The 57671-nt window shown below is 61.9% G+C and carries 49 protein-coding genes (1 of these 49 running past the window's edge); 27 read left to right on the top strand and 22 right to left on the bottom strand.

Going from position 1 to position 57671, the window contains the following annotated elements:
- The first annotated feature begins 409 nt into the window (after positions 1-409).
- On the top strand, positions 410-1810 hold the full coding sequence (locus tag ABIB44_RS05735) for an RtcB family protein (protein ID WP_354583657.1): 1401 nt from the start codon (positions 410-412) through the stop codon (positions 1808-1810).
- A gap of 230 nt (positions 1811-2040) precedes the next feature.
- On the opposite strand, the gene ABIB44_RS05730 is transcribed toward ABIB44_RS05735, so the two are convergent.
- The 3 genes from ABIB44_RS05730 to ABIB44_RS05720 all read right to left on the bottom strand — a co-directional run bounded on the left by ABIB44_RS05730 (position 2041) and on the right by ABIB44_RS05720 (position 8278).
- Positions 2041-6864: a choice-of-anchor D domain-containing protein gene (locus ABIB44_RS05730; RefSeq protein ID WP_354583656.1), complete on the bottom strand. Its 4824-nt coding sequence runs from the start codon at positions 6862-6864 to the stop codon at positions 2041-2043.
- Positions 6865-7071: 207 nt separating this feature from the next.
- A complete protein-coding gene (locus ABIB44_RS05725; RefSeq protein WP_354583655.1) occupies positions 7072-7587 on the bottom strand; it encodes an MOSC domain-containing protein in 516 nt (171 codons plus the stop codon).
- Between the two features lie 142 nt (positions 7588-7729).
- Positions 7730-8278 (bottom strand): hypothetical protein, encoded by a 549-nt coding sequence (locus ABIB44_RS05720; protein WP_354583654.1) that lies wholly within the window; start codon positions 8276-8278, stop codon positions 7730-7732.
- 257 nt (positions 8279-8535) lie between these two features.
- Between ABIB44_RS05720 and ABIB44_RS05715 the strand changes: the two genes are divergently transcribed.
- The 3 genes from ABIB44_RS05715 to mutM all read left to right on the top strand — a co-directional run bounded on the left by ABIB44_RS05715 (position 8536) and on the right by mutM (position 11659).
- Complete coding sequence (locus ABIB44_RS05715) at positions 8536-9489, top strand: M48 family metalloprotease (RefSeq protein ID WP_354583653.1); 954 nt, start codon at positions 8536-8538, stop codon at positions 9487-9489.
- Between the two features lie 101 nt (positions 9490-9590).
- Positions 9591-10505: a PhzF family phenazine biosynthesis protein gene (locus ABIB44_RS05710; RefSeq protein WP_354583652.1), complete on the top strand. Its 915-nt coding sequence runs from the start codon at positions 9591-9593 to the stop codon at positions 10503-10505.
- 320 nt (positions 10506-10825) lie between these two features.
- Positions 10826-11659: a DNA-formamidopyrimidine glycosylase gene (gene mutM / locus ABIB44_RS05705; RefSeq protein ID WP_354583651.1), complete on the top strand. Its 834-nt coding sequence runs from the start codon at positions 10826-10828 to the stop codon at positions 11657-11659.
- On the opposite strand, the gene ABIB44_RS05700 is transcribed toward mutM, so the two are convergent.
- From ABIB44_RS05700 to ABIB44_RS05680, 5 genes are all read right to left on the bottom strand, one after another.
- Positions 11646-11936: a hypothetical protein gene (locus ABIB44_RS05700; RefSeq protein ID WP_354583650.1), complete on the bottom strand. Its 291-nt coding sequence runs from the start codon at positions 11934-11936 to the stop codon at positions 11646-11648. The genes mutM and ABIB44_RS05700 overlap by 14 nt on opposite strands.
- 29 nt (positions 11937-11965) lie before the next feature.
- Complete coding sequence (locus ABIB44_RS05695; RefSeq protein ID WP_354583649.1) at positions 11966-12259, bottom strand: hypothetical protein; 294 nt, start codon at positions 12257-12259, stop codon at positions 11966-11968.
- Positions 12259-13665, bottom strand: coding sequence for a radical SAM protein (locus tag ABIB44_RS05690; RefSeq protein WP_354583648.1), 1407 nt, complete (start codon positions 13663-13665; stop codon positions 12259-12261). Before ABIB44_RS05690 ends, ABIB44_RS05695 begins: the two co-directional genes overlap by 1 nt.
- Before the next feature lie 187 nt (positions 13666-13852).
- Entirely contained in the window at positions 13853-14713 is an 861-nt protein-coding gene (locus ABIB44_RS05685) for a tetratricopeptide repeat protein (protein ID WP_354583647.1), read from the bottom strand.
- Positions 14685-15944, bottom strand: a complete 1260-nt coding sequence (locus tag ABIB44_RS05680; RefSeq protein ID WP_354583646.1) for a prolipoprotein diacylglyceryl transferase — start codon at positions 15942-15944, stop codon at positions 14685-14687. Before ABIB44_RS05680 ends, ABIB44_RS05685 begins: the two co-directional genes overlap by 29 nt.
- A 285-nt stretch (positions 15945-16229) precedes the next feature.
- Here ABIB44_RS05680 and ABIB44_RS05675 point away from each other — a divergent pair, with 285 nt between their 5' ends.
- Positions 16230-17915 (top strand): hypothetical protein, encoded by a 1686-nt coding sequence (locus ABIB44_RS05675; RefSeq protein ID WP_354583645.1) that lies wholly within the window; start codon positions 16230-16232, stop codon positions 17913-17915.
- Between the two features lie 5 nt (positions 17916-17920).
- Positions 17921-19147, top strand: coding sequence for a radical SAM protein (locus tag ABIB44_RS05670; protein ID WP_354583644.1), 1227 nt, complete (start codon positions 17921-17923; stop codon positions 19145-19147).
- 173 nt (positions 19148-19320) lie between these two features.
- Here ABIB44_RS05670 and ABIB44_RS05665 read toward each other — a convergent pair whose 3' ends face one another.
- The gene (locus tag ABIB44_RS05665) at positions 19321-20364 is read right to left on the bottom strand and encodes an SDR family NAD(P)-dependent oxidoreductase (RefSeq protein ID WP_354583643.1); all 1044 of its coding nucleotides are present in this window, start codon (positions 20362-20364) and stop codon (positions 19321-19323) included.
- Between the two features lie 191 nt (positions 20365-20555).
- On the opposite strand from ABIB44_RS05665, the gene ABIB44_RS05660 reads away from it, so the two are divergent.
- A complete protein-coding gene (locus ABIB44_RS05660) occupies positions 20556-21077 on the top strand; it encodes a DUF4890 domain-containing protein (RefSeq protein ID WP_354583642.1) in 522 nt (173 codons plus the stop codon).
- 240 nt (positions 21078-21317) lie between these two features.
- Positions 21318-22358 carry a bile acid:sodium symporter family protein gene (locus ABIB44_RS05655; protein WP_354583641.1) on the top strand — a complete coding sequence of 347 codons (1041 nt, stop codon included), beginning with the start codon at positions 21318-21320 and terminating at the stop codon, positions 22356-22358.
- A gap of 186 nt (positions 22359-22544) precedes the next feature.
- Here ABIB44_RS05655 and ABIB44_RS05650 read toward each other — a convergent pair whose 3' ends face one another.
- Positions 22545-23255, bottom strand: coding sequence for a dienelactone hydrolase family protein (locus ABIB44_RS05650; protein ID WP_354583640.1), 711 nt, complete (start codon positions 23253-23255; stop codon positions 22545-22547).
- Between the two features lie 207 nt (positions 23256-23462).
- Here ABIB44_RS05650 and ABIB44_RS05645 point away from each other — a divergent pair, with 207 nt between their 5' ends.
- A complete protein-coding gene (locus ABIB44_RS05645) occupies positions 23463-24515 on the top strand; it encodes an LLM class flavin-dependent oxidoreductase (RefSeq protein ID WP_354583639.1) in 1053 nt (350 codons plus the stop codon).
- Between the two features lie 121 nt (positions 24516-24636).
- On the opposite strand, the gene ABIB44_RS05640 is transcribed toward ABIB44_RS05645, so the two are convergent.
- The 3 genes from ABIB44_RS05640 to ABIB44_RS05630 form a co-directional block, all read right to left on the bottom strand.
- The gene (locus tag ABIB44_RS05640; protein ID WP_354583638.1) at positions 24637-25401 is read right to left on the bottom strand and encodes an EcsC family protein; all 765 of its coding nucleotides are present in this window, start codon (positions 25399-25401) and stop codon (positions 24637-24639) included.
- A 141-nt stretch (positions 25402-25542) separates the two neighbouring features.
- Entirely contained in the window at positions 25543-26301 is a 759-nt protein-coding gene (locus tag ABIB44_RS05635) for a glycosyltransferase (RefSeq protein WP_354583637.1), read from the bottom strand.
- Between the two features lie 72 nt (positions 26302-26373).
- Positions 26374-26790: a hypothetical protein gene (locus ABIB44_RS05630; protein ID WP_354583636.1), complete on the bottom strand. Its 417-nt coding sequence runs from the start codon at positions 26788-26790 to the stop codon at positions 26374-26376.
- A gap of 93 nt (positions 26791-26883) precedes the next feature.
- Here ABIB44_RS05630 and ABIB44_RS05625 point away from each other — a divergent pair, with 93 nt between their 5' ends.
- Entirely contained in the window at positions 26884-27630 is a 747-nt protein-coding gene (locus ABIB44_RS05625) for a Dph6-related ATP pyrophosphatase (RefSeq protein ID WP_354583635.1), read from the top strand.
- 9 nt (positions 27631-27639) lie between these two features.
- Here ABIB44_RS05625 and ABIB44_RS05620 read toward each other — a convergent pair whose 3' ends face one another.
- Positions 27640-29265, bottom strand: a complete 1626-nt coding sequence (locus tag ABIB44_RS05620; RefSeq protein WP_354583634.1) for a MutS-related protein — start codon at positions 29263-29265, stop codon at positions 27640-27642.
- Between the two features lie 186 nt (positions 29266-29451).
- Here ABIB44_RS05620 and ABIB44_RS05615 point away from each other — a divergent pair, with 186 nt between their 5' ends.
- The 5 genes from ABIB44_RS05615 to ABIB44_RS05595 all read left to right on the top strand — a co-directional run bounded on the left by ABIB44_RS05615 (position 29452) and on the right by ABIB44_RS05595 (position 36919).
- Positions 29452-30084, top strand: coding sequence for a TIGR02117 family protein (locus ABIB44_RS05615; RefSeq protein ID WP_354583633.1), 633 nt, complete (start codon positions 29452-29454; stop codon positions 30082-30084).
- Positions 30085-30492: 408 nt separating this feature from the next.
- Positions 30493-31650, top strand: coding sequence for a DUF4856 domain-containing protein (locus ABIB44_RS05610; protein ID WP_354583632.1), 1158 nt, complete (start codon positions 30493-30495; stop codon positions 31648-31650).
- 184 nt (positions 31651-31834) lie between these two features.
- Positions 31835-32956 carry an imelysin family protein gene (locus tag ABIB44_RS05605; protein WP_354583631.1) on the top strand — a complete coding sequence of 374 codons (1122 nt, stop codon included), beginning with the start codon at positions 31835-31837 and terminating at the stop codon, positions 32954-32956.
- 146 nt (positions 32957-33102) lie between these two features.
- Complete coding sequence (locus tag ABIB44_RS05600; protein ID WP_354583630.1) at positions 33103-34470, top strand: HTTM domain-containing protein; 1368 nt, start codon at positions 33103-33105, stop codon at positions 34468-34470.
- Between the two features lie 4 nt (positions 34471-34474).
- Complete coding sequence (locus ABIB44_RS05595) at positions 34475-36919, top strand: TonB-dependent receptor domain-containing protein (RefSeq protein ID WP_354583629.1); 2445 nt, start codon at positions 34475-34477, stop codon at positions 36917-36919.
- A 235-nt stretch (positions 36920-37154) separates the two neighbouring features.
- On the opposite strand, the gene ABIB44_RS05590 is transcribed toward ABIB44_RS05595, so the two are convergent.
- Positions 37155-37922, bottom strand: a complete 768-nt coding sequence (locus ABIB44_RS05590; RefSeq protein ID WP_354583628.1) for a sulfite exporter TauE/SafE family protein — start codon at positions 37920-37922, stop codon at positions 37155-37157.
- Between the two features lie 94 nt (positions 37923-38016).
- On the bottom strand, positions 38017-40572 hold the full coding sequence (gene dnaB, locus ABIB44_RS05585) for a replicative DNA helicase (protein WP_354583695.1): 2556 nt from the start codon (positions 40570-40572) through the stop codon (positions 38017-38019).
- A 390-nt stretch (positions 40573-40962) separates the two neighbouring features.
- Here dnaB and ABIB44_RS05580 point away from each other — a divergent pair, with 390 nt between their 5' ends.
- The gene (locus ABIB44_RS05580; RefSeq protein WP_354583627.1) at positions 40963-42375 is read left to right on the top strand and encodes a UDP-N-acetylmuramate--L-alanine ligase; all 1413 of its coding nucleotides are present in this window, start codon (positions 40963-40965) and stop codon (positions 42373-42375) included.
- A gap of 148 nt (positions 42376-42523) precedes the next feature.
- Here ABIB44_RS05580 and ABIB44_RS05575 read toward each other — a convergent pair whose 3' ends face one another.
- Both ABIB44_RS05575 and ABIB44_RS05570 read right to left on the bottom strand, forming a co-directional pair.
- Positions 42524-43084, bottom strand: coding sequence for a hypothetical protein (locus tag ABIB44_RS05575; protein ID WP_354583626.1), 561 nt, complete (start codon positions 43082-43084; stop codon positions 42524-42526).
- Positions 43085-43202: 118 nt separating this feature from the next.
- Entirely contained in the window at positions 43203-44000 is a 798-nt protein-coding gene (locus ABIB44_RS05570) for a M48 family metallopeptidase (protein WP_354583625.1), read from the bottom strand.
- Between the two features lie 223 nt (positions 44001-44223).
- Here ABIB44_RS05570 and ABIB44_RS05565 point away from each other — a divergent pair, with 223 nt between their 5' ends.
- The 7 genes from ABIB44_RS05565 (at position 44224) to ABIB44_RS05535 (ending at position 51721) form a co-directional block, all read left to right on the top strand.
- Positions 44224-44838 (top strand): fumarylacetoacetate hydrolase family protein, encoded by a 615-nt coding sequence (locus ABIB44_RS05565; RefSeq protein WP_354583624.1) that lies wholly within the window; start codon positions 44224-44226, stop codon positions 44836-44838.
- A gap of 158 nt (positions 44839-44996) precedes the next feature.
- Complete coding sequence (locus ABIB44_RS05560; protein WP_354583623.1) at positions 44997-46997, top strand: M23 family metallopeptidase; 2001 nt, start codon at positions 44997-44999, stop codon at positions 46995-46997.
- A gap of 148 nt (positions 46998-47145) precedes the next feature.
- The gene (gene bcp, locus ABIB44_RS05555; protein WP_354583622.1) at positions 47146-47595 is read left to right on the top strand and encodes a thioredoxin-dependent thiol peroxidase; all 450 of its coding nucleotides are present in this window, start codon (positions 47146-47148) and stop codon (positions 47593-47595) included.
- Between the two features lie 79 nt (positions 47596-47674).
- Positions 47675-48562 (top strand): transketolase, encoded by an 888-nt coding sequence (locus ABIB44_RS05550; protein ID WP_354583621.1) that lies wholly within the window; start codon positions 47675-47677, stop codon positions 48560-48562.
- Positions 48563-48691: 129 nt separating this feature from the next.
- Positions 48692-50074: a vWA domain-containing protein gene (locus tag ABIB44_RS05545; RefSeq protein WP_354583620.1), complete on the top strand. Its 1383-nt coding sequence runs from the start codon at positions 48692-48694 to the stop codon at positions 50072-50074.
- Between the two features lie 2 nt (positions 50075-50076).
- Positions 50077-50718 carry a hypothetical protein gene (locus tag ABIB44_RS05540; RefSeq protein WP_354583619.1) on the top strand — a complete coding sequence of 214 codons (642 nt, stop codon included), beginning with the start codon at positions 50077-50079 and terminating at the stop codon, positions 50716-50718.
- Positions 50719-50764: 46 nt separating this feature from the next.
- Positions 50765-51721, top strand: coding sequence for a transketolase family protein (locus ABIB44_RS05535; protein WP_354583618.1), 957 nt, complete (start codon positions 50765-50767; stop codon positions 51719-51721).
- 93 nt (positions 51722-51814) lie between these two features.
- On the opposite strand, the gene ABIB44_RS05530 is transcribed toward ABIB44_RS05535, so the two are convergent.
- From ABIB44_RS05530 to ABIB44_RS05515, 4 genes are all read right to left on the bottom strand, one after another.
- A complete protein-coding gene (locus tag ABIB44_RS05530) occupies positions 51815-52726 on the bottom strand; it encodes an ABC transporter substrate-binding protein (protein WP_354583617.1) in 912 nt (303 codons plus the stop codon).
- A 204-nt stretch (positions 52727-52930) separates the two neighbouring features.
- Positions 52931-53743 (bottom strand): class I SAM-dependent methyltransferase, encoded by an 813-nt coding sequence (locus ABIB44_RS05525; RefSeq protein WP_354583616.1) that lies wholly within the window; start codon positions 53741-53743, stop codon positions 52931-52933.
- Between the two features lie 93 nt (positions 53744-53836).
- Positions 53837-54757 (bottom strand): pyridoxal phosphate-dependent decarboxylase family protein, encoded by a 921-nt coding sequence (locus tag ABIB44_RS05520; protein ID WP_354583615.1) that lies wholly within the window; start codon positions 54755-54757, stop codon positions 53837-53839.
- A 41-nt stretch (positions 54758-54798) separates the two neighbouring features.
- On the bottom strand, positions 54799-55353 hold the full coding sequence (locus tag ABIB44_RS05515; protein ID WP_354583614.1) for a pyridoxal-dependent decarboxylase: 555 nt from the start codon (positions 55351-55353) through the stop codon (positions 54799-54801).
- A 246-nt stretch (positions 55354-55599) separates the two neighbouring features.
- Between ABIB44_RS05515 and ABIB44_RS05510 the strand changes: the two genes are divergently transcribed.
- The 4 genes from ABIB44_RS05510 to ABIB44_RS05495 form a co-directional block, all read left to right on the top strand.
- Positions 55600-56148 (top strand): RNA polymerase sigma factor, encoded by a 549-nt coding sequence (locus ABIB44_RS05510; protein WP_354583613.1) that lies wholly within the window; start codon positions 55600-55602, stop codon positions 56146-56148.
- A 65-nt stretch (positions 56149-56213) separates the two neighbouring features.
- Positions 56214-56675, top strand: coding sequence for a hypothetical protein (locus ABIB44_RS05505; protein WP_354583612.1), 462 nt, complete (start codon positions 56214-56216; stop codon positions 56673-56675).
- A 25-nt stretch (positions 56676-56700) separates the two neighbouring features.
- On the top strand, positions 56701-57177 hold the full coding sequence (locus tag ABIB44_RS05500) for a hypothetical protein (protein ID WP_354583611.1): 477 nt from the start codon (positions 56701-56703) through the stop codon (positions 57175-57177).
- A gap of 171 nt (positions 57178-57348) precedes the next feature.
- Positions 57349-57671 carry the 5' portion of an aspartate aminotransferase family protein gene (locus ABIB44_RS05495; protein ID WP_354583610.1) on the top strand. Its footprint extends 892 nt past the window's final position, so only the first 323 of its 1215 coding nucleotides appear in the window; its start codon is at positions 57349-57351; its stop codon lies beyond the right edge, outside the window.

Here is a 57671-nt window from a genome sequence, read left to right as displayed (position 1 = left end):
GGCTTCGCTTAGGGTTCGACTCCCCTTCCGCAGCCCCGGCTGCGGTTGATACGCCCGCCGCCTGTTGCCCCGAATTTTCGGAGAAAGCCGAATTTGAACAAAATGCCGGATGCCGTAGGTGCGCGCTACTCCGACCCTATCACGTCGGGCCTTCGGGCTCGTTGCGCGGGCCGCTTGTTGCTCCGGTTTTTTGCTAATAAAACGGGCTGGTGCCGTAGCACCGTCCTACTTCGTTCGGGACGATGGGATGCCGGTTCGAATCCGGCCCGCTGGCTCCGGCCGGCAGTGGCGTAAACTGGTAACGCACATTTGTGGGCGATGCGCTTGTTGCCCGGCCCGTTTTATTTTTTTCATTCACCAACGATGGCGGGCCAATCAAGCGCCTCCACTTCGTGCAACGACCATCATCATGGCCAATCTATTACGCGGCAACGACCTTCGGGCCCTCGGGTTTCCGGAAGGCCGCGCCATCGGACTCGCGCTGGCCCAATTGCAGCGCAAGCACCTCAAAAAAATCTCCCAGACCGACCAGCTGGCTTTGCTGGGTCAACTTATTGCCAACCCCCACGACTACCTCACCCACCTCGACTGGAGCCATACGGCCGCCGCGCTGCTGCCTCCGCCCAACCGCCACATTGCCCTGGTCGAGCGCAAGGAGTACGCCGTGTTCGGGGCCGAGCACATCGAGCAAGGGGCCATTCATCAAATGGAAATTGCGATGAAGCTGCCCGTGACCGTGGCCGGCGCGCTCATGCCCGACGCCCACCACGGCTACGGCCTGCCCATCGGCGGCGTGCTGGCGACGGACAACGCGGTGATTCCCTACGCCGTGGGCGTGGACATTGGCTGCCGGATGGCCTTGTCGGTGTTCGATTTGCCACCCAAATACCTCACGCAGCGCACCCAGGAGCTGCGCAGCCTGCTGCTCGAAAACACCCGTTTCGGCAGCGGCCGGGGCTTCGAACGGGGCCAGCGCCTGGACCATGCCGTGCTTGACCGGGCTGAATTTCGGGAAATTCCCTTTTTGAAAAACAAGCTCGATAAGGCGGCCGAGCAGGTGGGTACTTCCGGCTCCGGCAACCACTTTGTGGAGTTCGGAATTGTCGAAATCACCGACGTGGAAAATGAGCTGGGCGTGCCCGTGGGCCAGTATGTGGGCGTGCTGTCGCACTCCGGCTCGCGGGGCCTGGGCGCGGGCATTGCCGAGCGCTACACCAAGCTGGCCAAGGACGTGTGCCAGCTGCCCGGCGAAGCCCAGCACCTGGCCTGGCTCGGCCTCGACACCGAAGCAGGCCAGGAATACTGGGCCGCCATGACCCTGGCCGGCGACTACGCCTCGGCCTGCCACGAGCAGATTCACCGCCGCCTGGCCAAAGCCCTCGGCGAAAAGCCCCTGGCAAAAGTGGAAAACCACCACAACTTCGCCTGGAAAGAGCGGCTGGCCGACGGTCGGGAGGTCATCACCCACCGCAAGGGGGCCACGCCGGCCGGGGCAGGCGTGCTCGGCATCATCCCCGGCTCGATGACGGCCCCCGGCTTTATCGTGCGCGGGCGGAACGGGGCCGGGTCGCTGGCCTCGGCCTCGCACGGGGCGGGCCGGTTGATGTCGCGCACCCGCGCCAAGGCCGAGCTGGGCGAAGCGCAGGTGCGCAAGTACCTCGCCGACCACGGCATCGAGCTCATCGGCGGCGGACTCGACGAAGCCCCGATGGCCTACAAGGACATCCGCGCCGTAATGGCCAGCCAGCGTGAGCTGGTGGACGTGCTGGGCTCGTTCACGCCCAAAATTGTGCGCATGGACGGGGCGTAAAAAGTGCCTTCCATCCTAAATCCAACCACGCCGCGCGTGTCGTACATGCGAGCGTGTCTCCACAGGGGACAGTTGTTTTCATAGCTCGGAAAGCCCCCCGCCTTTGGCGAGGGGTTTTTTTATGGCTGCGTGGCAGCCATATACATATACATAAAAAAAGCCCCCACTTACTCAGTGAGGGCTTTTTAGCGTCGGACCAAAGCACCTAGCTTCGACTCGAATGATGGGCGTTATTCCACTACAAGGCGCTTGGCCACCAGGCCCACGGCCGTGCGGGCCTGCACCGAGTACACGCCGGCGGCCAGCCCGCCCAGGGGCAGTTCCAGCGTTTCGGCGGTGCCAGCGGCTAGGGTGCGAGTGAGCACCGTGCGGCCCAGGTTATCGATTACCGAAACGGCCGTGGCTGCCGTGCCGCGCAGGGCCATTGGCAACAGCAGCGTGGCGGTGCCGTGGGCCGGGTTGGGGTACACGCTGGCCAGCTGGGCCAGGGCTGCCGGGGCCGTGGCCAGCACCCGGGGCTGGGTGCTGAAGAGCACGGCGTAGCGGCCGCCGGCCGGAGCGTTGGCCGTCAGACTCAGGCTGAGGGTGGCGGTGGTGGCCAGGTCGGTGTAGGTGCCGGTGAGAGCATCGCGCAGGTAGGCGTGGTAGCCGGTGGGCAGGTTAGCCAGGTTATCCACGGCCAGGGTGTAGGTGCCGGTTGTGGTAGCGGCCAGCCGCAGGGGCAGCAGCACATCAGCCCCGGTTAGCAGGGGTTGGCCGTTGATGGACAGCGGCTCGGCAGGTGCGTTTTCGGTGGCGAGTACCAAACCACTGGGCGAAGCCAGGCTGCGGGCATCGAAAGCCCGGTCGAAGCTGGAAGTAGCACCGGTTTCGAAGTACATCACGGTCTGGGTGCGGCTCGTGCCATTGCCCAGCGCCAGCGCGAGCTGGGTGCGCGAGTCGGTGGTGCCGCGCTGGAAGGGCGTGTTGTCGGGCGTGGTCAGGCGGTCGGCGTTGGCGAAGGCAATGCTGCCGGTGGTCTGGCCGGCCTGCACCCGCACAAAGAAGCCTTGGCCCAGCGGCAGCACGTTGGTACCGGAGTTAGTGCTTTGGCCGTTCACGTAGCTGGTGTAGTTGCCCGCATACTGGCCGGTGCTCTTAAACACGTACAGCGCATTTTCGATGTTCACGGCCCGGCCGGCCCCAATCACCTTGGCCCAGTCGAGGGGCGAAGGGTAGGGGTTGCCGCGCAGCTGCCAGCCACTCTGCGTCTGGCTGCCGCGGGTGAGCGTGGGCGTAGCCAGGGAGCCGTTGTTGAGGTTGCCCACGAAGTCCACGGTCTCCGTACCCGGGATGTTCACGGTGTAGCCCCGGGTCACCTCGAGGGCGTCGCCCAGCGTATTGGGCGAGAAGTAGCCTTTGTCGAAATCAATCGGGCTGGCGTTTCCGCTGGTGTTCACCCGGGTTTCGTCGTAGCCAAACACGGTGGGGAAAGGGGTAACCGAGCTGCCCAGCGTGTTATAGGCCGGGTTCACCACGGGCGTGTAAGTAGCGGTGCTCAGGTCGCCCACCGTCGAGTTGGCCACCGGCGACGAGTAGTGGCGGTAGCCGCGCCCGCCGTTGATGCTGGGGTCGATGTAGCGCTGCACGGTGGCCGTGCCCACTACCGCACCGCCGCCCGAGTTATCAACCAGGGCCGTGCCGGCCGCCGATGAGAGTAGCGTCAGCGTCCGGCCGCCGGTGTTCAGGCTGCCGCTTTGCAGGCGCACCACGCCGGCCACGGCTACTGCCTGGCTCAGCGTCACGTTGGCCGGATTCAGTACGCCCAGGTTCAGCACCTGTGCGGGCAGGCCAGGGCCGGTTATCTGGGCCACGGTGCCGTTGTAGAGGTAGCTGGCCTGCGGGCTGAAGTTACGGGTGCCCGTTACCTGCACGGCTCCCGTTGCGCCGGTGGTGGCGATGCCCGCCGGGTCGCAGATAGCAATGGCTCCGCCGGCCTGCAAGTCGAAATTACCGCCGCCGTTTATCGTCTGGCAGTTCTGAATGAGCGAGCCACCTGTTTGCACGGCTAGGGTGCCGCTCACCGTCAGGGTGCCGCTCAGGGTGGCGACGCCGTTGGGGCCTACGATGGTCACATTCCGGTAGCTGCCCTGCACGGCCTGCGCGTTGCTCACCACCAAATCCTGCGAAGTGCCCTGGCCACTGAAATTGATGACGTAGGGGCTGTTGGTCTGGCTGTTGTTGGCAATGCTCACCGAGCCGGTATTGGCTCCTGTGGCGGTCGGCGAGAACGTAACGTTGAACGTGGCCGTGCCGCCCGGGGCCACGCTGGTGGGTACCGCGCCGCTCAGGGTATAGGGTCCGCTGAAGGTAAATGCCCCCAACGTTAGCGCATCGGTCGAGCTGCCGTTGCTGATGGTGAACGTAACCGGGGCCGAGGTGCTGCCCTGCTGCGTGCTGGCAAACCCGCTGAACGTGCCGCCATTGGCGATGCCGGTGCCGCCCTGGCTCACCGCAATTTGCGGATTTAGGATGGCGGCCTGGCCGTTGCCGGTCAGGTTAACGGTGTAGGTTGCGCCGTTGCTGGCGTTAGAGTTAATCACCAACGTGCCAGCACGGGTGCCGGTGGCAGTAGGCGTAAAGGTCACATTCACCGTGGCCGTGCCGCCAGCGGGCACCGTGGTGGGAGGCGTGCCATTCACGGCGAAGTCCGCGGTAGCCGTGATGCTGCTAATAGCAAGCGCACTGTTACCACTGTTGGTCAGCGTGAAGGCGACGGCCGGGCTGGTGGTGTTCACCGTTTGATTGCCGAAGCTGTAGGCTGTACCACCACTGGGGTAGCTCGTGCCAGCCTGCGTTACAGCCAGCGTAGGAGCGGGTGCAGCCGAACCATTGCCGGTCAGGTTCACGGTATAAGTCGCACCGTTGCTGGCGTTGGAATTAATCACCAACGTGCCGGGGCGCGTGCCGGTGGCGGTGGGCGTGAAGGTCACATTCACCGTGGCCGTGCCGCCGGCGGGCACCGTGGTAGGGGACGTGCCGCTTACGGCATAATCCCCGGTAGTCGTGATGCTGCTAATAGCAAGCGCACTATTGCCGCTGTTGGTGAGCGTAAAGGCGACGGCTGGGCTAGTGGTGTTCACCGTCTGGTTGCCGAAGCTGTAGGCCGCGCCCCCGCTGGGGTAGCTCGTACCGCCCTGGCTCACGGCCAGCGTGGCGGCGGCGGCGGCCTGGCCGTTGCCGGTTAGGTTCACGGTGTAGGTTGCGCCGTTGCTAGCGTTAGAGTTAACCACCAACGTGCCAGCACGGGTGCCGGTGGCAGTGGGGGTGAAGGTCACATTCACCGTGGCCGTGCCACCGGCGGGCACCGTGGTGGGGGGCGTGCCATTCACGGCGAAGTCGCCAGTGGTCGTGATAGTGCTGATGATAAGCGGGTCAGTTCCGCTGTTGGTCAGCGTGAAGGCGACGGCTGGGCTGGTGGTGTTCACCGTTTGGTTGCCAAAGTTGTAAGCCGTGCCGCCGCTGGGATAGCTCGTGCCGCCCTGGCTCACGGCCAGTGTGGCGGCAGCGGCGCTCGTGGTAAACATCACGGAAGCCGGGCCGGTGGTACCGCTTGGGCAGGTGGTTGTGATGTTTACCGTGTAAGTGGTATTGGGCGTAAGGCCGGAAAAACTAACCGAAGTAGCCGAGCCTGACAGCGTTTGTGGGGGCGTCGTTGGCGAAGTCGTCACCGTGTAGCTCGTGGCCGAGCCGTTACCCGTGAACGAAACCGTGGCCGAATTGCTGGTTACGTTGCTCGCCGCCAAGTTGGTGGGGGCTGCGCAGGTTGGGGTTACCGTGAACGTGGCTGGGGCCGTTGGTACGCCCGGGAAAGGCGGGTTAGTTACCGTCACATTGTAAGTGCCCACGGTGGCTAAATCGGCGGTAGTCAGCGTGGCCCTCAGTTGCGTAGCCGACACGTAAGTCGTCGCTCGGTCCGAGCCGTTGAACTGAACAGTAGTCCCGTTCACGAATCCAGTGCCAATAACGGTCAGCGTCAGGCCCGGGGTACCCACCTCGGCCGAGGGGGGCGACAGGCTGGTGATAGCAGGCGTGGGGGCCACTGCAATGGAAAGCAGGTTGAACGGCGTGGCCGAGTTAGCCGGTACCATATTCCGCTTGTTGCTGCCATAGCCCACCGGGGTGGTGTTGCCGGGGTCGGATGGGCTTAATGTATTGACCGGTAGCGATAAGTCGTACAGATTGCTGTTGGAAAGTCCATTAACATCAGGAGCAGTAAGCTCCAGCAGATAGCCTTTATTGTAAGTTCCTGCCCAAAAAATATCAACGTTAATCCGAGCGGTCGCATCAATGCCGAAAAAAGGACCAGTCGGCCCTGACCCCAGACGAATACTGCCCTGGGTGTTGAGCGTGCCGTCATTAGGCGGCGACTGCGATGACAAGACGCCGGAAGGAGCACTGGCATCATCCAGGTTTTCAACGTCGTAAAGAATAGTACTGGTGGTACCCGCGTAGGGGTTGGTATACGCTGCCCCACTGATGCGAGGATTGCGGGGCGCGTTGGGGTCGCCAGCGGCATAGGCCAGCGTCCCATCGGTGGCAACCGGTAAGGCCGTAATGGGGCTCACGCGGTAGTTGGCATCGTTCGAGCTAACTACTCGCACAAGGTCGGCCACCGGATTAAAGTTGAAGCCAATGCGTTCCGTGGCATCGCCAAGCGCGAGGGTAATCGGAGCTACGCTAACGGCAATCACGACGCCGCTTTTGGGGTCGAGCGTGTAGAGCTGGGCGTTATTGGTTGTCAGCGCCGGGTCGTAGCCCAGCGCGTAGAGCTGGCCGGTAAGCGGCCGGAAGTCGATACCCACCAGCTTTTGATTTCCCACGAGCCCGCTAATCAGGGACAGCGTGGAATTGGGGCTACCCGTTGCGGGATTGAACGAGGCAATACCCTGCGAGCCGGCCGGCGCTCCCGCCGGATAAATCGGGGAGGTGAAGGGTAAAATGGTGCGCGTGAGCGTTCCAATCCCGTAGATAGAGGTTTGGGCCTGGGCGCTGAGGCTGGTTAAGAATAGCATCAGCAAAGCCACAAAGCCACTCATCAGCCGGAATGGAGACAAGCTCGCCCGAGGGCGGAAATGTAGGGTTGATAACATAGGAGCGAAGGGTTTTTAAGTGGAACAAGGGCATCAATAGCGTGGAGGGCAATGGCAGCATCAGCCGCCGTCGGCGGCTAGTACGTGAAATACTGCTTTTGAGGGTGGCGCTACTTCATAAAAAATGATTCAGCTCAGCACCCGAACCACGTCACCAACCCGTATAATTCCCCCCTGCGCAATGTGCGCCGTGAGGCCGCCGTGCCCGCGCATGGCGTTGTAGCCGCCCGGCCCAAGTTCTTCCTCCATGCGCGAGCAGGGGTGGCACTCGCCGGTGATGTCGAGAATGATGTCGTCGCCGATGCGAATCTGCCGGTTTTTCAGGGCCAGCAGGTTCAGGCCGCTCACCACCAGGTTGCGGCGCAGGCGGGCAGGGTCCAGCGGTGCATCCAATCCCAGGTAGCCCGCCACGGCCGCCAGATGCTCGTACTGAATGAGCGTGACCTGCCGCTTACCCCCAGCCTTGGGCCGGGCGTGGTCGCCGAGCAGGTGCGAGTCGGTTTTCAACTCGGCCTCGGGCACCGACACCAGCGACTCGCGGCGCACCGGTCGCTGGCCAATCCACTCCAGGCGGCCGGTTTGGGGAAGGGTAGCCAGCAAGCGTGCCACCGTCGATTTATCGTCGCCAAAAAAGGGAAAGGGCATTTTAGTAATGGTTGATGATTAATGGTGAATGGCTAAAGACTGAGCTTAATTTATGGGACAAGCGGCGGTTGTTGATGCCGGGAAGCTGGTTCTAAGGCTGTCCGTCGGCAACCACTGACCGCTAATCATTAACCATTGAAAATCACAGCTCATCGGCCGTGCCGAAGCCTTCGCGGATTTCAGTATGCCGAATCTGGCCGCCGAGGTTGCCGGCCCGGGCCAGCAGGCCGAAGCTGAGCAGCGTGACCCCCAGTGCCAGCAAGGCCACCAGACGGGCTTTAGGTGAAGCATTTTTAAGCAGCAGCAGGCCAAACAGCGCCAGCGACGCCGCCCCCTCCAGCACCCAAAATCCCAGCTCGGCCGCTTCCTGGTGGTTGTGGATGAGGGCGCGGCTCACGCGGGGCAGGTTCTGCGCGATGGCTGCCGCGCCCTCGCCCGTGAGCTGGGCTGGCAGGCATAGCAGGCCGGCCGCCAACACGGCTACCAGGCCGGCCTGGGTGAGGTCAGGACTGCGTTTGAAAACACCGGCCGCCAGTAGCGCGGCGGCGAACAAGCTGCCCATGATGGGCAAATGATTGACAATGAGGTGCAGGTGGGCTTGGTTCATGCCGGAAAACTGGGTGGGAGCCGGAGCCACCAGCTTGTGCTGCAAAGCTACCCCGGCCTGGGCCCGGGCTGCACGCGCACGCAACTATTGAGAAGGACTCCGGCTCTGTTTTTTTAATGAACTGCCAACCGGCCACAATCGTTGTCATTGTACCTCCGAAAACGGCCCGGCCCGCACCGGGGTACAATGAAACCGGCCCGGCCACCGTTGCGAGGCGGTGCCCTGGAACAGGGGCGCTGCTTCTGGCCCGGCTACCGGCTAAAAACCGCTGTGCCACGCTTTTGGCACCGAGCTTGTTTTGTTACTGAATTAGTAGTTATTCCTCTTATTGTTTTTCTGCTATGGCTTTCCTCCCCCAAGTAGTATCACGTTTGGTGGCCCCGCTGCTGCTTGCGCTGCCGCTGGCCCTCACGGCTCCCGTGCGGGCCCAGACTGCCCCGGCTCCTACCGACGTCATCCGCGAAATCACCGATGCCGTGGGCCTCAAAGCCCGTTTCGAGCTGCGTGCCACCCGCGAAGTCGACAACGCCGCCGCCGTAGTATACAATGGCAAGCGCTACCTGCTCTACAACCCCGCTTTCCTGAATTCCGTGAACCGTGCCGGCCACACCGACTGGGCCGGCATCAGCATCCTGGCCCACGAAATGGGCCACCACCTCAACGGCCACACCCTGCGCGCCGGTGGCTCGCAGCCCGCCGATGAGCTGGAGGCCGACGAATTCTCGGGCTTTGTGCTGCGCAAGCTGGGGGCCAGCCTGGCCCAGGCCCAGGCCGCCATGGCCACCGTGCCCGATGCCGAGGACTCGCCCACGCACCCTGGCCGCACGCCGCGCCTGGCCGCCATTGGCCAGGGCTGGCAGCGGGCCAGTGCGCAGCTGGTGGCCAGTGCTCGTTCGGCTTCGCCCTCGGCCGCGCCCGCCGTGGTGGCGGCGGTGCCCGTCCGCCGGGCCGCTCCGGTCTACGACTCGGAAGACGTAGCCGACTTGCCCGGCGATGGTACCGGCCGCGAGATGGTGGCCGTGGGCCAGAACAGCGGCGATGCCGTGCGGCTGGTGGGCCAGCTCACTTTCCGCAACGACCCCAGCCAGCGCTACTATCTTACCAACGCCCTGAAGGTGGTGCGCGTGGATGAGGACGACAACGCCGAAATCGTGGGTCGCGTAACGCGCACCGATAGCCAGTCTTTCCCCTTCGTGCTCACCGATGGCCAGCAGCACCGCCTGTTCATCACCGCCCGCGGCGACGTGTACGACAAAGCCGGCCAGCGCGTAGCCAAGCTGCACGAGACGCTGTAAATCCGATAAGTAATGAGTAATTATCAATGAGCAATGAAGAATGAGCAATTGCTGGCAACTTTGCTCATTCTTCACTGCTCATTGATAATTGCCCATTGCCCATGTCCCAGCTCCCTTTTCTGCTGATTGATGCGTTTACTACCGAGCCCTTGCGCGGCAACCCCTGCGCCGTCGTGCTCGACGCCGATGACCTCGACCCGGAACTGCGCCAGCGCCTGGCCCGCGAGTTCAACCAATCGGAAACCGCTTTTGTGAACCGCGCCGCGCCCGGCAGCACCGAGTTCACGGTGCGCTTCTTCACGCCGGCTGAGGAAATTCCACTCGCCGGGCACCCTACCATTGCCACCGTCACGGCGCTGCTGCACGCGGCCCGGGTGGCGCTGCCTGCTTCCGGCGAGGTCCTCACGCTGCAGCTGCAGCTACTGCATGGCCCCATCCGGGTCGATGTGCTGCCGGGTGCCGCCGGTGAGCCGGCCCTGGTGTGGATGACGCAGCGCCGCCCCGTATTTGGGGCCACGCACGCGCCGGAAACGGTACTGCCGCTTTTTGGCCTCACCCCCGATGACCTGCTGCCCGGCGCGCCCATCCAGACGGTGAGCACCGGTACCCCGCAACTGATGATACTGCTGCGCGACCACGCCGCCCTACGCCGCGCCCATGTAGCCGATGCTGCCGGCCTGGGCCGCTACCGCGCCGAAAGCGACTTTTTCAGTCCGCACCTGTTTTGCCTGGGCGGGGCTACCGCCGCGGGCGACACGTTTGCCCGCCACTTTGGTACTCCGCCCGACGTATCGGAAGACCCCGTCACGGGCTCGGCTACGGGCGGTATGGCGGCCTACCTCTGGCACCACGGCTACCTCAGCTCGCCCGAATTTATTGCCGAGCAGGGCCACGACATGGGCCGCGCCGGCGCGGTGCAGGTGCGCGTGCACGGCGAGCGCGAAGCCATTGAATCGGTGCAGATTGGCGGCACCGGCGTGGTAGTGCTGGAAGGCGGGCTGCGGAACGATTTGTAGGAAAGGAGCGCAACCGGGATTGGTTTGATGCGGTTATCAGAAAGAAGTACGTCATGCCGAGCGCAGCCGAGGCATCTCGCGGGAAGTATTGAGTAGTCGTGCAGAATTAACCGTATTAACGCTTAAACGTCATGCTTCGACAAGCGGACGCCAGATAAGCATGACCGCCTTATTTGCTCCGATTACTTTTGCATGACTACTTATAGTCTACCGCGAGGAAAGAATTACTGCCACACGCGAGATGCTTCGGCCACGCTCAGCATGACGTTCTGTTGTAATTAAAATCAACATTTAACACCTAACCCTCCACACTTCCCTCCGTGCCCGAATTACCCGAAGTCGAAACCTACCGCCGCTTTATCGATGAATTGGCCGTGGGCCAGACCATCACTGCCGTGCAGGTGAACGATGCTCATGTGCTGGCCACGCCCGAAGCCCAGCTCCGCGCTGGCCTCGTGGGCTGCACCGTCACCGGCACCTCGCGCCTGGGCAAAAATTGCTTCGTGGAACTCGATAACGGCCAGGTGCTCGTTCTCCACTTCGGCATGACCGGTGATATTGGGGCCTACCGCGACGAGCCCGACGCCCCGCGCTTCACCCGCGTGGCCCTGCACCTGGCCGATTCCGGCCTGCGCCTCGCCTTCATCGACCCACGCAAGTTTGGCCGTATTCGCCTGGCCGAGAGCGCCGCCGCCCACCAGGCCGCCAAGAAAATCGGGCCCGATGCCCTCGCCATCACCGCCGCCGAATTGCAGGCTAAGCTCAGCCGCCGCAAAACGCTGCTCAAGCCGCTGTTGCTCGACCAGGGCATTCTGGCCGGCCTCGGCAACTGGATTGTGGATGAGGTGCTGTTTCAGGCCAGAATCCACCCCGAGCGGCTGGGAAATTCGCTCACTGAGAAGGAATTTAGAGCCCTGCACGCCGCCATTCAGCTGGTGCTCACTACGGCCATCGGCCACGAAGCCAATTACCGGCATTTCCCCAAGTCTTTCCTCATCCATGCCCGCGAGTGGGACGACTCGGCCACGCCCGGCTCCGATGCGCACACCTTCTGTCCGCGCCATGCTAAGGTGAAAATCGAGAAATACTACGTGGGCGGCCGGGCTACTTACGTCTGCCCCAAGTGCCAGCCCGCGCCGGCTACTCCATCCTGAAATTTGAGATGGACAACATGCCGGCGCAAGCGCCAAACCCGATGATGAGTACGAGTAGCATACTCAGAAAATAAGGTGCGGCGTTGCCATCGCTCGTTCGGCTAAACAAGCTGCCTAAACCCAATAGTAGGTTGACAGCCACCTGACCCAGATAAACAATTCCGAAAATGAAAGCGGAGCCCCCGGCGGTGGGTTTGGCGGCAAGCCCCAATACCAAGGCGGCCACCAGCACCGCTATCAGGTTATTGCGGATGATGTGCTGCGCGGGCTTGTCCATGGTTAAGCGAATAACTGGAAAGTAAACGGCTAATGATTGACGTGTAGGTTCGAAAGAATCAGCCCGCAGATGCCCAGCCCAATCAGCAGCACCAGCAGCGCCGACAAAATAAAGGCCGTCACCCAACGCATTTTGTTGAACGACGACAGCATCACCGCCGCAATCCCATTGACCACAGCCAGCACCAGCACCGCTATCAATAAGCTGCTAATGGAGCGGGTAAATAGAAAATTCAGCACCAGCAGGCCCAGATTAACCGCAATCGGCCAGTTGGTGGACTTCTCTTCCTGGGGTGGGGGCGGAGGCGTTGCGAGCGGCTCCATTAGATAATGCCCACGCGCTCGACCCGCAACTCCTCCAGCCGCGCCAGCTTCTCGGGGTCGCGGTAGAAGATGTTCATCGTCTCGAACGGGATGATTTTTAAATCTTTGCTCACGATGTGGACGCAGGATTTTTTCACGGCCCGCACGTCGAAATTCCACGCGTCCATGAATTGCAGGATGATGATGCGGAACAGGTTTTCGTAGACCAGGTTGGGGGCCGACACCTGCGGCAGGCAGCACAGCAGCTGGTTGATTTCGGGCACCACCGTATCCACGGTATTGGCGGTGCTGAACAGCTTGAGCATGTGCTGGCGCAGGCGCGGGTCGCGCTCGTACACAATGGTGTTGCTGCTGTTCTGGAGCAGCTCGGCGGGGTCGATGTAGCGGGTGAGGGGGAATACTTCGCCGTCGAGCTTCAGGGCGTAGGCCATGGCCAGCGCGTCGGGGTTGCAGGGCACGGGCAGCAGGTCTTCGGCCGTGAAAACCGGGCTTTGGTCGATGATGCCCTGGCGCACTTCGGTGAGCGAAAACGAGTCGGTTTCGGGGTTGAAGTTGTCGAGCCGCCCGGCGGCCTGGGTGGGCTGAAACGTGACGCCGCGAATGCACTTCTGCTTCAAGGCGTAATCGATGATATCGCCCATCTCATCATCGTTCAGGCCCTTTTGCAGCGTCACGACCAGCGTGGTGCTGAGGTTGTATTTGTTGAGGTGCTCGATGGCCTGCTGGCGCACCGTGCGCAGGTCGCGGCCTCGCATGGCAAGCAGCACGTTTTCGCGGAAAGAATCGAACTGCAGGTACACCTCAAAAGCGCCCGCATACGTGGCCAGCCGCGCCACAAAAGCTTCGTCCTTGGCCAGGCGCACGCCGTTGGTATTCACCATCAGGTGCTTAATGGGCTTGCGCTTGCACATGTCCAGAATTTCCCAGAACTGCGGGTGCAGGGTAGGCTCGCCGCCCGATATCTGGATGACGTCGGGCTCGCCCTCATTGGCCACCACCAGGTCCACCATGGCTTCTACTTCTTCCAGGGTGCGGTGCCGGCCGTGGGTGGGGCTGCTTTCGGCGTAGCAGGTGGGGCAGGTGAGGTTGCAGCGGTCGGTTATCTCGATGACGGTGAGGCAGCTGTGCTGCTCATGGTCGGTGCACAGGCCGCAGTCGTAGGGGCAGCCAAAGTGGGTGGCTGTGCCAAAGCGGCGCGGCATTTCGCTGGGCTTCACGTAGTTGCGAATGCTCTTGTAATACTCAATGTCGGTAGCAATGCGTACCTTCTGCCGCCCGTGCTCGGGGCAGCGCTTGAGCATGAACACGTTGCCATCCTCAAACACAATCTTGGCCTCGATGCGGCGTAGGCACTGCGGGCACAGGCTCAGCGTGAAGTCGTAGTAGGTGTAGGGCCGTTCGGGCATGACGCGAGGGCTGGGGAAGGTGAGGAGTGGAATCAGCGGTGGAAGTTATGGCAAAACGGGAAGTCCGCCCGTCATCCTTACCTGTCATCCTGAGCGGAGCGAAGGACCTTATCACGCCTGAATAAACTACTGGTAATTGTTCAGATGTGACAAGGTTCTTCGCTCCGCTCAGGCTGACACAGGGCGTTCAACCACCTATTTCCTTCATCGCCTGCGTCACTTCGTACTCCGTTATCTGCGCCGGGTAGTTGGCGTAGGAAATACTGTCCTCGTTCAACCGGTAGCCGCCAATCAGCGCCCGCTGGGCGGCTTCCAGGTACGGCCGGGCCAAGGCAGGCTGGCCCAGCGCCTGGTAGGTGAGGGCGAGGTAATAATTGGCCTCTGGGTGCTGCGGGTAGGCTTTCAGGCACTGTTGCAGGTACGTCTGGGCCGGTGCGTACTGTTTGAGCCGAGCCGCCACCACGCCGGCGTACAGCAGGGTGTTGAAGTGAATCTCGCCCTGCCCGGCGGGCCCGCGCTGCAAGGTCATGTCGTGGGCAAATGCCGTTTCGGCCAGCTGGTAATGGCCCAGCTCCAACTCGCAGGCTCCCTCGAAAAACGCATAGGTGTGGTCCTGTTCGCGGCCGTTGGGCTTGAGCCTGGCCACGCGCTGGAAATCGGTGATAGCCCCGGCGTAGTCTTTCGTGAAGATGCACTTGAGGAAGCCCCGGTAAGCTAGGTAGCGGTTAGCATCCAGCGCCACGGCCTGGTCCAGGAGGGGCATTGCTTTCGCATAATCACCGCAGTCAATCAGCGGCATGGCCTTTTGCTGGTAGGCTTGGGCAATGTTGGGGCAGGCCGCAATCAGGCTGTCGCAATACTGCCCCCACTGCGGGCTGAGGTAGCTGACGCGGTTCGCGCCCCGGTCGAGGTACCGGGCCACGAGGGTATCCTGATAGGCTTTGCTGCCGCAGTCGCCGGCCGCTAGGTTGGTTTTGGCGGGCTGCTGGCACTGCCCCAGCCGCGCCAGGGTCAGCAGGCTAAGGAATAACGGCCACGACTTTGCCATCGGTTATTTTAAATGTTAGATAAGTGAAATAGCTCACGGCGCGGCCGCTGTAAGTAGCCACCCGCCACTCCTTCATCGTTTTCAGAAAAGCGTACAGCTCCTGCACCAGCTCTGAGCGGAAGTGAATGGCCGCGTAATTCGCATCGGTTTGCAGCACCTGCGTCATCGGCTGCCGAAACCCCGCGCAATCGACCACAAACCGAAACGTAACGTAGCCGCTGCCGCTGAATTTGCGGTTGCCGTGCTGCAAATAGGTCGTAGCCTCTTGCACCAGCGTGCCCGAGCTGCGCGGGTATTTCCCATCCACGGCGAAGTAGGGTAGCGTCATGGTCTTTGCGCAGGCGGGGTTGCGGGTAGTGGTGGTGTCGAGGTATTCGCCGTCGTGGAATTTGAGGTATTGGGCTTGGGCGTTTGGGGTGGCCATTAACAACGCCAAGGACAATAACAGCGGGTATTTCATGCGGCTTACAGTGGTATTTTTGGCGACGCCGGGAATGCTCCCACGCACCCACCCCCAAACATAATACCCCAGCCCCGCCACGCAGGCCCACTGAATGGCCGTGAGGCCCAGCCCTGGCAGCGCCGCCGTGGGCTTGATAAACTCCACCAGCAGCCGGAATAGCAAATAGCCGCTCAGAAACAGCTCGAACCGCCGGCCATCGGCCAAGGGCCTGCGGCGTTCCAGCAGCCACAGCAGCAGCGCCAGCGCCGCCAGAAACAGGATTTCGTAGAGGTTGGTGGGGTGGCGAGCAATGCCATCGCCGAAATTGATGCCCCATGGCAGGGTGGTTGCCGAGCCGTAGGTGCCATCCTCCAGGCCGCTGAAGAAGCAGCCGAGCCGGCCGATACCCAGGCCCAGCACGATGGGAAACACCATGAGGTCGCCGCTGCTGGCCGTTACACCGAGGTGCTTTTTGGTGAGCTCCACGCCGATGAGGCCGCCCAGGAAGCCGCCCACGATGGTTTTATTGGTGAAGTAGTAGAGCCAGCCGCCGGGCGGGTGCGCCAGCAGCTCGGGGTGCTCGAGCAGGCCCAGCAGGCGCGAGCCGAACAGCGCCCCGGCGGCGGCACCCACGAAAATCCACTGCCGGTGCGCGTCGCTGATGCGGTCGGCGTGGCCGGTGCGCAGATGGGTGTAGAGGCGGAAACCGAGCGTGTAAGCCAACACCTCGCACAGCAGATGCACGGGTAGGCGGGCAGCGCCCAGAACAAGCTCGACGGGAAAATGCATGGCCCTAAAGCTAGGGCGGGTTTAGCGAAGCATCGCCAGCGTGGAATTACGACGCACTGCGCAAAAGAAACGAGGTAGCATCAGTCCGTTTCAGGATGCACATTGGTGAGGGAAAGGGTGCGCTGTAATGTCCTGTAAATAGCCGGGTAAATTTCAGCCTGTTAGTTAATTAAACTTATATTCAATATTATTACAGAGTCCAATAATGCGAAAAGTTGGCCTTGCCTGCGAAGAGTTGGCGGCTACCTTGAGCCTGTTGTTTTCTTCTCACTCACTTTCTGCATCATGAAACCATCTGATACGTCGCCAACCACTGTGCCCGGGTTGCTGGGGCTGTTTCGAAAGCGGGCCGCCGGCGTGGCCTGGGGCCTGCTGGTGCTCTTTGGGCCACTGGTAACGGGGTGTAGTTATTACCGCGGCAAGGAGCAGGAGGTAAGCCGGGCCAACGTGAACATGCTGGCCGAGTCGAAGCGGTTTGTGGTGCACCAGGGCCCGGCGACGTGGGAGCTGCGCAATCCGCACCTCAACGGCGAAGTGCTGGAAGGCACGCGGCAACCACTTAGCGCGCCGGTGGCTCCCTACGGCGCGGGGCCGACAAAGGGCTTTTCGCCCCGCTACCGGATTAAAGACAAATCGGTGGTGCTGAACATCGTGCACGTGTACGTGAGCGACGTGCAGGCCGGGGCCGAAGACCGGGTGAGCATTCCCTTCGCGGCCATCCGGCAGATTGATTTGCTGGAGAAAGACTCGGGCAAAACCACGGCCTCCTACGTGTTTGGTACGTTGGGAGCCGTGGCGGGTGCGTTTGTCGTGCTGGTGGTGATTGTGGCGCTCACCAAAAGCTCGTGCCCCTTCGTGTATGCCTACGATGGCCACGAATACCGCTTCGTGGGCGAGGCGTACGGCGGGGCCATTTTCGCGCCGGCCGAGCGCAACGACTACCTGCCGTTGCCCGCCATCGAGCCCGAAAACAACCAGTACCGCCTAAAAATCAGTAACGAGCTGAAGGAGCGGCAGTACACCAACCTGGCCGAGCTGTGGGTGGTGCAGCATGCCGCCGGCACGCAGGTGCTGCTGGACCAGCGCGGCCGGGTGCAAACGCTGGCCGCGCCGCTGCCGCCGCTGCGGGCCCGCTCGCTGGGCGGCCACGACTGCACCGCGCAGCTGCAGGCCACCGACCACAAGGTGGTGCTGTTCGATGAGGACGTGCCCGGCAGCGCCCCCAACGAAGTGGTGCTCACCTTTGCCAGGCCGGCCGCCGCCCGCCACGGCAAGCTGGTGCTGCACGCCCAGAACTCGCTGTGGCTGGATTATTTGTACGGCGCGTTCATCGAAAAATTCGGAACGGCCTACAACCCCTGGGCCGCCCAGCAAAAGACCCAGCCCGCCGCAATAAACCGGCAGTGGACCCTCGACCAGCACATTCCGCTGAAGGTGTACGTGGAAGCCGGGCACGGTTGGCAGCTGGCCGAAACCATTCCCACCATTGGTCCGCTGGCGGCCCGCGACTTGGTGGTGCCGCTCGATTTTGGGGCCGCCCCGGCCGGCCAGGTGCGCGTGAAGCTGGAGTGCGGCTTCATGTTTTGGGAAGTGGACTATGCCGCCCTCGACTGCAGCCCCAACGCGCCGGTGCAGCTGGAAAAATGCCGCCTCACCAGCGCCATTACCGAGCGTGGGGCCGATGCCCGCGCCCAGCTGGCCGCCGCCGATACCCTGTACCTGAGCCAGCCCCGGCCGGGGGCCACCGTTAGCCTGACGTACGAATCGGGACTGCCCAAGGCGGCGGCCGGTACCCGGCGCACGGTATTTCTGCGCACCAAGGGCTACTACGAGCACGTTCGCGATTTTCAGGGGCTGCCCAACCTGCCGGAGCTGTACGCTTTTAAAAAGCCGGGTCGCTTCGTCGAATTCTCGAAGGAGAAATACCGCGCCGCCACTCAGGAAATCACGCCCGCTCTCGCCCACCGCTAACGCCCATGGAAACCACCCTCATCACCGACCTGACCTATGTGGATGTGCCGCCCGTTCCGGTAGCGCTGCCCAGCCTGTCGCCCACCATGCTCACTTCGCGGCTGAAGCGTGGGCTGGTAGCCGGGCTGTTCAAGCTGGCCGAAGCGCGCCTGCTGTTTCGCTTTCTGCGCACACCAGCCCGGGTAAAACGAGCCATTAAAGGGGTTGAAGAACTAAAACGCACGTATTATGGCGACCTCAAAGTTCAGAAAATAGCCCGCGTGGCGGGCCGCTATTACCGCGAATATCAAACGCCCGGCTGGCCCAGCGCCGCCTACGACGCCTACGTGGCCACGACCGTCAACCGGTTGGTGCCGTTCCGGGGCGATGCCGAAACGCTGAACCTGGTGTTTCTGGCCATCACCAAAAAGTGCCCGCTGGCCTGCGACCACTGCTTCGAGTGGGATGCCCTGAACCAGAAGGAAACCCTGACGCGGGAGCATATCCGAGACATGGTAGCCGAATTTCAGGCCCGCCACGTGAGCCAGATTTTCTTTAGCGGCGGCGAACCCATGCTGCGTGTGAATGACCTGGTGGCCGTGGTGGCCGCCGCCCGCCCGGGTACCGATTTCTGGGTAATTACTTCGGGCTTCAACTTCACCCGCGAAAACGCCGGCCGGCTCCGGCGCGCCGGGTTCATGGGCGTCACCATCAGCCTCGACCATCACGAACCCGCCCGGCACAATGCCTTCCGGGGCTCGCCCCAGGCCTACCAGAATGCCATGCAAGCGGCCATTTACGCGCATGAAGTCGGCCTGGTCGTGAACCTGTCGCTGTGCGCCACGCGGGAGTTCACCACCGAAGCCAACCTGCTGGCCTACGCCCGCCTGGCCCGGCAGCTCGGTGTCACGTTCATCCAAATTCTGGAGCCACGCGCCGTGGGCCACTACGCCGGCCGCGCCGTCGACCTCAGCCCCGCCCAAATTGCGCTGCTGGAAGACTTCTACGTGCAGCTGAATTTCGGCCCCGATTACCTCGACTGGCCCATGGTGCAATACTACGGCTACCACCAGCGCCGCATAGGCTGCAGCGGGGCTGCCGACCGGTTCCTCTACGTAGATACCGATGGGGACCTGCACGCCTGTCCGTTCTGTCAGAAAAAGGCCGGCAGCGCCCTGTGCGGCTCGCTCGACGACTCGTTGCAAGCCATCAAAACGGGGGGCTGCCACGCATTTGCACAGGCCGGGATGTAGAAAAACAAGGCAGTCCCAGAGAAATAATCGCGACTAAAAAGAACGTCATGCTGAGCGAAGTCGAAGCATCTTTCCCGCAAAAAGTAATTATGTACTACTGCGGGAGAGATGCTTCGACTTCGCTCAGCATGACGTTCTTATGGTCTGAATATTAATCGACTAAGAAGCTGCTTCTACAGCTCGTTATTTTTCGCGGCAGCTTTGCGGGTGAGGGCCGTGAGCGGCGAGCGGGTGATTTTCGACTCGCTCTCGAAGCCGGTGCGGCGCACGTTGGCGGCCGCGCTCTCGCCGGTGGCGGGCAGGGCGCGGTTCATCCAACTCAGAATGTCGGTGGTGGTGCCGGGCAGCAAGCCGTGGAAGGCCGCCAGGAACTTGGCCGGCAGCGACAGAATCACCTCGCCATCGCCGCGGCGGCAGGCGTTCCAGATTTGGCGGGCCGCCTGCTCGGCGCTGAGCGTGAAGCCTGGCAGCGAGTCGGCGATGCTGAACCAGGCAAACTCCTTCTGCTGCTGGCCTTTGAACTCGGCGTGGTCGGGGCTGCCCGTGCGCAGCAGGCCGGGGCACACGGTCGTGACCGAAATGCCGTGCTGCCGCAGCTCGGCCCGGAAGCCTTCGGACAAACCCACCAGCGCAAACTTGCTGGCGCTGTACGGGGCCATGTGGGGCAACGCCACCTTGCCGCCCAGCGACGAAATATTGACGATGCGACCCGCTCCACGTTGGCGCATGCTGGGCAGCACGGCCTGCATGGCGTGCAGCGGAGCCCAGAAGTGTACGGCCATCGACTCCTCAAAATCGCGGGAATCCATGTTGTCCAGCGGGCCGGCCGTGATGATGCCGGCGTTATTGATGAGCACGTCGACCGGTCCGAGGCGGTTTTCGACTTCGGCCACCATGGTCCGCACCTCCATTTCGTTGGAAACGTCGCGCGCGAGGGTGAGCACGTCGGCCTCGGCCGCGCCGGCCATCAGCAAGTCCTGGCGGGCGCGGGCCAGCTCGGCCTCGTCGCGGGCACAGATGGCCACGCGGGCTCCCTCGGCCACCGCCTGGCGGGCCAGCACGAGGCCCAGCCCCCGCGAGCCGCCGGTGATGAGCACCACGCGGCGGCTCAAATCGTAGGAGCCGCGGCGGTTGCCCCACAGGGTGGCGGCCAGCGTAGCGGCACCAAGGCCGGCGGCCAGCAGCCAATTGGTTTTCGAGCGTTTGGCATGTTTCATGGTGAGTAGTATGGAAAAAGCCCCTCAAAGGTTGCAAGGTGAGGCGGGGAGGCCCGAATTTTCGTCTCAGGCTGGCACGAAACGTGGTCGGCACCGCGTTCGGGGGGAAGTGGGCCGGGTTTTTGGCCGATATTTACTCCGGCATAGCGCTATGTATCTGCGCGGCTGATTTCTGCTTTTTGTCTTCTGATATGAAATTCCTGTTGCTCTCGCCGCTCGTGGCACTGGCGCTGCTGGCAGCCCCGGCAGCCACTCACGCGCAGGCTCCTGCCACCGTCAAAATCAAGGTGAAGCCCGCTGGCCGGCCCAGCGTAAAAACCAAAACCAACGTAACGGCCGCCCCGGCCGAAGCGCCCGAAACCGTGTTCGCGCCCGATGCCGTGGTCGATGCCAAGGCCAATGCCCTTACCACCAACATGCAGCAAAACCTGGGCCTCAACCCCCAGCAAACCGAAAAAGTCCGCGTCATCAACCGCCGGGCCGTAGACATGGTGGAGTCGGGCCGCCTGCGCCACAAGGCCGACCCGCGCAAGCTGGCCGGCGTCATCGAAAGTGCCGGCCGCTCGCGCCTCGAAGCGTTGAAGGACGTGCTCACGCCCGCGCAGTTCAACAAATACCAGCGCAAGCGCGAGGAAAAAATGGGCGTGCCCAATGTGCAGGGCGTGCAGGGCAACGCGGCCCCCGGCCTGGGTGGCGGTGTGCCGACCGAATAACCTGGTTGTCTAAAGTGGTTGTTACCAGTAGGTTGCGTCTGTCATCCTGAGCTTGCGAAGGCCCTCATTATGCTCGCAGCAATTGAGTTACTGCCAACTGTGCAGCGGTGATAAGCTCCTTCGCAGGCTCAGGATGACAGCCGATTTAAGATTCCCAAAAAAGCGCCGGATTCGCCCGAATCCTGCGCTTTTTTGTGTTCCGGCCTCATCATCCCGGCCCGTTCGGCGTATTCTTGCGCGATGATGCCCAATTCTGCGCCCGCTGCGCCCAACCGTTTTGCCGCCCTCTTGTCCCGTGCCGGGCTCGACTGGTTTCTGCTGGCCCTGATGGGGGTGGTGGCGCTGGCCTACTTCGGGCCCGGGCTGGGCAGCAAGGCTAGCCCCGTGCCGTGGCACCGCATTACTACGGTGGGCGTGGCGCTGGTTTTCTTCTTCTATGGCCTGAAGCTGAGCTTCGAAAAGTTGCGCGACGGCATGCGCAACTGGCGGCTGCACACGCTGGTGCAGCTGAGCACGTTCGGGCTGTTTCCGGCGCTGGCGCTGCTGGTGCGGCCGTTTTTCGGGGCCGAGGGCGGCGAGCTGCTCTGGCAGAGCATTTTCTTTCTGTGCGCGCTGCCCAGCACGGTATCCACGTCGGTGGTGATGGTGAGCATTGCGGGCGGCAACCTGCCGGCGGCCATCTTCAACGCCAGTATTTCCAGCTTGCTGGGCATTGCGCTCACGCCGCTGCTGTGCAGCGTGTTTCTGCATACCGGCACGGGCGGCGGGCAGCTTTGGAGCCTCGCGGTGCAGCTGCTGTGGCAGGTGGTGCTGCCGGTGGGAGCGGGGGTGCTGCTCAATTCGCGCTTCCACGCTTTTGCCGACCGCCACAAGGTCGGCCTGCGCATCTTCGACCAGGTTACCATCCTGCTCATCGTTTTCACCGCGTTCTGCGATTCCTTCGCCGAGGGCATTTTCAGTCGCTACCGCCCCGCCGATATCATTAAGCTGGGCGCGGGCATGGTGGGGCTCTACCTGCTGGTATTCGGCATTATCTGGGGTCTGAGCCGGGCGCTGAAGTTCTCGCGTGCCGACCAGATTGTAGCCGTGTTCTGCGGCTCGAAAAAGTCACTGGTCCACGGCAGCGTTATGGCGAGCCTGTTGTTTCCGGCCACGGCCGCTACCGGACTCATTCTACTGCCGCTGATGCTTTACCACGCCCTCCAGATTGTGCTGGCCAGCAGCATGGCACAGTACCTGGGCCGGCAGCCCGTAGCCGAGCCAGCAGTTGTGAACGGGTGAGTACGGAATAAAAAAGAACGTTATGCTGAGCGCAGCCGAAGCACCTTTACCGCTTAACTAATCCTTTAGATTGGATTGCCATTGCGGTAGAGATGCTTCGACTGCGCTCAGCATGACGTTCAACCAAGCTCAGCGTGACGTTCAATCAGGCTCAGCGTGGCGTTCTGCTTTCTCGCTTTGGTGCGGCTATGCCCCCAGCTTTTCGCCAAAGAATGCCAGCGTCAGGGCCCAGGCTTCCTTGGCGGCTTCGGGGTGGTAGCTGGGTCGCTCGTCGCAATGGAAGCCGTGGTCGGCGTAGGAGATGACGGTGTTGATATAGGGCTTCTGAGCGGCATCTACGGCCTCGATAACCTGCTGAATATGCTCTTTGCCGATGTGCGCATCGAGCCCGCCCCAGAAAAAGAGGTGAGTAGCGTGCAGGTCCTGGGCGCGGTCGGCAATGGTTTCGGTGCCGCCGCCGTAGTACGATACGGCCGCCGCCAGGGGCAGCACGGCGTTGGCCAGAAACGATACCCGGCCGCCCAGGCAAAAGCCGATGCTGCCGATTTTATCGGCTTTCACCAGCGGCTGCGCGGTTAGCCAAGCGTGGGCGGCCTGCAGGTCGGCGGTTAGGTCGTCGTTATTAATGGCACCGTAGTGCGGCATTGCACTAGCGAAATCGGAATAGGCAATCTCCAGGCCCGTCGCGGCGGTGCGGTGAAACAGCTCGGGCGCTACCACGGCGTAGCCGGCGGCAGCCAGCCGGTCGGCCACGCTCCGGATGTGGTGGTTCACACCGAAGGCTTCCTGCAGCAGGATAATACCCGGTACGGGGCCGGTGGCGCTGGGGAAAGCTACATAGGCGCGCATTTCGGTGCCATCGGCCACGGCAAGCGTTACAAAATTCTGGTCGCTCATTATAATGGGAACAAGGATTGGTTCGGCCCTAAACAAGCGAACGGACAATTGTTCATTGGCCCGCTTCGGGTTCGCGCCGCCATGCTGCCGCGAACCCGAAGCGTGTGCCAGTGGTTTAAGTGCTTCATCCCGCTGGCACGGCTCGAAAAAAAACGCAGGACTAAACATCCCCGCGTGCCACTTTCCGCGCCAGCTACTCGCTTTGCTATGAATTCCGCTGCCCCCAAACTTCGTCTTAACGTTCTCGACCAGTCGCCCATCCGGCCCGGCAGTACGCCCCGCGAGGCCCTGCTCGAAACCGTGCAGCTGGCCCGCTTGGCCGACCGCCTCGGCTACACCCGCTTTTGGGTGAGCGAGCACCACAACACCCATACGCTGGCCGGCTCCACGCCCGAGGTGCTTATTGCCCACCTGGGCGGCCAAACCAGCCGCATTCGCCTCGGCTCGGGCGGCGTGATGCTGCCGCACTACTCGGCCCTGAAAGTGGCCGAGAATTTCCGCCTGCTCGAAGCCCTGTTTCCGGGCCGCATCGACCTGGGCATGGGCCGCGCCCCGGGCGGCGACCGCCTCACGGCCCATGCCCTCAACCCCAGCAATACCTTCAGCGAGCAGGATTTCGTGGAGCAGCTGCTGGACCTGCAAGCCTACCTGCGCGACGAAAAAGTGCCCGACACCATTCATGAGCGGGTGATGGCGGCCCCGCAGGCCGCCACCAGCCCGGAGCTGTGGCTGCTGAGCTCCAGCGGCCAGAGCGGCTTGTTTGCCGCGCACCTGGGCATGGCGTTTTCGTTCGCGCAGTTCATCAATGGCAACGGTGGCCCGGCGGCGGTGCGCCAGTACCGCGAGCGGTTCCGGCCCAGCCGCGAGCTGGCCGCGCCGCTGGCCAACGTGGCCGTTTTTCTGCTCTGCGCCGAAACGGAGGAGAAAGCCCAGGAGCTGCGCGCCGCCATGGACCTGATGCTGCTGCGCTTTGGCAAGGGGGAGCGCGGTACTTTCCCCACGCCCGCCGAGGTGGCCGCCTACCGGTTCACCTCCGAAGACCGGGCCCACCTGGCTTTCAACCGCAACCGGGTGGTGAGCGGTACGCCCGCCCAGGTGCACGCCCAGCTCCGCGAAATGGCCGCCGAGTATGGCGTCGATGAAATCACGGCCGTCACCATCACCGCCAGCTTCGAGGACCGGGTACGCTCCTATGAGCTGCTGGCCGAAGTTTTTGAGCTCGCGCCGGTAGCAGTCGAATTGGAGGCCATGCTGGCCTGATAGCTGTCCGCGGGCTCGGCTTCCCGCACGCCGTAGAGCGCCGGCCTCACGCGGGCCTGCTAAGAGCCGAAAGTAGCGCGCGAAATGCCGGAGTTATAAAATAGAGAGCTTGCGTCGGACGCTAGTTTTTGTTGTGGCTGGCATCCTCGGCCGCGAAGTGGCGCAGGCGATAGCAGTTCATGGCTGTTTCGCCCAGTTGCTCGATGAGCTTATAGTTGGCCACGGCACCTACGGCCGCGCCCACAAAGGGCAGCAGTTGGGCCATTTTGGCCAGGTCGATGTAGTCGCGGTATTCCTGCTGAAAGGTGCGCCAGTCGAACTCCTCGGGGTTGAGGGGCAGGGTGAGGCGGTAGCTGTCCCAGTCGGCCAGGCGCTGGTAGGTGAGGTTGCGGGTGTGCTGGCTGCTGAAGGCCAGCTGGAATACGTGGAGCAGGTAAAGCCGCTCGGTGTAGTCGTGTACATCGTAGCCGTAGGCAGCACCCAGCTCGAAGAGTAATTTGATTTTCAGTCCTATCAGGAGCGGGAAATCGGCCAGGCCCAGCAGGAAGCCGCCGGCACCGGTTACGGCACCTTCGGCGGTGGCCATGGTGCGGTAGTTGCGAACCAGGTTACGGGCCACGGTTTCGCGCTGCGCGAAACGGGCGGCGGCCAGTGGCTGGCTGGTGGTGTACTGCGAGCCAAACAGCACCCCGCGCACCATTTGCCGAATGGCCGCCGTGATGGCCTGGTGTACCCGCTCGGGCAGCAGGGCATTGAGGCGAATCTGGACGCGGCGCGCAAACTGGTTGAGCCGCGAGGGCCGCCGCTGCATCCGGCGCTGCCATTGCTTCAGCGCGGCGCGGGTTTGCTGGTCGTCATCGGCGGGATTGATAAGGGCATTGTCCATCACGCCGCGAAGCTACGGGGATTGCGCGGCGCGGTGGCTGGCTTGTCTTGAACGGTGTGGGAGTGGGAGCAAGCCCTACCGGGTACGTCCCCGCTCCTGCACCGGTCAGCCGGGCCACCAACTACGAAGCCGCTCTGCCACTTAGCCCGGCGCGGCCACGCCCAGCTGCTGCAGCTGCGCCGCGTATCGGTCGTATAGCACCCGCAGGTCGGCGTTGTGTTTGTCGGCATCCACGCCGATGCTCACATTGCTAGCGTGAAAACGGTGCAGATGGCTGATGTGCGGGCACAGCACCGGCAGCTGCCCGGCCAGCAGGAAGCGCACGTAGAGGTCGAGGTCCTCGGCCATTTTCAACTCGGTATCATAGCCGCCCACTTCCTCGAAAAAGGGCCGGTGGTAGCACACGTTGCCCTGCAGGAAGTGCTCGGCCCGGAAAATGGCCCGCAGCATGGCCGTGGGCGTGTCGAACTGCCAGGCGTAGTAGTCCTCGCCGGGCAGGTAGCGGCCGGTTTCGTCCACGCGCAGGAAATCGGCCACGAACCAGGGCCGGCCGGGGTGGGCCGCAATCTGGGTGGCGTAGTGGAAGAGGGTGCGTTGCAGTAGAAAGTCGTCGTCGTCGAGCGGTACCACCCAGGCTTCGGGGGCCGCCTCGGCAATGAGCCGGTTGCGGCCCGGCCCGGCCAGCAGGCGGCCCGGTGAGTGCCAGTGGCGCAGCGGGGGCCCGGGTTGGGCGGCGGCTTCGCGCAGGTAGGAGGCCGTGCCGTCGCGCGAGCCGCTGTCGTAAACCAAGTGCTCAAACGAGAAATCGAGCGGGGCACTGATGCTGGCGCGCACGCTGGCTACGGCGTCGGGCAGCAGCTCGCGCCGCTGGTGGGTGGGGGTAATAATGGCAAATTGCATAGCCCGGTTGTTCGAAAGGGAGCGGCGAAAAGTTGCCGCTCCTGGCCCGGGTCGCGCCTGTCGGCCGGCCGCTTACAGCGTAGCGACTTGTTCCTCGGACGTTTCGCGCGGTTTCTGCACGAGATAATAATAGCCCAGAATCCCCAGCCCAATCAAAAACGGCACCAACGCCAGGTGCTTGCCGGTGACGTGCGGCAGCACCTGCACGGTATCGAACCCGAAGAACTCGCTGGTCATCCAGTAGGAGTTGGCGGTAATCCAGAACACGATGGCCAGGTTGTGGGCCAGCTCCGATTGGTAGGCCCGGGTGCGCCAGGCAATGACGAGGGCAATGCCCAGGGTGGGCAGGACCATTAGCAGGCCCAGCGGCCGCCACACCATGCACCAGGCAATGTCCTTCACCAGCCAGAACAGGATGTGCGTGTTTTCCATCTTCCGGTACGTGGCCGGGATGCTGTAAACCTCTTCGGGTTGGGATTGGGAAGCCATGCGCGGAGTTAAAGCGCAAAAATAAGCGTGGCCTCCCGGCTTTCGGCCAGTACCGGCCCGCCAAGCACGCAGCCGGCCGTTACTTTGCCCGGCATGAAACCACAGGCTATTTTCAACTGGAGCGGCGGCAAGGATTCGGCCCTGGCGCTCTACAAAGTGCGGCAGGCCGGCCAGTACGACATCCAAACCCTGCTCACGACGGTGAGCACGCCCTACCAGCGCATTTCCATGCACGGCGTGCGCACGGCCCTGCTCGAGCAGCAGGCCGCCGCCCTCGGGCTGCCCTGCCGCCAATTGCTGCTGCCCGAAATGCCCTCCATGGCCACCTACGAGCAGCTGATGGGCGACACCATGCGCGAGCTACAGCAGGCGGGAGCCACGGTTTCCATCTTCGGCGACATCTTCCTCGAAGACCTGCGCCGGTACCGCGAAGCCAAACTGGCCGAGGCGGGCCTGGCGGCCGTGTTCCCGCTCTGGGGCGTGCCCACGACCGAGCTCATCCGCGAGTTTCTGGGGCTGGGCTTCAAGACTATTACCACCTGCGTAAATGAGCAGTACCTCGACCGCAGCTTCGTGGGCCGGGTAATTGACGAGGATTTCCTGCGCGACCTACCGGCCAACGTCGACCCCTGCGGCGAAAACGGCGAGTTCCACACCTTTGTGTTCGACGGGCCGCTGTTCAGCCACCCCATTGCCTTCGAGAAGGGTGAAATCGTATACCGCGAATATGCCGCGCCCGCACCCGTCGCGGACGATTCGGACGACTACGACTGCGCCCCCGCGCCGGGTGCTGACACCGCCCCGGCTCCGGCGGGCTTCTGGTACTGCGATTTGGTGTAGCGCGGCCGGTTACTGCGTCGCTGGTAATGACGCGGCCGTTTCGCGCGCTTCGGCCGCCGCATCCAGCGTCCGGCTCAGGGCTAGCGCGTCCTCAACAATAGCCGAAGGATAGCCGACCCGGGCCAGCAGCCGGATGCCGTTGCGGGTGCTGAGCGGGCCGGGCCTGAGGCAGTAGTCGAAGTACCAGTCGGCTTCGCTCACGGTTTCGGTGAAGTGGTATTCGGTGAACGCCGGGGCCAGCAGCGCGCCCAGCTCGCCGTCGTGGGTGGAAGCCACCACCAGGCTGCGGCCCTGCAAATAGGCCAGCACGGCGCGCGTGGCGGCAATACGCTCCACGGTATTAGTGCCCTTGAACAGCTCGTCGAGAATGAACAAGTATTCACCCGGCTGCGCCTCGGCCGTCTGCACGAAGCCCAGCACCGTCTCCGCTTCGGCAAAATAATAGCTTTTGCCCTCGGCCAGGTTATCGGCCAGGTTGACGCTGGAAACCACGCGCCGAAACGGTCCCGCGTAGGCCGTAGCCGGGCAGGTGGCAATGGTTTGGGCCAACAGCGCATTGAGGCCGATGGTGCGCATGAAGGTGGTTTTGCCCGACATGTTGGAGCCCGTGAGCAGCACGCTGGTGAGGCCATCGACTGCCAGGCTGTTGGGCACGCAGCCGGCCACCAGCGGGTTGTAAGCGCCCGTCAGGCACAGGCCAGCCGGGGTAAATCCCGGCGCGCAGTGCGGATGCCGCGCCCGGAAACCGGCCACCGCCACCGCGCAGTCGGCGTAGCCCACCGCCTCAAACACGGCCCGGATGGCCCCGGCGTAGGCTTGCACATCGCGCCGGCAGCGGTGGTACACAATAACATCGAGCAGCAGCAGAATCTTCACGTGCTCTAAAATCAGCCACGGCAGCGCGGCCAGGTCCGATTGCAGCTGGCCTTCGAACTGCAGAAACGCCACCTTGGGCACCAGCGAGCCCAGCTGGGCCAGCGGCGCGGCCAGCTCGCGCAAGGCCGGCAGCGGCAGGGCCAGCTTCGCTAGGTCGCGCCCGGCCTGGTAGAGGTTGCCGAGCTGCAACAGGGGCCGCACCCCGGCCTTCACCCGCGTCCGGTTCATCAGATTCAGCACCGTGTGGGCCAGCACCTGCCCCGCCGTGAGGAACCACAGCACCGGCACCCAGAAGCCGCCCACCAGCGTGGCCAGCAGCAGCAGCACCAGCGCCGGGGCCGCCGCCGACCAGGGCAGGGCCGGCAGCACCTCGCCGGCCAGCAGGTCGGTCAGATAGTACGCTTCCGTCGATTGCAGGCGGCTGAGCGCCCGTAGGGCCTGGCCCCGCGCGGCCGGCTGCGCCGCAATGTGGGTAGCCGCTTCATCAAACTCCCGCAGCGCACCGGCCTCGGCCAGCGGGGTGCGCAGGCGGTGGTAGAGGCACTGCTGGCCCACGCGGCTGGCCGTGCCGTCGAGCAGGGCAAACAGGTCTTCGCCGTTCAGGTCGTGCCAGGTCTGGTCGTCGAGGCGGTGCCAGGCCGGGGCGTCGGCCTGCTTGGCGTGGTAGCGGGCAATGAGCGGAAAGTTGCGAAAGCGGGGTGTAGGCTGCTGCCACTCGGCTTCGAGGGCGGCTAGGCGCGTGGCGGCGGAAGTCCACATAGGGTAGGGCACAGCGGCTCCGCGATGGGGGAGCCGGCGGGCAAATGTACTGGCTGGGGCCGGGCCGTTGGCTGCCGGGCCGTTGCACCCGTATAGGCTTCCGGCTACGGCCTTCATTTTTCTGTTTCAATGCCCACACCTATTCAAAAAGCGGCTCGTATCGGCGGCTACGGCCTACTTTCTTTCATGGCGTTCCTCGCCGTTTATGCCGGGGCGGCGCTCACCATCCCGCGCATTCCGGTGGCTAAGGCCGACCCCAACGCTCCGGCCGACGTGACGGTTTACCTCCATACCAACGGCGTGCACACCGACATCGTGCTGCCCGTGGTGAGCCCCGAGTTCGACTGGCGGCCGCTGCTGCCCTACGCCAACCTCCCTTCGCAGGACAGCAGTCTGCCTTACGTCGGCTTCGGCTGGGGCGATAAGGGCTTCTACCTCGATACGCCCACCTGGGCCGACCTTAAGCTCAGCACGGCTTTCGTGGCCGCGTTCTGGCTGGGCTCGGCGGCCATGCACACCACCTATTTCCGCACGATGACGCCCGGCCCCCAAACCATCGAGCTGCAGCTGAGCCGGGCCGAATATGCCCGGCTGGTCGACTACATCCGCACCAGCTTCCGGCAGGATGCCCAAGGCCATTTCGAGCACATCAAAGGCCATAGCTACGCCGAAAATGACGCCTTTTACGAAGCCCCCCGCGTTTACAGCTTCCTCTACACCTGCAACACCTGGACGAACAACGCCCTGAAAGCCAGCGGTCAGCGCGCCTGCCTCTGGACGCCTACCGACACGGGGATTTTTAACATCTACGGCCACTAGGCAAAGCCCAAGCGAAACCGCCGGGCTGGTAACAGGCAGTTTGCACGGGCCGCATCGGCGCTAACGGCGGTGGGCCCTGGCTATTTATTACTATCACGAAGACCGATTTCCAGGTCCGTCTGCGTTCATGTGCGCTGCTAACCATAGATTTTGAGCTAGCCTCGGCTCTCGTAGCGCAGGAAGCGCAGTTGGTTTAAGCAGGGTAAAGTTAAACCCAAGGTCCCAGCAGGATTACTAGCTCAATAAGCATCGGCTGATAAAGATGAAGAAAAGGTGAAGATTGGCAGTAGTTTATTTGGAACGATTCTAAATAGACTTTACCTTTGCGACAGTTTAGAACGATTCTAAACAAGGAATACCTTCGTTGCTTGGGTATCCCTTCCTCAGTTTTTCTTCTTCTCCCTGCACATGAATATTGTTAGCCGCACTTCCTTCGGACTGTTTTTTGCCGCCCTGGGCCTCGTTTCCTGTAGCAAAGACGATGTCGTGACGCCCGCCACGCCCGCCCTGCGCGCCAAAGTGGACTACGCGACCCTCACCGCAACCTCGCCCTACACTACTTCCTTTAAGGATGCCAACGGGGCCGCTACCGTGGACCTGGGAGCGGCGGCTACCCGGCTCGATATGTTTACCGAGCTGAACAGCTACATGGCCACGGTGGCCGTGGCCGCCCCGGCCACGCCCGCCACCCTGGACCTGGCCCGGCTACGCAACCTGTACGCCAACACCAACGCCCCCTTTGCCGCGCCAGCCCTGAACACTTCGGGCGTGCAGCTGCGCGATAAAACGGCGGCTTCCTTCTCCGATGCCAACGCCAGCACCGTCCGCACCTACATCGACGGCCAGCTGGCCAACCTGGCCACGGCCAGCCAGTCGGTGAACCAGACGGCTACGCCCGGCAACGCCGGCCGATTGGGCCGCTACTTGGTTGATGCCCGCGGCTTCGAGCCCAACCAGGTTATCCAGAAAGGCCTGCTGGGTGCCCTGCTACTCGACCAGATTGGCAACGTGCTGCTAACCAACAGCTCCCTGACTGCTGAAAACGGCAAGGTGGTGGAGGGCAAGCTCTACTCGGAGCGCGAGCACAACTGGGACATGGCCTACGGCTACCTCACGTCCAATGCCATCATGACCACCGACATTGCCCTCACGCCCCGCGAGCGGTTTCTGGCCGGCTACCTGAACGAGAAGAACGGCCCGGCCTCGCCCGGCGTGTACCTGGCTTTTTTGAAGGGCCGCGCCGCCATCGTGAACAACGACGACGCCACGCTCAAGGCCCAGGCCGACATCATCCGCACCGAGCTGGAGCGGACCATTGCTAAATCGGCCGTGTCATACCTGACGAGCTGGAAAGCTGCCGCTGCCGCCGACGTAAAGGCGCACGCGCTGGGCGAGGGCATCGGTTTCGTGTACTCGCTGCGCTTCTGCACCAAGGCCGGGGCCGACACCGCTTGGGCCGACTCGGTGCTGAACGGCCTGACTTCCGGTACCCAAGGTGCCTGGAGCCTCACCAACGCGCAAGCGGATGCGGCCATTGCGGCTATTAACACCAAGTTTGCGCTGTAAGCAATTGTTTTGGTAGAGCGGTGAAGCGCATAGAAAGAACGGTCATGCTGAGCGCAGTCGAAGTATCGCTGCCGCACAAATAATCCAATCGTTGCAACAAAGCGGTAGAGATACTTCGACAAGCGCACATCAGATGGGCATGATTGTTCTGACGCGCATTAATACCTCCCAATAAATCGACCTAATGAAAAAGTCCATTCTGCTTTTCTCCCTGTCAATTATCCTCGCCGGAGGAGTCGTTTCCAGCTGCAAAAAAGAAGCAGCGGGACCGGATACGGCCACTGGCGGCACCACCGACCTGAACCGTACCGCCCTGCTCACGGAGTGGGCCGACAACCTGGTGAAGCCGGGCTACCAGGCCTTCGGCGGCAAGCTGACCCTCCTGAAAACCCAGACCGCCGCCTTCGCCGCCGCGCCCACCATGACGAGCCTGCAAAGCGCCCGCCAGGCCTGGCGCGAGGCTTACCTGGAGTGGCAGAATGTGGAGATGTTTGAGTTTGGCCCGGCGGCCGACGTTTCGCTCGTCAACCACTTCAATATTTACCCCACCGACGCGGCCGGCATTCGCCAGAACATCGCGTCGGGCACTTACAATTTCGAGCTGTCGGTGACCATTCCCCAGCAGGGCTTCCCGGCCCTGGATTACCTGCTGAACGGCATCGGGGCCAATGACGCGGCCATCGTGCAGAGCTACGTGGCCTCGGCCAACCAGCGACGCTACCTCACCGACGTGGTGGGCAAGATGGACCAGCTCTTTGCCGGCGTGCAGGGCCAGTGGAACGGTCCGTACCGCGCCGCGTTCATTGGCAGTACGGGTACCAACGCGGGCAGCTCGCTCTCGCTGGCCGTGAATGCGTTTTCGCGCCACTACGAGCATTTCCTGCGCTCCGGCAAAATCGGAATTCCGGCCGGAGCCATGACCGGCACCGCCGCACCGGAGAAGATTGAGGCCTACTACTACCGCCGGGAGCTGCCGTTGCAGCTGGCCATAGCGGCCCACGCAGCCGTGCAAAACGCCTTCAATGGCCGCACCGGTCAGCCTTCCCTCAAAACGTACGTCGACGCGCTGGGGGCCAAGGACAGCCGCACCGGCCAGTCGCTGACCCAGATTATCAACGCCCAATTTGGCACCGCCGCCCAGCAGCTGGCCACGCTGGGACCGGATTTATACACCACTATCCAAACGCGCAACGCCGCCGCCACCCAGGCCTTTGCCGAAATGCAGAAAGCCGTGCGCCTGCTGAAAGTAGACATGACCTCGGCCATGAGCGTGACCGTGACCTACGTGGATAACGACGGAGATTAAATCAATGAAGCTGTTTGGTAATCCGAAAAATCTGTCATCTTGAGCTTGCGAAGGACCTTGTCACGGTTGAATGGTCTTCGCTCCATAATATTCCGGCCGTGATAAGGTCCTTCGCAAGCTCAGGATGACAGACGTTTAAAAAATAAATGGCAGTTGAACCGCAACCGCGCTACTTTCAAACCTACACTTCTGCCGCGCCGCTGGCCGTATTCCGCATGGCCTTTGGCCTGCTGATACTGGCCAGCGTCGTGCGTTTTTGGGCCAAGGGCTGGATTGCGGAGCTGTACCTGCAGCCGAAGTTTTTCTTTCCCTATTACGGACTGGAATTCATCAAGCCGTTGGGCGGGTACACGTATGCGCTGTTTGCCGTTTGCGGCATTTGTGCGCTGCTGGTGGCGCTGGGCTGGCACTACCGCCCGGCGGGCGCGGGGCTGTTTCTGAGCTTCACCTACATCGAGCTCATGGACAAGAGCACCTACCTGAACCACTACTATTTTGTGAGTCTGGTGGCGCTAATGCTCGTTTTTCTGCCCGCGGCGGCGGCTTTTTCTATAGATGCCGCCCGCCGGCCGGCCCGCCGCTACGACCAGGTGCCGCGCTGGACCGTGGACGCCCTGCGCCTGCTCGTAGGCATCGTGTACGTGTACGCGGGCCTGGCCAAGCTAAATTCTGACTGGCTGCTGTCCGCCGCGCCGCTGCGCATCTGGCTACCCGCCAAAAACGACCTGCCGGTGGTGGGCTTCCTGTTTAATTACCCGGCCACGGCCTACGTTTTCAGCTGGTTTGGGGCGTTTTACGACCTCACGGTGCCGTTTTTTCTGCTGAACCGCATCACGCGGCCCTACGCCTACGCGGCGGTGGTGGTGTTTCATGTGCTCACGGCCATCTTGTTTCCCATCGGGATGTTTCCCTACGTGATGATAGTGGCGGCCTTGATTTTCTTCCCGGCCGAATTCCACCTGCGGCTAATGGCGCGGGCGCGGCGGCTGCTGCGGTTTGGCACGGAGGAGCCCCGGCCGGCCACGCCGCTCGTGTACCGGCCGCGCGTGCGGCTGGCGCTGCTCATCGGGTTTGCGTTGTTCTTTATAGTGCAGCTGCTGGCCCCGCTGCGCTACTGGCTGTACCCCCGCGAGCTGTTCTGGACCGAAGAAGGCTACCGGTTTTCGTGGCGGGTGATGCTCATGGAAAAGCTGGGCCAGGTGCAGTTTAAGGTAGTGGATGCCGCCACCGGCCGCGCCCAGCTGGTGAATAATGGCGAGCACCTGAGCGTGTTGCAGGAGAAAATGATGGCCACCCAGCCCGACATGATGCTGCAGTTTGCCCACTACCTCCGGGCCTACTACATAGGCCAGGGCGTGCGCAACCCCCAGGTTTACGCCGATGCCTACGTGAGCCTGAACGGCCGCCTGGGCCAGCCTTTTATCGACCCCACCGTGGACCTGGCCCGCCAGACCGAGGGCTTCGCGCCCAAGCCGTGGATTTTACCTTTTACTGATGAGATTACCGGTTTATAAAGCCTTGTTGCTGTTGCTTTTGTTGCTGCCCGGCTTCGCCGTGCAGGCCCAGGAAACCCTGCGCGGCCGGGTGCAGGTAGCGGGTAGTGGCGAGCCCGTTGTCGGCGGCGAGGTATATGTGAAGAGCCTGAACCGCGCCGTGCTCACCGACAGCACCGGGCGGTTTGAGGTGGGCGGGCTGGCCGCCGGGCCGCAGCAGGTGCGGGTATCAGCGCTGGGTTACCTGCCGTTCAGCCTCAGCGTGACGCTACCCGCCGATGGCTTCAGCTTCGAGCTGACCCGCCGCGAGCAAACCACGCTGAAGGAAGTGGTGGTGGCCGCGCCCCAAACCACGTTTGGCCAGACGCGGCTGCGCGAGGTGGAGGGGACGGCCATTTTCGCGGCCAAGAAATCGGAGGTCATCGTGCCCGAAAACCTGGTGGCTAACCTGGCCACCAACAACGCCCGCCAGGTGTACGCCCGCGTGCCGGGCCTGAATATCTGGGAGAACGACGGCGGCGGCCTGCAGCTCAGCATTGGCGGGCGCGGCCTCGACCCCAACCGCACCACCAACTTCAACGTGCGGCAGAACAACTACGACATCTCGGCCGATGCCCTGGGCTACCCCGAAAGCTACTACACGCCGCCCACCGAGGCCGTGAAGCGCATTCAGCTGGTGCGCGGGGCGGCCTCGCTGCAATACGGCACCCAGTTTGGCGGCCTGCTGAACTTTGAGATGCGCAGCCCCGACCCCGACCGCAAAGCGGCCGTGACGTCGCGCCAGACGGTGGGCTCTTTCGGCTTTTTCAACTCCTTCAACAGCGTGAGCGGCACGGTGGGCAAGCTCAGCTACTACACATTTGCGCAGTACAAGCGTGGCAATGGTTGGCGGCCCAACTCGCAGTACGAAAGCAAAACCGCCTACGCCGACGTCCGCTACCAGTTTGCCGAAAACCTGAAAGCCGGGGTGCAGGTGACGCACATGGACTACCTGGCCCAGCAGCCCGGTGGCCTCACCGACCTGCAGTTTGCCCAGGATGCCCGGCAGTCGAACCGCGAGCGCAACTGGTTTGCCGTCGACTGGAACCTGTTCAACGTGAACGCCGACTGGAAGCTTAGTGCCAAGTCCAACGTGAACCTGACGGCCTTTGGGCTGGTGGCGGCGCGGCAGTCGCTGGGCTTCCGCCCCAACCAGGTCGACCGGCGCGACGAGGACAACATCGGCCGCGACCTGATTGACGGCGATTTCCGCAACTACGGCTTCGAAGCCCGCTTCCTGAACCGCTACCAGTTGGCCGGCAAAGACGGCGTACTGCTGCTGGGCACGCGCTACTACCGGGGCAACACCCACAGCATCCAGGGCTTCGGGCCGGCCGGGCGCGGGGCCGACTTCCGCTTTGTGGAACCCGACAAGTTTTCGAGCACCAAAAACAGCTCCGACTACCGCTTTCCGAATCACAACGTCGCTTTCTTCGCCGAGAATATCCTCTACCTGAGCGAAAAGCTGTCGGTGACGCCGGGCGTGCGCTACGAGTACATCCGCACCCGGGCCGATGGCGTGCTCAACGTCATCGACCGCGACCTAGCGGGCAACATCACCCAGATTCGCAGCCAGGACGAGCAGCGTGTCAACAGCCGGGGCTTCGTGCTGGGCGGCATCGGGGTGAGCTACAAGCCGCGGGAACAGCGCGAATTCTACGCCAATATCTCGCAGAACTACCGCTCCATCACCTTCAGCGACATGCAGATTGTGAATCCCTCGGCCATCATCGACCCCAACCTGCAGGACGAGCGCGGCTTCTCGGCCGACCTCGGTATGCGGGGCGAAACCACCGGCGTGCTCACTTACGACATGAGCCTGTTTGCCCTCAACTACGGCAACCGCATCGGCGAAATCCAGGAGTACGACGACCTGAACCGCATCCTGCGCCGCCGCCTCAACGCCGGCCGCGCCCTCATCGTGGGTCTCGAAGCCTACGGCGAAGTGGAGCTGCTGAACCTGGGCAACCCAACCGCCGCCGCTACCGAAGCTGAGCCGCTGGCCCGCCGCTGGCAGTGGTCGGCTTTCGGCAACGTGGGCCTGATTCGGAGCCGATACGTAGAAAGCCAGCTCACAGGCGTACAAGGGAACCAGGTCGAATTCGTACCTGCCGTGAACCTGAAAACGGGTACCCGCGTCGGCTACGGCCCGGTGAAGGCCTCGCTCCAGTTCCTGTACCTGTCCGACCAGTTTTCCGATGCCACCAACTCGGAGGCGTCCGGCCCGTCGGCCGTCATCGGCAAAATCCCCGCTTACCAGATTTTCGACGCCTCGGTGTCGTGGGAGCGTCGCTGGCTCAAGCTCGAAGCCAGCGTCAACAACCTGGCCGATGCTCGCTACTTCACGCGTCGCGCCACCGCTTACCCCGGTCCCGGCATCCTGCCCTCCGATGGCCGCAGCTACTTCCTCACGGTAGGGGTGAAGCTGTAAGGACATCCGTAACCCGATAGCAGAACGTCATGCTGAGCGCAGCCGAAGCATCTCTACCGCTTCGCCTGACGACAAACCTCACGAGACCCCTGCGGGGCGGGCCCCTCTCCCAAGGAGAGGGGAGCCTAACGATTTTTGTCAATGGCATTTCCGGTGCCCCCTCTTTTTTGGAGCGGGGCCGTGCCCGGCAGGGGGGCCGTGAGGTTGACGCAAAGGGCGAACCCCAACATGCTGCCTAAGCCCCAAACGTGTCCCAGCCCAGCTTCAGAATAAACGCGCTCACCACCCCTAAAAATAATATCCGCACAAAGCCCGTGCCCTTGCGCTGGGCCAGCCGCGCCCCCAGCGTCGAGCCCAGCATATTGCACGCCGCCATGGGCAGCGCCACTTTATACAGCACCTGCCCCGTGCTGGCGAAGTAGAACAGGCTGGCCACGTTGGTGGCCACGTTCACCATCTTGGCCGAGGCTGAGGCCGCAATGAAGTCGTAGCCAAACAGCCCCACGAAGGCGAACAGTAGCAAGCTGCCCGTGCCCGGCCCAAAAAAACCGTCGTAGAACCCCAGCGCCGCGCCCAGTACCATGCCCGTCATTAGCTCGCGGCGGCCGTGCAGGCGCGGCGCGTGCAGGCTGCCAAAATCTTTCCGCCAGAAGGTGTAAATGGCCATTAACACCAGCAGCGTGAGCACGAGCGGCCGCACGGCTTCTTTGTGCAGGTGGCTCACCGCCCGCGCGCCCAGCAGCGCAAACGCGCCGGCTACCAGTGCCGTGATGGCCACCGTGCGCCAGCGGATGGGCCCGGTTCCCGGGCCGCTGAGGTAGCGCTGCAACGCCACGGCCGTACCCGATAAGCCGGCTACTTTGCTCGTACCCAGGATAGTGGGTACCGGAACCCCCGGCATCAATAGCAGCATGGCTGGCAGCTGAATCAGCCCGCCGCCACCCACAATGGCATCAATAAAACCGGCCAAGAAAGCGAACAGGCAAAGCAGCAGTAAGGTCATAAATGAAGGATGAGGAATGAAGGATGAGGAACTGAGAGCAGCTGACATGAGCTATTCTTCATTCCTCATCCTTCATTCCTCATGAAGCGAAGCGTTAAAAAGGCGGCTCCTCGCCGAAGCTGTTGCTTTTTGGAAACGGCACCGGCGACTCGTTAATTTTCGACCCGAGCCGAATGGTGTTCGGCGCGAAGGGGCTCGGCTCACTGTCGAAGTTGCTGGCGGGCAGGCCCATGGGCTGGTAGCCGCTGTCGAATCCGCCCACGCCGTCGAGGTCGGCGAACTTGGTGTACTTGCCGATGAACTTGAGCTGCACGGTTTCGAGCGAGCCGTTCCGGTGCTTGGCGATGATGACTTCGCCCACGCCCTGCGTCGAGTTGCCCTCGGCATCCTGGTCGAGGCCGTAGTATTCGGGGCGGTAGAGGAAGATAACCATGTCGGCATCCTGCTCGATGGAGCCCGATTCGCGCAGGTCACTCAGTTGGGGCTTCTTGTCGCCGCCCCGGGTTTCGACCGAGCGCGACAACTGCGACAGGGCCAACACGGGGATGTTCAGCTCCTTGGCAATGCCCTTGAGCGCCCGCGAGATGCTGGCAATTTCCTGCTCGCGGTTGCCGCCGCGGCCGTCGGTGTTGCCACTCATCAGCTGCAGGTAGTCGACGATAATCATCTGCACGTCCTTTTGCGAGCGTAGGCGGCGGCACTTGGTGCGCAGCTCGCGGATGCTCAGGCCCGGCGTATCGTCGATGTAAATGGGGGCGGCCGAGAGGGCCGTAATTTTGTGGTTGAGCTGTTGCCACTCGTGGTCAGCGAGGCTGCCTTTTTTAATTTTCTCGGAGTCCAGCTCCGCCTCGGCCGAAATCAGGCGATTGACGAGCTGCAACGAGGACATTTCGAGCGAGAAAATGGCCACTGCTTTCTTGAAGTCGACCGCTGCGTTGCGCATGGCCGAGACCACGAACGCCGTGTTGTGCGTCACGGTCATGTCCTGGAGCAGAAATAGCCGGTTGCCGTCAATTTCGAAGCCGTAGTAATCATCGACGTTATCGAACTCGACGGTGATGCCCGTTTGCCGCCAATCGACGGGCGAAGCCCAGGGCTGGGCTTTTTTGCGGGCCACGCGCACCGGTACCCTGTCTATGTCGCCGTAAAGGCACACGCGCCACACTTCGCACTCGTATCCAATGCTGGAAATGGTGGCGCGCTTCTTCGTGAGCGAGGTGCGGAAACCCAGCGAGTCGCCCAGAAACTTGATTTGCCGGGCCAGGCGCTGGTTTTTCTGCGTAATTTCATAGCCGTTGGAGACCGGGTCGAGGTGGCCGTCGCTATCAATCAGGCCGGCCAGCAGGCGCAGGCGGCTCTCGGTCGAGTTGATGGCGTAGGCGCGCGGAATGTGCTTGTTGCCGAGCACGCCCAGCTGGCGCAGCTCGTCCTGCAAGGAGTATTCGGCGATGTTGCCGCCCTGCCGCCCTCGGGTGATGCCGTAGCTGTTGCAGCGGTTTTCGACTATGCCCACCGTTACCTGCATGTTCAGCGTGGCCGCGTATTCGTGCAGGTAATCGATGATTTCGGGGTCCTGTCCGGTAATGCGGCAATCGTTGGACGAGCCATCGCCCAGCCACACGCCCAGGAAATACGGGTCCACGGGCAGTTCCTGGGCATCAAACTCCACCGGCACTTTGTAGCCTTTGTAGTTCGAGCGGAATTTTGGCCCCTTGGCCAGGTAGTCCTTCACCGTAATGTTTAGGACGTCGCCGTGGCGGTGCTGACCCTCGTTGCGCGAGCGTTTGAGCGAGAGAATGTGGCTCTCGTTCACGCGGTAGTCGTCGCCCTTGTTCTGGCGCACCCAGTACATGTTTTCGCGGCCGCGGGCGATGCTCAGCACCCGGCGCGGGGTCGAGTCGTCGCCCATCAGCAGGTCGCCGGGCAGCACGTCTTCCACGTTGCGCAGGTCGCCGTCGAACATCAGCACTTTCGTGCCTTTACCGAGGCATTTGCCCATGCCGGGTCGCGCCGCAATAATCACCAAGTCAGATGGTTGCCAGCCACTCGTGACGCGGTCCAGGGCCGTGAAGCCGGTGGGTACGCCGGTCAAACCATCGGCCTGGTTTTTCTTTTCTTCGAGTTCCTTGATGGCCTTGCCCATCAGGCTGCGCATGTCGTCGAAGTTCTTGCGGATGTTGGATTCCGACACCTCGAACAGGGCCGATTCGGTATCGTCGAGCAGCTTGAATACGTCGGTGGTATCCTCGTAGGCATCGCGCTGGATTTCGCTCGAAATCCGAATCAGCTCGCGCTTAATGGCGGTTTCGGTGATGATACGGGCGTGGTACTCGACGTTGGCGGCCGAGTTCACCTTCATCGTGAGGTTTGCCACGCCAAAGGCACCGCCAGCGGCTTCGAGTGCGCCCATTTCGCGCAACTCCTGCACCACCGTAATCTGGTCGATGGGCTCCGATTTGTCAAACAGCCGGATAACGGCTTCGTAAATAAGCTTGTGCGAAGGCTTATAAAAGCTCTCGGGCTTGAGCAGGTCAATCACCGAGGTTAGGGCATCCTTTTCCAGCATCAGGGCCCCGAGTACGGCCATTTCGAGCTCAGGAGCCTGGGGTGGTAGCTTGCCGGCCGCGCTGGCATTTTGGGGAACCACCATGCCGCCCCGGTTGCTCCAGGCCGCTTTGGCTCGAGCGGCGGATTGTTTCAGGCGGTCGTCCATCTGGTCGGGCATAGTAGGAAAAGGGAAACTAAGGTAACGAAATAGCTAAGGACGACGAAGCCGGCCAGAAAATTAAAACCTGGCCGGCCCCGCTACACACAAAGCTAACCCCGCAAACGGAGAAAAGATTGACGGGTAAATCCGAATCTTTTGGCTATGGAATGGCGGCGGCAGCCAGTAGTTTGTACTTTCGCGCCCCTGCTTTTTATGTTGTCAGTTGCCTGTTGTCGGTTGTTAGCTCAGGCTCCTGCAACGGCGACAGCCGAGCATTTCTCCCCGGCACTTCCTGACTGCCAACCGCCAACGAATAACTAATAACTACCCGAATTGGAATCTTCAACGAGTCCTGACCAACCCGCACGAAACGTCGGCGCAAGCCAAGCCATTCACCTCATCGCGGTGGGGGGCAGCATCATGCACAATCTGGCGCTGGCGCTGCACCGCCGTGGTGCCCGTGTCACGGGCTCCGATGACGAAATTTTTGAGCCCGCTAAGGGCCGCCTCGCCGCCGCCGGCCTGCTGCCCGCCCAGGAAGGCTGGGACCCGGCGCGCATTACGCCCGATTTGTCGGCCGTCATCGTGGGCATGCACGCCCGCCCCGACAACCCGGAGCTGCTGCGCGCCCAGGAGCTGGGCCTGAAAGTCTACTCCTTCCCCGAATACATTTACGAGGCCAGCCGCGACAAGCAGCGCATCGTGATTGGTGGCTCGCACGGCAAAACCAGCATCACGGCCTGCATTCTGCACGTGCTGCGGTTCCACAATCGCAAGTTCGACTACGCGGTAGGGGCGCAGCTGGCGGGCTTCGATTTGATGGTGCAGCTGACCGATGATGCGCCGATTATCATCATTGAGGGCGACGAATACCTGTCGTCGCCGGTGGACCGGCGGCCCAAATTTCATCTCTACCAGCACCACATCGGCGTGATTTCGGGCATCAGCTGGGACCACATCAACGTGTTTCCGACCGAGGAAATCTACCGCGAACAGTTCCGCATTTTCGCCGATATGACGCCCAAGGCCGGCGTGCTCATCTACGACCGCGACGACGAGCAAACCCAGCTCATCGCCGTGCCCACCAACCCCGACGTGACTTACATCGGCTACGGCCCGCACGAAAACGTCATCCGCGACGGGCGCACCTACCTGCTCAACAAGAAGGATGAGGAAGTGCCCGTGCAGGTGTTTGGCGAGCACAACCTGCGCAATATTTCGGCGGCCAAAGAAGTGTGCAAGCAGCTGGGCATCAAGGGCAAGGATTTCTTCCGGGCCGTGGCTACGTTTCCCGGCGCGGCGCGGCGGCTGGAGCTGGTGCGCGAAGGCGCTACCTCGGTGGTTTACAAGGATTTTGCCCACGCCCCCAGCAAGCTTAAGGCCACGGCCACGGCCCTGAAAAAGCAGTTTCCCCAGCGCCGCCTTGTGGCCTGTCTGGAGCTGCACACATTCAGCAGCTTGAATCCGGCTTTTTTGCCGCAGTACGCGCACTGCTTCGATGCGCCCGACGTGGCGGTAGTCTACTTCAACCCCCACGTGCTGGAGCACAAGCGCCTGCCGCCGCTGGCCGCCGCCACCGTGGCCGAGGCCTTCCAGCGGCCCGATATCAAAGTAATAACCGACAGCGCCGAGCTGGCGGCCTTCCTGCGGGCGCAGGAGTGGGCCAATGCCAACCTGCTGCTCATGTCGTCGGGCACGTTCGACGGGTTGGACTTGGTGGCGCTGGCGGCTGACATTGTGCAGTGAACATTAGCTGGCCCCGCCCGCACCAAAAAAGCCCGCTACTCAGCGGGCTTTTTTGGTGCGGGTGGGGCAGTCGGTCGTTTCTTATCCGTGGTGATGAGCAGGGCCAAGGCCGTAAGGGCGGCCCTTAGCAGCCATTTGTTGCGCGTTTTCATCGGGCCCGGGAAAAGAGCGTGTTGTTGCTTTCTACCTTCAAGTCGCAGGTGGCCCCGCTGATGCGCTCGCCGCAGGTGGTGCCCACGATGCGGCCATTTTCAAAGTTGAAGAAGCACATGGGGCAGTTGCTGCCCGTGATGGTGTAGCGTTCGGCGTTGGGGCGCAGGTAGTAGGTGTTGTCGCCGCCGGTGTTCAGCGGCAGGGCCATGGCCCGGAACTGGCCGTTGCGCAGGCCCATGCCAATAACGTAATAGCTCGGGGCGCTGCCTTTGTCGACAGGGGCCTTGCGCACCTGAATCTTGTCGATGACGGTGCCATCGCCAAACTGCCGGATAAAGGCCCGGGCCAGCTCACTACGCGGCGTTACGTATTCGGTGCTGCTATCGGTGAAGTGTACGATTTGGCGGCTTTCGGGCGCTTCAATCGTGGCCCCCTTGATGCGATTGGGACTGCCGTACTCGTTGGCCGAGGGCTTCATCGATTCGCATGACATGGCCAGCAACAGCACAATGAGGCTCAACAAGCCCAGGCCAAGTAATCGGGGGAGAAACTTCATCGTTAATGGTCAATGATTAATGGTCAATGGATAATGATAAATGGATAGTGAAAAACGACTGATGATAGGCGTGTGGCCAAGCATTAACCATTCATCACTAACCATTGACCATTAAAAATCAGCGGGCCGTGTAGTACTTACGGGCCTCGGGCAATTCGCGCTGAATGTCGGCGATGCGGGTACCGTTGCTGGGGTGAGTTGAGAGGAATTCGGGCGGCGAAGCCTGGTTTTCGCGCGCGTCCATGCGCTGCCAGAACGAAATGGCCCCGTCGGGATTGTAGCCGGCCATGGCCATGAAAATCAGGCCCAGGTGGTCGGCTTCCGATTCCTGGTTGCGACCGTAGCGCAACAAGCCCAGCTGCGAGCCCACCCCAAATGCCTGTAAGGCCAGTTGCTGCGTGGCGGGGGCATTGGTCGAGAGCGCCGCCGACAGGGCCTGGCCGCCCAACTGCTGCACGAGGCCCTGGCTCATGCGTTCGGAGCCGTGCTTGGCCACGGCGTGGGCAATTTCGTGCGACATCACCACGGCCAGGCCATTTTCGTCTTGCGTGATGGGTAGGATGCCGGTGTACACCGCTACCTTACCACCGGGCATACACCAGGCGTTTTGCTGCTTATCGTCCTGAATAACGTTGAATTCCCACTGGTAGCCGGCCAGCTGGTCGGAAGCGTTTTGCTGCTGGAAATATCGCTCTACCGCCGCTTGAATGCGCTGGCCCACGGTGCGGACCATGGCTACTTGCTGCGAGTTATTGGAAAGTGGGCCCTTCGCAATAACCTCGCGGTACTGCGTGGCTGCCAGCGTGTTGATTTCGGTATCGCTAACCAGGCTGAGTTGGCGGCGGCCCGTGATGGGCACCGTGGAGCAGGCGCCCAGCAGGGCCAGGCTGGCGACGAGGGTGATTTTTTTGAGCATAAGAACAGGGGAGAAGAGTGAGAAAATGCGCTGGAGCCGCGCCCGGCGGCGTGGGCCCCGGCGCGGGCTGCTGGTGCTGTCTATACGGCAGCAGAGCGGGAAAGTGTTTGGTCCGCCGCTGGTGAAGGGCCGAAAAAATGCCGCCCAACCCAGCCGCAAGCCGCCGCCGGGCCGTAGTTTTGGTGTTCTGACCACCGGGCCCTCGCCGCCCCGTACCTGCCCTATGAAAATTATTTGCATCGGCCGCAACTACGCCGACCACATTGCCGAGCTGCACAACGAGGTGCCCAGTGCGCCCGTTATTTTTATGAAGCCCGAAACTGCGCTGCTCCAGCGCGGCCAGCCTTTTTTCATCCCCGAATTCTCGCAGGACATTCATCATGAGCTGGAATTGGTGCTGCGCGTGAGCAAAAACGGCCGGCACATCGAGCCCGAATTTGCGCACACCTACTTCGACGCCATTGGCCTGGGCATCGATTTCACGGCCCGCGACCTGCAGTCCGAGCTCAAGAAGAAAGGGCTGCCTTGGGAGCTGGCCAAGGCTTTCGACGGCTCGGCTCCGATTTCGCCCATCTTCAAACCCGCAGCCGAATTCGCCGACCTGGCCAATATCAATTTCCACCTCGACGTGAACGGTGAAACCCGCCAGACCGGCAACTCTGGCCTCATGCTGCATCCATTCGCCAACATCATCAGTTTCGTGTCGAAATACATCTCACTAAAAATGGGCGACCTGCTATTTACCGGCACGCCGGCCGGCGTGGGCCCGGTGAAAGTAGGCGACCAGCTGACCGGCTACCTGGAAGGGGAGAAGCTGCTGGAGCTGAACGTGCGGTAAGAGAGGAGAAGCTAATTGTGTTTAATTGAATTAAAAGAACGTCATGCTGAGCGCAGCCGAAGCAACTGTACCGCTTCGTTGTAATCAACAGTGACTACTGCTGCACGCGAGATGCTTCGGCTGCGCTCAGCATGACGTTCTTCTTGCGTATTTGTAAGTTGAAGAATAAAGTAAAACTGATTTTCGGCTTCGTGCTGATGCTATTGGCGGCCCTCCCGAGTGTAGTAGGCGGCCAGGAAGCCGATTCGTCGGACCACGACCACCGCCTGAGCGAGATGCTGGGCGGCAGCCGGCCCGTGGTGGCTCCGGGCTATTTTCTGTTCCCGATTGCGCCGGGCCAGCCCGGTTTTCTGGCCGGCAGTATGGGCGAGCTGCGCCCCAACCACTTCCACGGCGGCCTTGATATCAAGACCGGGGGCGGGGTGAACCAGCCCGTGTACGCCGCCGCCGACGGCTACGTGTCGCGCCTCAAGCAGTCGTCGTTCGGCTACGGCAACGTGCTCTATATCACGCACTCCAATGGGCTGACGACGGTGTACGGCCACCTCAACGAGTTTAAGGGCGCGTTTGCGGCCGAGCTGCTGCGCCGGCAGTACGAGAAGCAGAGCTACGAGCTGGAAGCCTTTTTTGAGAAGGACCGCTACCCCGTGAAGCGCGGCGAGCTGGTGGCGCTGAGCGGCAACACCGGTGGCTCGGCTGGCCCGCACCTGCACTGGGAAGTGCGCGACGCCCAGGACCGGCAGTACAACCCGTTGCAATGGGGTGGTTTTCCCGAGATTCAGGACCACGTGGCGCCCACGCTGCAGGCTTTCGCGCTGGAGCCGCTGGCCATTGAGTCGCGGGTGAAGCGGGTGTTTGCCAAGGCCTTATTCGCGCCGAAGGTGCAGCCCGGGCCGGGCGTGACCACCACCTGGGCCGATACCATTAGTGCCTTCGGGCCGGTGGGGCTGCTGGTGCAGGGCTTCGATAGGTTCGACAACGCCTGGAACCGCAACGGGATTCAGCGGGTGACCATGACCGTGAACGGCAAGCCGTTCTACCAGCATGCAATTGACGCGGTACCCTTTCCGACGGGCACGCGGCAGGTGGCCAACTTCGTCGATTTCCTGTACCAGCAAACCCAGGGCCGCACCCTGCAAAAGCTGTGGGTGGACGAGGGCAACGACCTCCAGATGTACGCCACCGGCCCCACCAAAGGCCGCCTGACGGTGGAAGCCGGCAAAATCTACAACGTTGACGTGACCCTGGCCGACTCCTACAACAACCAGACGGCCCTGCACCTGGTGCTGCGCGGCGAGCAGCCGGCCTACTTCCGCACCGGCCCGGCGGGGGCCCGCAAGCCGGCGCTGCGCTACGAAGTGGTGCGCAACCTGCTGAAGGCCGTGGCAACTGAGAACGCCGCCGACTCGGTACCCGCCAACCTGATGCTGCTGCGCGGCAGCCGCCGCCTCGAAGTGCGCCCCAGCTACACGCAGAACGGCGAAAACGTGTACCTCTACGACCTGCGCGCCGGCCTGCCCGATTCGGTGCGCTTCGGCAGCATCACCAAGAAATTCGACCGGCAGGTGCTGATTCCGGTCGGTAAGGAATTTAGCTACGCTACCAATCACCTCAACCTGGTTTTCGGCCCCGAAACGCTGTTCGACAACCTCTACCTCAACACGGCTTTCAAACCCGAGCCCACCGGCAGCGGCTTCTGGACCGTGGGCTCGCCGCTGCAGCCCCTCTACCACGCCGCCACCCTCACCCTGAAGCCCGCCACCCCGCCGGCCGACCCGGCGCGCACTGCCATCTACTCGGCTACGCTGGCCGGCGGCAAAGCCTACGTGGGCGGCAAGTGGGACGAAAACGGCCAGATTACCGCCGTCATCAAGCAGTTCGCTTCCTACCGCATCCTCACCGATGTTAAAGCCCCCGAGGGCAGCTTCGCGGGCCGGGCCGGCGGGCAGCTGCAGTTTCGGGTCGGCGACGATATGTCGGGCCTGGCCAGCTACCGCCTGCTCATCGGCGGGCAGTTCCGGCTGCTGCGCTTTGAGCACAAGAAAGCCTTGCTTTTTACCGTGGCCGGCGACACGCTGGGCCCCAAGCTGCGCGGCCCCGCCGAGCTGCGCCTGACCGACCAGGCCGGCAACGAGCGGGTGATTCCGCTGAGCTTGTAATCAATTCGCAGAACAGAAAATTGAACGTCATGCAGAGCGCAGCAAAGCAACTTTACCGCATCAGTAATCAGATTTACTATTGCGATAAAGTTGTTTCGCTGCACTCTGCATGACGTTTTCTTAACCCTCAAAAAACAACTCTTACATCATGCTACCCGAACCCGGCCAGCCCGCCCCCGATTTCACCGCCCCCGACCAGGACGGCAGCCCCATCTCGCTGCACGACTACCGCGGCCGCAAAGTCGCCCTCTACTTCTACCCCAAAGACGACACGCCCGGCTGCACTGCCCAGGCCTGCAACCTGCGCGACCACCAGGAAGAGTTGAACGCCAGCAACATTCAGGTCATCGGGGTGAGCATCGACGGCGAGGCCGCGCACAAGAAATTTGCCTTGAAATACGACCTGCCCTTTCCGCTGCTCGTTGATACGGAGAAGACCATTGTGCAGGCTTACGGCGTGTGGCAGGAAAAGAAAAACTACGGCAAAACCTACATGGGCACCGTGCGCACCACTTTCCTGATTGACGAAAACGGCCTGATTGAGAATGTAATCAAGCGCCCCGACACCAAGGAGCACGCTGCCCAGCTGCTGAATTAGCCGCTACCGGTCCCCCCAGGGAGCCGTTAGACCGTGCGGCCGTTACCTACCTTTACTCACCGAACCCAACTCCCGACTTATGTCCGATACCACCACCGCCAAAACCGTCGAAAACCCCGAGAAATCCATCGACGAGCTGAAGGAAATTGCCGCTCAGGTGCGGCGCGACATCGTGCGCATGGTGCACGCCGTGAACTCGGGCCACCCCGGCGGCTCGCTTGGCATCACCGATTTGCTGGTCGCGCTCTACTTCAAGGTGATGAAGCACACGCCCCAACCCTTCGACATGGATGGCAAGGACCAGGACCTGTTTTTCCTGTCCAATGGCCACACGTCGGCCACCATGTACGCCTGTTTGGCGCGCTCGGGCTACTTCCCGGTGAGCGAGCTGGCAACGTTTCGTAAGCTGAACTCGCGGCTGCAGGGCCACCCCACCACCCACGAGGGCTTGCCCGGCGTGCGCATCGCCTCGGGCTCGCTGGGCCAGGGCTTGAGCGTGGCCTGCGGGGCGGCCCAGGCCAAAAAAATGAATGGCGACAAGCAGCGCGTATTCGTGCTCATGGGCGACGGCGAGCTCGAAGAAGGCCAGAACTGGGAGGCCGCCCTCTACGCCTCGCACCAGAAAATAGATAACCTCGTGGCCATCGTCGACCGCAACGGCCAGCAGATTGACGGCTCGACCGACGAAGTTGGCGGCCTGGGCGATATCGGCGCCAAGTTCAAGGCCTTCGGTTGGCAGGTGTTTGAGGGCGATGGCAACCACTTCGACGCCCTGCTGCCCATGCTCGAAAATTGCGTGGCCGCCACCGGCAAAGCCAAACCCATCCTATTTGTGATGGACACCAAAATGGGCTTCGGCGTCGATTTTATGATGGATGGCCACAAGTGGCACGGCATCGCGCCGAACGACAAGCAGCTGGCCGAGGCACTGGAGCAGCTGAAAGTGGGCACCAACGCCGACTATTAAACGGTGCGTGCGCAACCTCACCCCCCCGGCCCCCCTCTCCCGCGGAGAGGGGGGAGCCTGACAATTTCGTTCGGAAGTCGTTTGGCTCCCCCTCTCTGCGGGAGAGGGGGCCTGCCCCGGAGGGGTCTCGTGAGGTTAATCGCCGGCGCGGCTCTGCTGCTGCTGGCGTTTATGGCCCGCGCCCAGAACGCGGCCCCCGAAAAGCCCAAAGTCACCCGCATTCTCTTCCTGCTCGATGCCTCGGGCTCGATGATGGCCCCTTGGGAAGGCCAGCCGCGCTGGAACATTGCCCGGCGCATGCTCAGCAAAATGGTCGACTCGCTTAACAGCTACCCTAACCTGGAAGTTGCGCTGCGGGTGTACGGCCATCAGTTTCCGAACGCCGACAAGAACTGCGAGGACTCGCGCCTCGAAGTGCCCTTTGCCCCGCGCAACGCGGCCGCCATCAAGCGCAAGCTGGCCGAGCTCAAAGCCCAGGGCAACACGCCCATCACCTACTCGCTGGAACAGTCGGCCAACGACTTCCCCAGCGATAAAGCCTCCCGCAACGTGCTGCTGCTCATCACCGACGGCCTCGAATCGTGCAACCGCGACCCCTGCGCGGCCTCGCTGGCTTTGCAGCGCAAGCGCGTGTTCCTGAAGCCGTTCGTGATTGGCATTGGGGCCGAGCGGGAGTTTGGCAAGCAGCTCGAATGCCTCGGCCAGTATTACAACGCCGCCGAAGTAGCGACTTTCCGCTCGGTGATGAACGACGTCATCGCCAAAACCCTGAGCAAAACCACCGTCGCCGTGAACCTGACCGACGCCGCCGGCCAGCCCGTGGAAAGCAACGTTAACCTCACCTTCGTGAATAACGTGACCGGCCAGCCCGAGTACAACTACGTGCACTACCGCGACGCCCAGGGCCGGGCCGACGTGCTCGCTATTGACGCCCTCCAGAGCTACGACCTCGTTATCAACACCGTGCCGCCGGTGCGGCAGGCCAACCTCGCTATCGTTCCCGGCAAGGCCAACGTGCTCACCTACAAAACGCCGCAGGGCACGCTCGTGCTGCAAAGCCCGCCGCTGTCGCCCAACCCCTACGGCACCATGCGCGCTGTGGTGCGCACGCCCGACCACGCCACCGTGACGGCCGGCAACTTCGGCAGCCGCCAGAAACTACTGGCCGGCAACTACGAAGTGGAAGTGCTGACGCTGCCGCGCATCGTGCGCCGCGTCGTGGTGAAACAGGGCCAGGAATCGGCCGTGACCTACGCCGCTCCCGGTACGCTCAACATCACCTCCGACCTGAAAGGATACGGCAGCATCTACCAGCTAAACGACGACGAATCGCAAACCTGGATTTACAGCCTGCCCGACGGCGGCAGCAGCAAAATGAACCTGCCGATGCAGCCGGGTGCCTACCGCTTGGTGTTTCGCACGACCACTAGCAACGGCAGCAAGTTTACCGACGTGCGCAACTTCAGTATTCGGAGCGGGCAAACAACTTCGGTGGCCATCTTTGGGAAGTAGTTATGGAAACGACTGAGCCAAATAGGAGCTTTCTTTTTGATGTATTGCTGCCTAAGCTAGAAGTAATATCATGGATTCTAGCCGTTATAGGATTCGTAGCAAATTGGTTTCAGCTACGCAACGCAGATTACCTGCTCATAATTGGTCTAGGTGGTTTAGCAGATGTGTATATGCTCAAAGCATTGTCGCCTCTACAAATAGCTGCTGATGACGAACAGTATCTTATGGCTAATGAGTCAGGGGAACACTATAGTCAAATTGCACCAACTGATGTAAGAAATAGTAATTTCGATACTGTACGTCGTCAAATAATTGCTTTTGGTAGCGGAGCAATATTCGCAGGGGTCTTGTTCAGGTTGATGGCGTGGGAGTACAACACCAATATCCTGCTTTTTGGAGAAGCATGTTTGCTTGTTGCAATACTATCCTTGGCACTCAAACAGCATTACAGCATGCGACTGTTGCTACTTGCTGCACTCGGCGGCTTGACGCTTTACATTCCCGCAGAAACGTGGATACACCAGTTTCATGGAAATGACCCGATACTAGTGCAGAAAATGATTTACCAGCTTGACCACCCGCGCGACCAAGCTGCCGCCCAAGATGTTCGAGAATATTTAAAGCAAAAACGCGCCCGTCGCTAATCAATTTGTAACGTCAGGCCGCTCGCGGCCCCCAACCCAATTCCCCATGAAAGACTTCCCCTACACCGAATCGAAGGACACCCGCAGCGGCTTCGGCGCTGGCCTGGCCGAGCTGGGTGCCAGCAACCCCAACGTGGTAGCCCTTTGCGCCGACCTCACTGGCTCGCTTAAGATGGATGCCTTCAAAAAGGCTTTCCCCGAGCGGTTTTTCCAGGTGGGCATTGCCGAGGCCAACATGATGGGCGTGGCCGCCGGCATGACCATTGGCGGTAAAATCCCCTTCACGGGTACGTTTGCCAACTTCAGCACCGGCCGCGTCTATGACCAGATTCGCCAGAGCATTGCCTACTCCGATAAAAACGTAAAAATCTGTGCCTCGCACGCCGGCCTCACGCTCGGCGAAGACGGTGCCACCCACCAGATTCTGGAAGACCTGGGCATGATGAAAATGCTGCCCGGCATGACCGTCATCAACCCCTGCGACTACAACCAGACCAAAGCCGCCACCCTCGCCATCGCCGAGCACCACGGCCCGGTGTACCTGCGCTTCGGCCGCCCCGTTGTGCCCAACTTCACGCCCGCCGACCAGAAGTTTGAAATCGGCAAAGCCTGGGTCATGAACGAAGGCCCCGACGTGAGCATCTTCGCCACCGGCCACCTCGTCTGGAAGGCCGTGCTCGCCGGCAAGCTCCTAGCCGAAAAGGGCATCAACGCCGAAATCATCAACATTCACACCATCAAGCCGCTCGACGCGCAGGCCATCCTCGCCTCGGTGCGCAAAACCCGCTGCGTGGTGACGGCCGAAGAGCACCAGATGAACGGCGGCCTCGGCGACAGCATCGCCCAGCTGCTGGCCCGCGAAGAGCCCCTGCCCCTGGAAATGGTGGCCGTGCACGACAGCTTCGGCGAAAGCGGCACTCCCGACCAGCTGATGGAGAAATACGGCCTCACCGATGCCGCCATCGTGGCCGCCGTGGAAGCGGTGACGAAGCGGAAGAAGTAAGGACTTCACAATAACGCAAAAGCCTCCGTAACTGCTACAGCTACGGGGCCTTTTGCGTTATTGCGAAGTCCTGTTTCCACCCATCGAACCCAGCTATTGGAGCAGGGAATTGGTAAACAGCGTTACGCTTTTCACGGCTTCGGTTTCTAAGCCGTGCGCAATCAGCCAATCCAGAAACGCCTCCACGCGGCTTGCGGCCATGATGCCCCAGCCGCTGGCCTCGCCATAAACTGCGGTGGCGGCGGCCTGGCTTTTCTCTAAATCAATGAGGCGGGCATCTCTCTCGGGTACGTGTTTGCGCAGGATATCGGTCGCTTCCCGCTGGTTGGTGATGGCAAACTGAAAGCCTTTTTTAGTGGCTTGCACAAAGGCAGTATAATCGGCACGATGGGCCGCGATACCCGCCGCCGTTGCCATCACGACCGGCGAGTACCCGTACGGAATGCCGTAGTCGGCCAGCGCGAAGGTGCGCAGCGCCACGCCCTGCGTTTCGGCTTCCACGCCTTCCCAGTTATCAAAAATCCAGGTCGCGTCGGCCGCGCCGGTCAGCAGCGTGTTCCAGATGCCCAGCTTTTCGGGATAGGCGACGGTGAAATCGCCCGTGCCGCCATCGTTGATGACGAGCTGGCGCACAATGGCGTCTTCGTAGCGGGCGCGGTACGAGGCGTAGGTGCGCCCGTCCAGGTCCCGGGGCCGGGCAATGCTGCTGGCGGCCAGCGTAGCAATCGAACTGATGTCTTGCTGGAGCAGGGCCGCAATGGCCACCGCCTGCACGCGAGCCGGCTTGGTGTTGAGGCTGATAACGCTTTCGAAAGGAGCGACGGCGAAATCAACTTCGCCCAGCTCCAGCTTTTTGGCGGGCGTGGTGGCGTACTGGTCGGCGGCGGGACTGAGGATGTGCAGCTCGATACCACTGGCCGCATAATACCCCAACTCTTGCGCAACAAAAAAGCCGGTGTGATTGGTGTTCGGTGTCCAGTCGAGAGCAATACGGAGGGAAGGCATGCGAAAAATAAAGGTTTGTAAAAGAACGGAAAGCGTCCGGAGGTGTTCCCACCGATGCTGCCACCGTAGCCGCCGTGTAGGCATGAAAGTTATGATGTAATGCCTTCACAACACGCAAAAAGCCTCCGCAGCTGCTTAAGCTACGGAGGCTTTTTGCGTATCTACGGCCCTTGGCCGATAGTCGGAAAACTGCGGTCACGAGGCTTAGCAGTCTACCGTAACCCGCAGGTATGTGGCCGTCAGCAGCGTATTGTCCGGCGAAGCGGCTTGGTTCTGGCTGTTGAACAGAGCAGTCAGTTCCTGCTGCAAATCAGCCGATTTACCATTCTTTTCCGCCGCGTCAAATGCATTCATGGTCGGGCCATAAAAGTCCTTGAACAAGCCCATGTAGGTGGCGGGCGAGTAGGGAGCCGTGAAGGTAAAAGTATCTTTCTCACAGCTGATGCGCTCGGGCGGAATGCCGGCCTGGCCGAAGCGTTCCACTACGTTGCGCTCGACGCCCCAGGTCATCGGGCTGATAAAGCCTTCGGGCGGCGGCGGCGTGTAGGCCGAACTGATTTTCAGGATTTGCGCCACCAGGGTGGGGTCGCCGGGTATCCAGTTGCCCATCACGACTTTTCCGCCCGGCTTGGTTACGCGCACCATTTCCTTGGCCACGTCGAAGGGCTTGGGCGCGAACATGGCCCCGAACACACTCACCACCCGGTCGAAGGATTTGTCCGGGATGCCGTCCAGGTCGCAAGCATCGCCTTCCTGGAACGTGCAGTTGGCGAGGCCCGCGGCGGCGGCGCGTTTGTTGCCGGCCTCCACCAGATTGCGGGCAATGTCAACGCCGAGCACCTCCGCGCCGTGCTGGGCTTCGGGAATGGCAGTGGTGCCGTCGCCGCAGCCCAGGTCCAGCACTTTCATGCCTCTTGTGATATCGAGCTTGTCCACCAGCTCTTCTCCGCTTCGACGCATCGTATCGGCAATTTGCGTGAAATCGCCTTTTTCCCAGAGGGCTTTGTTCGGATTCATGGCTTACATTTTTCTGATTTAATAATATATTTTATTAAATATATAAATTTACTGCCACTTATCAATTCGTGATTATTGGCTTTTCCCGTAACCCTAGGCGACTGCTGTGGATACAGGTTGCTGCTGAAGCCTAAGGTGCGTTTCCCGACCTTCCCTAACGATTATTTGAATGATTGCATCGATGTCCTGCGCGGTGGTCCGAAAATTGACCACGCAGGCCCGTAGGCAATAACTGCCCCGTACCACGGCATTCGATAAAAAGACTTCGCCGCCGCGCTGCAGCTCATTTAGCAGCGCTTCGTTTAGGGCGTTTAGGTAAGTTGCTGTTTCGGGCCGGCCGTCGCGGCACTCGCTGGGTACATAACGCAGCGTGCTGATGCTCAAGCTGTGGCTGATGGCTTTCAGCTCCGGGTGGGCGGCGGCTTGCTCGAACAGGAGGCGGGCCAGGGCAATGTCTGCGCTAATCAGCTGCACATAGCCGTCGCGGCCGGCTTGCTGCAACCCTAGCCAGACTTTCAGGGCCCGAAAGCTCCGGGAGTTCTGTAGGCTAAACTCGTAGTAGTTGTGGGCAGGAATGTCGCCGTCGGTGCTGTCGAAATTGTAGTAGGCGGCATGGGAGCTGAAGGTGTCGAGCAGGTGCTTCGGATTTTTGACGAGTGTGCAGCCGGCTTCGAGCGGGCTATACAACCATTTGTGCGGGTCGAGGGCAATGGAGTCGGCTTCCGCCATGCCATCGAACAGGGCCCGGTAAGCGGGCACCACCGCGGCCGGCACACCGTAAGCTCCATCGATGTGAAACCACAGGTCGTACTGCCGGCAGATGCCGGCAATGGCCCGAAGGTCGTCGACCGCGCCGGTGCTCACGTCACCGGCCGTGCCTACTACCATAAACGGGGTTTTACTTCCGCGCAGGTCGTCGGCAATGGCCTGCTGGAGGGCGGCGGTGTCCATTTTGTTCTCCGCATCGGTGGCTATCCACCGAATGGCATTGGTGCCGTAGCCAAACAGGACCACCGCTTTTTCAATCCAACTATGCTTAGTGCTGGGGCAGTACATTACCAACTCCTGTCCCGTGCCGGCCAGGCCCTCTGCGCCTTTAGGTGCGGGGAGGCTTTGGCGGTGCGGGCGGCCAGAAAGGCGGTGAAATTGGCCATGTTGCCGCCGCTCACCAGCACGCCGCCGTAGCCCGCCGGCAGCCCGATAAGCTCGGCCAGCCAGCCGATGGTTTGCTGCTCAATGGCCGTGGCCATCGGGCTCAGAATGTTGGCTCCTACGTTGGGGTTCACGCTGGCCGCCAGCAAGTCGGCCAAGGCACCAAGGGGCGTCGCCGACGACGTGATGTAGCCCAAAAAACGCGGGTGGCCGTTGAGCAGCGAGTGGTTGAGCACCAACTCAGTGGCCCGCGCCAGCAGGGCGTCGGCCGGAGCGCCGTGCTCGGGCAGGGTGGCTTTCCCCAGCAGTTGCCGAATCTGACCCGGAGTTTCGCCGGTTGTCACCGGCCGCTCGTGGATGGTGTCGATAAATTCGGCAATGGTATCAACCAACTCGTGCCCGAGGCGCTTGAATTCTGCTTTGCCCATAGCAATGGGCGACTCCCGGTGCTGGCTCATATAGCGTTGGGGGTGCGGGTGGGGTGCCCTGCCGGACAGCCAGCCCTTGGTTAGAACATCGAAGTATGAATATACTACAAAGGCAAGGTATGAGTAGCCGGTGAGCCCAAGCTTTGGCGGTAATAAGTAGGGATTCTCGACGTCGAGATGGAGCTAAACAGAATTTTTAGCGAGGAGCATTAAACGCGACCTTTACCTGGGCGTCCAACCCTTGCCTTCGCCGCCCAGGCAAGTTTCCCTCCGCGTTTGGAAGACCACGAAATACTTCTCAAGTTCCAGGACCCCGCCAGCCGCAACCTGGCGTTCAACCAGCTCGTGCGCAAGTACCAGAGCAAGGTGTACTGGCACGTGCGCAAGATGGTGGTCGACCACGACGACGCCGACGACCTCACCCAGGACGTGTTCATCAAAGTGTGGAAGCACCTGGAGAATTTCCGCCAGGATGCCCAGCTCTTCACCTGGATTTACCGCATCGCCACCAACGAGTGCCTGAACTTCCTCAGCAGCAAGCGCCGCAAGTTTCTGCTGCCGCTCACGGACGTGGGAGCCGAGCTGGCCGCCAAAATCGAAGCCGACCCCGCCATTGCCGGCGACGAGATTGAGCTGAAGCTGCAGCAAGCCATTCTGCGCCTGCCCGACAAGCAGCGCCTGGTTTTCAACCTGCGCTACTACGACGAAATGCCCTATGAGCAGATGGCCGAAGTAACCGGCACCAGCGTGGGTGCCCTGAAAGCCAGCTACCACCACGCCGTGAAGAAGGTGGAAGACTACGTAACCCGCAATACCGCCGACTAACCTATTCCTATACAATTTTTTATCCGTTGAATTAAACGTTCGACCTTTGCTATCATCAAACGCTCATGAAACCTGCCTTCAAGCTCGACGCGCACCCCCGGCGGCCCCGCCCGCTGCTGAGCAGCCCGCCCGCCGACTACTTCGATAAACTGCCCACCCGCATCATGGCCCGCCTGCCGCAGGCTGAGGAGCGCACCCCTGCCTGGGGCTGGCTCTCGTTGCTATCGCCGGCCCTGCGTACCGGGCTGGCCTCGGTAGCCGTGCTGGGTGGCTTCGCCGCTTCTTTTTACCTGAGCGGCTCGGCCCCGCTGGTACCCGCTACGGCTAGCACCGCCTCGCTGGATGCCGTGCCCCGCACCGAACTGGCCAACTACTTGCTCACGAGCGGGGCCCGGGTCGAAACTTCTGATTTGGCCACCCTTACCGCCGCGCATCCCGGTATTGCCAAAGGCTTCCTGCGCGTGTCGGATGAGGAGCTGAACGATGCACTCGACGCCCAGCCCACCGACGACCCTACTTATTTATAATCCCCTGTTCATCCGTTCTACTGTCATGTCCTTATTCTCGTCTGTATTTCGTTTGCTAAGCTTCGCCGCGCTGCTGCTCACGCTGGCACCGGCCGCGCAGGCCCAGGGCGGCCGCCGGGCGCAACGCCTCGGCCAGCTCGAAAACGCTAAAATTGCTTTCATTACCAACCGCGTTTCCCTCACCCAGGACCAGGCTCAAAAATTCTGGCCGCTCTACAATGAGTTTTCCGACCACCGCCGCGAGCTCAATCGCAGTGGCCGACTGCTGCGCCGCGATATCACCGAAGGCATGACCGACCAGCAGCTGCGCGATAATTTCGCCCAGTCCTTCAATACCCGCCAACAGGAGTTGAATCTTGAAAAGGAATACTTCGACAAATTTCAAAAAGTCATTTCGCTGCGCCAGGTAGCCCAGCTGTTCCAGGCCGAGCGCGACTTCACGAAGGAAGTTATCAAGCGCGTAGCCGGTGGGGCGGGGCCGGGCGGGGCGGGCAACGATTGAGCTGGCTATCCGCCGTTTTTTTAGAGGCCGCTGCCCCCGCAGCGGCCTCTTTACTTTTGTGGGATAATCAAAGGCCTGCAACCGCGGTTTCTACTATAACGTGAGCCGCTGCAGCCGCTTTGTCTCCAGGCCTGGCTTGCGAGCACTGAACCAAAAAACCCGTTAAATCCGTTGAAATCCGTTAAATCTGTGGTCACGCCGCGCCAGCTTTTCCTCCGTCACCAGGCCCAGACCTCCGATTTTCCGCTGCTGCTGGAAATTGAGCGGGCCGAAGGCGTGTACATGTACGGCCCGGACGGCCGCCGCTACCTCGACCTGATTTCGGGCATCGGCGTGAGCAACGTGGGCCACCGCCACCCGCGCGTGCTGGCCGCCATCCGGGCCCAGCTCGATAAATACCTGCACCTGATGGTGTACGGCGAGCTGGTGCAGGCCGTACCCGCCCAGTTGGCCCAGGCCCTGCACCAAACGCTGCCCGCCCACCTCGATTCGGT

The organism is Hymenobacter sp. UYCo722 (assembly GCF_040547115.1).
In the GTDB taxonomy this organism is placed as follows: domain Bacteria; phylum Bacteroidota; class Bacteroidia; order Cytophagales; family Hymenobacteraceae; genus Hymenobacter.
Note: the sequence above shows the minus strand (reverse complement) of the source record. Positions and strands in the feature narration are given on the sequence as shown.

What these genes read in the sequence shown, in the direction of transcription:
- ABIB44_RS05735 (WP_354583657.1), top strand. Translation starts at nt 410, where the DNA reads ATGGCCAATCTATTACGCGGCAACGACCTTCGGGCCCTCGGGTTTCCG.
- ABIB44_RS05730 (WP_354583656.1), bottom strand. Translation starts at nt 6,864, where the DNA reads ATGCTATTCTTAACCAGCCTCAGCGCCCAGGCCCAAACCTCTATCTAC.
- ABIB44_RS05725 (WP_354583655.1), bottom strand. Translation starts at nt 7,587, where the DNA reads ATGCCCTTTCCCTTTTTTGGCGACGATAAATCGACGGTGGCACGCTTG.
- ABIB44_RS05715 (WP_354583653.1), top strand. Translation starts at nt 8,536, where the DNA reads ATGGCTTTCCTCCCCCAAGTAGTATCACGTTTGGTGGCCCCGCTGCTG.
- ABIB44_RS05710 (WP_354583652.1), top strand. Translation starts at nt 9,591, where the DNA reads ATGTCCCAGCTCCCTTTTCTGCTGATTGATGCGTTTACTACCGAGCCC.
- ABIB44_RS05700 (WP_354583650.1), bottom strand. Translation starts at nt 11,936, where the DNA reads ATGGACAAGCCCGCGCAGCACATCATCCGCAATAACCTGATAGCGGTG.
- ABIB44_RS05695 (WP_354583649.1), bottom strand. Translation starts at nt 12,259, where the DNA reads ATGGAGCCGCTCGCAACGCCTCCGCCCCCACCCCAGGAAGAGAAGTCC.
- ABIB44_RS05690 (WP_354583648.1), bottom strand. Translation starts at nt 13,665, where the DNA reads ATGCCCGAACGGCCCTACACCTACTACGACTTCACGCTGAGCCTGTGC.
- ABIB44_RS05685 (WP_354583647.1), bottom strand. Translation starts at nt 14,713, where the DNA reads ATGGCAAAGTCGTGGCCGTTATTCCTTAGCCTGCTGACCCTGGCGCGG.
- ABIB44_RS05680 (WP_354583646.1), bottom strand. Translation starts at nt 15,944, where the DNA reads ATGCATTTTCCCGTCGAGCTTGTTCTGGGCGCTGCCCGCCTACCCGTG.
- ABIB44_RS05675 (WP_354583645.1), top strand. Translation starts at nt 16,230, where the DNA reads ATGAAACCATCTGATACGTCGCCAACCACTGTGCCCGGGTTGCTGGGG.
- ABIB44_RS05670 (WP_354583644.1), top strand. Translation starts at nt 17,921, where the DNA reads ATGGAAACCACCCTCATCACCGACCTGACCTATGTGGATGTGCCGCCC.
- ABIB44_RS05665 (WP_354583643.1), bottom strand. Translation starts at nt 20,364, where the DNA reads ATGAAACATGCCAAACGCTCGAAAACCAATTGGCTGCTGGCCGCCGGC.
- ABIB44_RS05660 (WP_354583642.1), top strand. Translation starts at nt 20,556, where the DNA reads ATGAAATTCCTGTTGCTCTCGCCGCTCGTGGCACTGGCGCTGCTGGCA.
- ABIB44_RS05655 (WP_354583641.1), top strand. Translation starts at nt 21,318, where the DNA reads ATGATGCCCAATTCTGCGCCCGCTGCGCCCAACCGTTTTGCCGCCCTC.
- ABIB44_RS05650 (WP_354583640.1), bottom strand. Translation starts at nt 23,255, where the DNA reads ATGAGCGACCAGAATTTTGTAACGCTTGCCGTGGCCGATGGCACCGAA.
- ABIB44_RS05645 (WP_354583639.1), top strand. Translation starts at nt 23,463, where the DNA reads ATGAATTCCGCTGCCCCCAAACTTCGTCTTAACGTTCTCGACCAGTCG.
- ABIB44_RS05640 (WP_354583638.1), bottom strand. Translation starts at nt 25,401, where the DNA reads ATGGACAATGCCCTTATCAATCCCGCCGATGACGACCAGCAAACCCGC.
- ABIB44_RS05635 (WP_354583637.1), bottom strand. Translation starts at nt 26,301, where the DNA reads ATGCAATTTGCCATTATTACCCCCACCCACCAGCGGCGCGAGCTGCTG.
- ABIB44_RS05630 (WP_354583636.1), bottom strand. Translation starts at nt 26,790, where the DNA reads ATGGCTTCCCAATCCCAACCCGAAGAGGTTTACAGCATCCCGGCCACG.
- ABIB44_RS05625 (WP_354583635.1), top strand. Translation starts at nt 26,884, where the DNA reads ATGAAACCACAGGCTATTTTCAACTGGAGCGGCGGCAAGGATTCGGCC.
- ABIB44_RS05620 (WP_354583634.1), bottom strand. Translation starts at nt 29,265, where the DNA reads ATGTGGACTTCCGCCGCCACGCGCCTAGCCGCCCTCGAAGCCGAGTGG.
- ABIB44_RS05615 (WP_354583633.1), top strand. Translation starts at nt 29,452, where the DNA reads ATGGCGTTCCTCGCCGTTTATGCCGGGGCGGCGCTCACCATCCCGCGC.
- ABIB44_RS05610 (WP_354583632.1), top strand. Translation starts at nt 30,493, where the DNA reads ATGAATATTGTTAGCCGCACTTCCTTCGGACTGTTTTTTGCCGCCCTG.
- ABIB44_RS05605 (WP_354583631.1), top strand. Translation starts at nt 31,835, where the DNA reads ATGAAAAAGTCCATTCTGCTTTTCTCCCTGTCAATTATCCTCGCCGGA.
- ABIB44_RS05600 (WP_354583630.1), top strand. Translation starts at nt 33,103, where the DNA reads ATGGCAGTTGAACCGCAACCGCGCTACTTTCAAACCTACACTTCTGCC.
- ABIB44_RS05590 (WP_354583628.1), bottom strand. Translation starts at nt 37,922, where the DNA reads ATGACCTTACTGCTGCTTTGCCTGTTCGCTTTCTTGGCCGGTTTTATT.
- dnaB (WP_354583695.1), bottom strand. Translation starts at nt 40,572, where the DNA reads ATGGTGGTTCCCCAAAATGCCAGCGCGGCCGGCAAGCTACCACCCCAG.
- ABIB44_RS05575 (WP_354583626.1), bottom strand. Translation starts at nt 43,084, where the DNA reads ATGAAGTTTCTCCCCCGATTACTTGGCCTGGGCTTGTTGAGCCTCATT.
- ABIB44_RS05570 (WP_354583625.1), bottom strand. Translation starts at nt 44,000, where the DNA reads ATGCTCAAAAAAATCACCCTCGTCGCCAGCCTGGCCCTGCTGGGCGCC.
- ABIB44_RS05565 (WP_354583624.1), top strand. Translation starts at nt 44,224, where the DNA reads ATGAAAATTATTTGCATCGGCCGCAACTACGCCGACCACATTGCCGAG.
- bcp (WP_354583622.1), top strand. Translation starts at nt 47,146, where the DNA reads ATGCTACCCGAACCCGGCCAGCCCGCCCCCGATTTCACCGCCCCCGAC.
- ABIB44_RS05550 (WP_354583621.1), top strand. Translation starts at nt 47,675, where the DNA reads ATGTCCGATACCACCACCGCCAAAACCGTCGAAAACCCCGAGAAATCC.
- ABIB44_RS05540 (WP_354583619.1), top strand. Translation starts at nt 50,077, where the DNA reads ATGGAAACGACTGAGCCAAATAGGAGCTTTCTTTTTGATGTATTGCTG.
- ABIB44_RS05535 (WP_354583618.1), top strand. Translation starts at nt 50,765, where the DNA reads ATGAAAGACTTCCCCTACACCGAATCGAAGGACACCCGCAGCGGCTTC.
- ABIB44_RS05530 (WP_354583617.1), bottom strand. Translation starts at nt 52,726, where the DNA reads ATGCCTTCCCTCCGTATTGCTCTCGACTGGACACCGAACACCAATCAC.
- ABIB44_RS05525 (WP_354583616.1), bottom strand. Translation starts at nt 53,743, where the DNA reads ATGAATCCGAACAAAGCCCTCTGGGAAAAAGGCGATTTCACGCAAATT.
- ABIB44_RS05515 (WP_354583614.1), bottom strand. Translation starts at nt 55,353, where the DNA reads ATGAGCCAGCACCGGGAGTCGCCCATTGCTATGGGCAAAGCAGAATTC.
- ABIB44_RS05505 (WP_354583612.1), top strand. Translation starts at nt 56,214, where the DNA reads ATGAAACCTGCCTTCAAGCTCGACGCGCACCCCCGGCGGCCCCGCCCG.
- ABIB44_RS05500 (WP_354583611.1), top strand. Translation starts at nt 56,701, where the DNA reads ATGTCCTTATTCTCGTCTGTATTTCGTTTGCTAAGCTTCGCCGCGCTG.